Annotated in this window: 47 protein-coding genes; 35 read left to right on the top strand and 12 right to left on the bottom strand. The window is 71.7% G+C overall.

Annotated features, from left to right (window positions below; genetic code table 11):
• A partial coding sequence (locus VGD70_RS20370; RefSeq protein ID WP_331083619.1) for a LysR family transcriptional regulator occupies positions 1 to 857 on the bottom strand: 857 nt, incomplete at its 3' end.
• Between the two features lie 70 nt (positions 858 to 927).
• Here VGD70_RS20370 and VGD70_RS20365 point away from each other — a divergent pair.
• Positions 928 to 1,287, top strand: a complete 360-nt coding sequence (locus VGD70_RS20365; RefSeq protein WP_331083617.1) for an SgcJ/EcaC family oxidoreductase — start codon at positions 928 to 930, stop codon at positions 1,285 to 1,287.
• An 87-nt stretch (positions 1,288 to 1,374) separates the two neighbouring features.
• On the opposite strand, the gene rnhA is transcribed toward VGD70_RS20365, so the two are convergent.
• Positions 1,375 to 1,836 (bottom strand): ribonuclease HI, encoded by a 462-nt coding sequence (rnhA, locus tag VGD70_RS20360; protein ID WP_331083625.1) that lies wholly within the window; start codon positions 1,834 to 1,836, stop codon positions 1,375 to 1,377.
• 122 nt (positions 1,837 to 1,958) lie between these two features.
• On the opposite strand from rnhA, the gene VGD70_RS20355 reads away from it, so the two are divergent.
• A complete protein-coding gene (locus tag VGD70_RS20355; RefSeq protein ID WP_331083615.1) occupies positions 1,959 to 2,477 on the top strand; it encodes a DoxX family protein in 519 nt (172 codons plus the stop codon).
• A 92-nt stretch (positions 2,478 to 2,569) separates the two neighbouring features.
• Here the strand turns inward: VGD70_RS20355 and VGD70_RS20350 are convergent, their stop codons facing one another.
• Positions 2,570 to 2,773, bottom strand: coding sequence for a cold-shock protein (locus tag VGD70_RS20350; protein WP_331083613.1), 204 nt, complete (start codon positions 2,771 to 2,773; stop codon positions 2,570 to 2,572).
• A 233-nt stretch (positions 2,774 to 3,006) separates the two neighbouring features.
• Positions 3,007 to 3,753 (bottom strand): hypothetical protein, encoded by a 747-nt coding sequence (locus tag VGD70_RS20345; RefSeq protein WP_331083611.1) that lies wholly within the window; start codon positions 3,751 to 3,753, stop codon positions 3,007 to 3,009.
• 78 nt (positions 3,754 to 3,831) lie between these two features.
• On the opposite strand from VGD70_RS20345, the gene VGD70_RS20340 reads away from it, so the two are divergent.
• A complete protein-coding gene (locus VGD70_RS20340) occupies positions 3,832 to 4,902 on the top strand; it encodes a DNA topoisomerase IB (protein ID WP_331083609.1) in 1,071 nt (356 codons plus the stop codon).
• On the opposite strand, the gene VGD70_RS20335 is transcribed toward VGD70_RS20340, so the two are convergent.
• Positions 4,841 to 6,220 carry a dihydrolipoyl dehydrogenase family protein gene (locus VGD70_RS20335; protein WP_331083608.1) on the bottom strand — a complete coding sequence of 460 codons (1,380 nt, stop codon included), beginning with the start codon at positions 6,218 to 6,220 and terminating at the stop codon, positions 4,841 to 4,843. The genes VGD70_RS20340 and VGD70_RS20335 overlap by 62 nt on opposite strands.
• A gap of 169 nt (positions 6,221 to 6,389) precedes the next feature.
• Between VGD70_RS20335 and VGD70_RS20330 the strand changes: the two genes are divergently transcribed.
• The 5 genes from VGD70_RS20330 to VGD70_RS20310 all read left to right on the top strand — a co-directional run bounded on the left by VGD70_RS20330 (position 6,390) and on the right by VGD70_RS20310 (position 15,186).
• Positions 6,390 to 6,902, top strand: a complete 513-nt coding sequence (locus VGD70_RS20330) for a cupin domain-containing protein (protein ID WP_331083606.1) — start codon at positions 6,390 to 6,392, stop codon at positions 6,900 to 6,902.
• Positions 6,903 to 7,014: 112 nt separating this feature from the next.
• Entirely contained in the window at positions 7,015 to 8,607 is a 1,593-nt protein-coding gene (locus VGD70_RS20325; RefSeq protein ID WP_331083604.1) for a TIGR02677 family protein, read from the top strand.
• On the top strand, positions 8,604 to 9,833 hold the full coding sequence (locus VGD70_RS20320) for a TIGR02678 family protein (RefSeq protein ID WP_331083602.1): 1,230 nt from the start codon (positions 8,604 to 8,606) through the stop codon (positions 9,831 to 9,833). Before VGD70_RS20325 ends, VGD70_RS20320 begins: the two co-directional genes overlap by 4 nt.
• Positions 9,830 to 13,939, top strand: a complete 4,110-nt coding sequence (locus VGD70_RS20315) for a TIGR02680 family protein (protein ID WP_331083600.1) — start codon at positions 9,830 to 9,832, stop codon at positions 13,937 to 13,939. The genes VGD70_RS20320 and VGD70_RS20315 overlap by 4 nt, the downstream gene beginning before the upstream one ends.
• A 14-nt stretch (positions 13,940 to 13,953) precedes the next feature.
• Positions 13,954 to 15,186, top strand: coding sequence for a TIGR02679 family protein (locus tag VGD70_RS20310; RefSeq protein WP_331083598.1), 1,233 nt, complete (start codon positions 13,954 to 13,956; stop codon positions 15,184 to 15,186).
• Between the two features lie 20 nt (positions 15,187 to 15,206).
• On the opposite strand, the gene VGD70_RS20305 is transcribed toward VGD70_RS20310, so the two are convergent.
• On the bottom strand, positions 15,207 to 15,884 hold the full coding sequence (locus tag VGD70_RS20305; protein WP_331083596.1) for an MBL fold metallo-hydrolase: 678 nt from the start codon (positions 15,882 to 15,884) through the stop codon (positions 15,207 to 15,209).
• A gap of 39 nt (positions 15,885 to 15,923) precedes the next feature.
• On the opposite strand from VGD70_RS20305, the gene VGD70_RS20300 reads away from it, so the two are divergent.
• The gene (locus VGD70_RS20300; protein WP_331083594.1) at positions 15,924 to 16,484 is read left to right on the top strand and encodes a DUF1349 domain-containing protein; all 561 of its coding nucleotides are present in this window, start codon (positions 15,924 to 15,926) and stop codon (positions 16,482 to 16,484) included.
• On the opposite strand, the gene VGD70_RS20295 is transcribed toward VGD70_RS20300, so the two are convergent.
• Entirely contained in the window at positions 16,467 to 17,270 is an 804-nt protein-coding gene (locus VGD70_RS20295) for a maleylpyruvate isomerase family mycothiol-dependent enzyme (RefSeq protein WP_331083592.1), read from the bottom strand. The genes VGD70_RS20300 and VGD70_RS20295 overlap by 18 nt on opposite strands.
• A gap of 223 nt (positions 17,271 to 17,493) precedes the next feature.
• Between VGD70_RS20295 and uvrA the strand changes: the two genes are divergently transcribed.
• On the top strand, positions 17,494 to 20,349 hold the full coding sequence (gene uvrA / locus VGD70_RS20290; protein WP_331083590.1) for an excinuclease ABC subunit UvrA: 2,856 nt from the start codon (positions 17,494 to 17,496) through the stop codon (positions 20,347 to 20,349).
• A gap of 31 nt (positions 20,350 to 20,380) precedes the next feature.
• Here the strand turns inward: uvrA and VGD70_RS20285 are convergent, their stop codons facing one another.
• On the bottom strand, positions 20,381 to 21,256 hold the full coding sequence (locus VGD70_RS20285; RefSeq protein ID WP_331083588.1) for an oxidoreductase: 876 nt from the start codon (positions 21,254 to 21,256) through the stop codon (positions 20,381 to 20,383).
• A gap of 83 nt (positions 21,257 to 21,339) precedes the next feature.
• On the opposite strand from VGD70_RS20285, the gene VGD70_RS20280 reads away from it, so the two are divergent.
• Positions 21,340 to 21,813: a polyketide cyclase gene (locus VGD70_RS20280; RefSeq protein WP_331083586.1), complete on the top strand. Its 474-nt coding sequence runs from the start codon at positions 21,340 to 21,342 to the stop codon at positions 21,811 to 21,813.
• Here the strand turns inward: VGD70_RS20280 and VGD70_RS20275 are convergent.
• Complete coding sequence (locus tag VGD70_RS20275) at positions 21,760 to 22,338, bottom strand: TetR/AcrR family transcriptional regulator (protein WP_331083584.1); 579 nt, start codon at positions 22,336 to 22,338, stop codon at positions 21,760 to 21,762. The two genes, VGD70_RS20280 and VGD70_RS20275, sit on opposite strands and share 54 nt — an antisense overlap.
• 68 nt (positions 22,339 to 22,406) lie before the next feature.
• Here VGD70_RS20275 and VGD70_RS20270 point away from each other — a divergent pair, with 68 nt between their 5' ends.
• Positions 22,407 to 22,862 carry a pyridoxamine 5-phosphate oxidase gene (locus VGD70_RS20270; RefSeq protein ID WP_331083582.1) on the top strand — a complete coding sequence of 152 codons (456 nt, stop codon included), beginning with the start codon at positions 22,407 to 22,409 and terminating at the stop codon, positions 22,860 to 22,862.
• A 1-nt stretch (position 22,863) separates the two neighbouring features.
• On the opposite strand, the gene VGD70_RS20265 is transcribed toward VGD70_RS20270, so the two are convergent.
• Positions 22,864 to 24,258 (bottom strand): cation:dicarboxylate symporter family transporter, encoded by a 1,395-nt coding sequence (locus VGD70_RS20265; protein ID WP_331083580.1) that lies wholly within the window; start codon positions 24,256 to 24,258, stop codon positions 22,864 to 22,866.
• Between the two features lie 158 nt (positions 24,259 to 24,416).
• Between VGD70_RS20265 and VGD70_RS20260 the strand changes: the two genes are divergently transcribed.
• The 9 genes from VGD70_RS20260 (at position 24,417) to pheT (ending at position 33,960) form a co-directional block, all read left to right on the top strand.
• A complete protein-coding gene (locus VGD70_RS20260; RefSeq protein WP_414638006.1) occupies positions 24,417 to 26,048 on the top strand; it encodes a sensor histidine kinase in 1,632 nt (543 codons plus the stop codon).
• A 25-nt stretch (positions 26,049 to 26,073) separates the two neighbouring features.
• The gene (locus VGD70_RS20255; RefSeq protein ID WP_331083623.1) at positions 26,074 to 26,742 is read left to right on the top strand and encodes a response regulator; all 669 of its coding nucleotides are present in this window, start codon (positions 26,074 to 26,076) and stop codon (positions 26,740 to 26,742) included.
• A gap of 442 nt (positions 26,743 to 27,184) precedes the next feature.
• On the top strand, positions 27,185 to 27,763 hold the full coding sequence (infC, locus tag VGD70_RS20250) for a translation initiation factor IF-3 (protein ID WP_331083576.1): 579 nt from the start codon (positions 27,185 to 27,187) through the stop codon (positions 27,761 to 27,763).
• 72 nt (positions 27,764 to 27,835) lie between these two features.
• On the top strand, positions 27,836 to 28,030 hold the full coding sequence (gene rpmI / locus VGD70_RS20245) for a 50S ribosomal protein L35 (protein ID WP_331083574.1): 195 nt from the start codon (positions 27,836 to 27,838) through the stop codon (positions 28,028 to 28,030).
• Between the two features lie 68 nt (positions 28,031 to 28,098).
• On the top strand, positions 28,099 to 28,473 hold the full coding sequence (gene rplT, locus VGD70_RS20240; protein ID WP_331083571.1) for a 50S ribosomal protein L20: 375 nt from the start codon (positions 28,099 to 28,101) through the stop codon (positions 28,471 to 28,473).
• Positions 28,474 to 28,481: 8 nt separating this feature from the next.
• Positions 28,482 to 29,294 (top strand): TrmH family RNA methyltransferase, encoded by an 813-nt coding sequence (locus VGD70_RS20235; protein ID WP_414638005.1) that lies wholly within the window; start codon positions 28,482 to 28,484, stop codon positions 29,292 to 29,294.
• Between the two features lie 68 nt (positions 29,295 to 29,362).
• Positions 29,363 to 30,178: a DUF6159 family protein gene (locus VGD70_RS20230; RefSeq protein WP_331083569.1), complete on the top strand. Its 816-nt coding sequence runs from the start codon at positions 29,363 to 29,365 to the stop codon at positions 30,176 to 30,178.
• A gap of 142 nt (positions 30,179 to 30,320) precedes the next feature.
• The gene (gene pheS, locus VGD70_RS20225; RefSeq protein WP_331083567.1) at positions 30,321 to 31,391 is read left to right on the top strand and encodes a phenylalanine--tRNA ligase subunit alpha; all 1,071 of its coding nucleotides are present in this window, start codon (positions 30,321 to 30,323) and stop codon (positions 31,389 to 31,391) included.
• 49 nt (positions 31,392 to 31,440) lie between these two features.
• On the top strand, positions 31,441 to 33,960 hold the full coding sequence (gene pheT, locus VGD70_RS20220) for a phenylalanine--tRNA ligase subunit beta (protein ID WP_331083565.1): 2,520 nt from the start codon (positions 31,441 to 31,443) through the stop codon (positions 33,958 to 33,960).
• A 158-nt stretch (positions 33,961 to 34,118) separates the two neighbouring features.
• Here the strand turns inward: pheT and VGD70_RS20215 are convergent, their stop codons facing one another.
• Together VGD70_RS20215 and VGD70_RS20210 are read right to left on the bottom strand one after the other, a co-directional pair.
• The gene (locus VGD70_RS20215; RefSeq protein WP_331083563.1) at positions 34,119 to 34,910 is read right to left on the bottom strand and encodes an AAC(3) family N-acetyltransferase; all 792 of its coding nucleotides are present in this window, start codon (positions 34,908 to 34,910) and stop codon (positions 34,119 to 34,121) included.
• A 33-nt stretch (positions 34,911 to 34,943) separates the two neighbouring features.
• Positions 34,944 to 35,651 carry a DNA alkylation repair protein gene (locus VGD70_RS20210; protein ID WP_331083561.1) on the bottom strand — a complete coding sequence of 236 codons (708 nt, stop codon included), beginning with the start codon at positions 35,649 to 35,651 and terminating at the stop codon, positions 34,944 to 34,946.
• A gap of 190 nt (positions 35,652 to 35,841) precedes the next feature.
• Here VGD70_RS20210 and VGD70_RS20205 point away from each other — a divergent pair, with 190 nt between their 5' ends.
• The 14 genes from VGD70_RS20205 to tyrS all read left to right on the top strand — a co-directional run bounded on the left by VGD70_RS20205 (position 35,842) and on the right by tyrS (position 50,685).
• On the top strand, positions 35,842 to 37,458 hold the full coding sequence (locus VGD70_RS20205; RefSeq protein ID WP_331083559.1) for an alpha/beta fold hydrolase: 1,617 nt from the start codon (positions 35,842 to 35,844) through the stop codon (positions 37,456 to 37,458).
• 154 nt (positions 37,459 to 37,612) lie between these two features.
• A complete protein-coding gene (locus VGD70_RS20200) occupies positions 37,613 to 38,239 on the top strand; it encodes a hypothetical protein (protein ID WP_331083557.1) in 627 nt (208 codons plus the stop codon).
• 32 nt (positions 38,240 to 38,271) lie between these two features.
• The gene (gene argC, locus VGD70_RS20195) at positions 38,272 to 39,297 is read left to right on the top strand and encodes an N-acetyl-gamma-glutamyl-phosphate reductase (RefSeq protein ID WP_331083554.1); all 1,026 of its coding nucleotides are present in this window, start codon (positions 38,272 to 38,274) and stop codon (positions 39,295 to 39,297) included.
• Positions 39,294 to 40,439 (top strand): bifunctional glutamate N-acetyltransferase/amino-acid acetyltransferase ArgJ, encoded by a 1,146-nt coding sequence (argJ, locus tag VGD70_RS20190; protein WP_331083552.1) that lies wholly within the window; start codon positions 39,294 to 39,296, stop codon positions 40,437 to 40,439. The genes argC and argJ overlap by 4 nt, the downstream gene beginning before the upstream one ends.
• Positions 40,436 to 41,332: an acetylglutamate kinase gene (gene argB, locus VGD70_RS20185; protein ID WP_331083550.1), complete on the top strand. Its 897-nt coding sequence runs from the start codon at positions 40,436 to 40,438 to the stop codon at positions 41,330 to 41,332. The genes argJ and argB overlap by 4 nt, the downstream gene beginning before the upstream one ends.
• A 279-nt stretch (positions 41,333 to 41,611) precedes the next feature.
• Complete coding sequence (locus tag VGD70_RS20180) at positions 41,612 to 42,754, top strand: acetylornithine transaminase (RefSeq protein WP_414638003.1); 1,143 nt, start codon at positions 41,612 to 41,614, stop codon at positions 42,752 to 42,754.
• Position 42,755: 1 nt separating this feature from the next.
• Positions 42,756 to 43,679, top strand: coding sequence for an ornithine carbamoyltransferase (gene argF / locus VGD70_RS20175; protein WP_331083546.1), 924 nt, complete (start codon positions 42,756 to 42,758; stop codon positions 43,677 to 43,679).
• A complete protein-coding gene (locus VGD70_RS20170) occupies positions 43,676 to 44,200 on the top strand; it encodes an arginine repressor (RefSeq protein WP_331083545.1) in 525 nt (174 codons plus the stop codon). The genes argF and VGD70_RS20170 overlap by 4 nt, the downstream gene beginning before the upstream one ends.
• Positions 44,197 to 45,399, top strand: coding sequence for an argininosuccinate synthase (locus VGD70_RS20165; RefSeq protein ID WP_331083543.1), 1,203 nt, complete (start codon positions 44,197 to 44,199; stop codon positions 45,397 to 45,399). Before VGD70_RS20170 ends, VGD70_RS20165 begins: the two co-directional genes overlap by 4 nt.
• A complete protein-coding gene (gene argH, locus VGD70_RS20160) occupies positions 45,392 to 46,801 on the top strand; it encodes an argininosuccinate lyase (protein WP_331083541.1) in 1,410 nt (469 codons plus the stop codon). Before VGD70_RS20165 ends, argH begins: the two co-directional genes overlap by 8 nt.
• Positions 46,802 to 46,850: 49 nt before the next feature.
• The gene (locus VGD70_RS20155; protein WP_331083539.1) at positions 46,851 to 47,411 is read left to right on the top strand and encodes an ArsR/SmtB family transcription factor; all 561 of its coding nucleotides are present in this window, start codon (positions 46,851 to 46,853) and stop codon (positions 47,409 to 47,411) included.
• Positions 47,408 to 48,640 (top strand): MFS transporter, encoded by a 1,233-nt coding sequence (locus tag VGD70_RS20150; RefSeq protein ID WP_331083538.1) that lies wholly within the window; start codon positions 47,408 to 47,410, stop codon positions 48,638 to 48,640. Before VGD70_RS20155 ends, VGD70_RS20150 begins: the two co-directional genes overlap by 4 nt.
• Before the next feature lie 9 nt (positions 48,641 to 48,649).
• A complete protein-coding gene (locus VGD70_RS20145; RefSeq protein WP_331083536.1) occupies positions 48,650 to 49,309 on the top strand; it encodes a DNA-3-methyladenine glycosylase in 660 nt (219 codons plus the stop codon).
• Between the two features lie 101 nt (positions 49,310 to 49,410).
• Positions 49,411 to 50,685: a tyrosine--tRNA ligase gene (tyrS, locus tag VGD70_RS20140; protein ID WP_331083534.1), complete on the top strand. Its 1,275-nt coding sequence runs from the start codon at positions 49,411 to 49,413 to the stop codon at positions 50,683 to 50,685.
• Positions 50,686 to 51,063 lie beyond the last annotated feature (378 nt).

The raw sequence follows: 51,063 nt of genomic DNA, 5'->3' as shown, positions 1-51,063 counted from the left end.
CGGCTGACCAACGCCCGGCCGGCCGGGCCGCTCGGCCCGTCCCCGCGCCAGGCGAAGACCAGCCGGCCGCGTAACGCGGGCCGGTTGATCGTCAGCGAGTGCAGTCGGTCGGCGCGGGCGGCGGCGAACTCGCCCGGCAGGATGGCCGCGCCAAGGCCGTGGGCGGCGAGCTGGGCGAGCACGCCGGGGTCGCTCGCCTCGAAGGCTATGCGCGGGGTGAAGCCCGCCGCGGTGCAGGCCTCGTCCAGGCGGGCTCGCAGGCCCGTGCCGCGCGGCAGGCTGATCAGCGGCCGGCCGCGGAGGGTGTCGAGGGTGATCACCTTGTGCACGGCCAGCTCGTGGTCATGGCTCACGGCGGCCACGATCGGCTGGTCGGTGATCACCTGGACGTCGAGGCCGGGCGGGACCGTGCGGCCGATGCTGACGATCGCGGCGTCGAGGCGGCCGGCGCGCAGGTTCTCGACGAGCTCGTCGGAGTTCGCCTCGGTGAGGGTGATCTCCACGGCCGGGTGGTCGTCGTGGAAGCCGGCCAGCAGGCCCGGCAGGTCGACGTCGTGCGAGGTGACCGTCCCGACGGCGACGTGCCCGCGCAGCAGCCCGGTCAGCTCGTCGACGGCGAGGCGCGCGCCCTCGACCGCGGCCAGTGCGGCGCGGGCGTAGGGGAGGACCGCCGCGCCGACCTCGCTCAGCCGGACCGACCGGCTCGTGCGGGTGAGCAGTTCCTGGCCCAGCTCGCGTTCGAGCCGCCGGATCTGCGCGCTGACCCCGGGCTGGGCGACGTGCACGCGCTCGGCGGCCCGGGTGAAGTTGGCCTCCTCGGCGACGGCCACGAAATACTCGAGCTGACGCAGTTCCATAACCGCTGATTCTAGCCGCGAGACGAACTATCTCTTGGACTTCTGGCCGCGCCCGGCGCAGGGTGGAGTCATGACCACGAACCGAGCAACCGAACCGGAAGACCTGACCAGGCTGTTCGTCGAGCGCGCCAACGCCCGCGACGCCGAGGGCATGGCGGAGCTGTACGCCCCCGACGCGGTGATGGCCTACCCGCCGGGCGCCGCGACCGTCGGCCGGGACGCGATCCGCGCGGTGTTCGAGCGGATGCTGGAGCACGTGCCGCTGCCGTTCCCGACCGAGCCGCCGCTGCCGACGGTCCGCTACGGCGACCTCGCGCTCACCTCGACCCGGTCGGCCGACGACAAGGGCGGCCGCGTCCAGGTGGCCCGCCGCGAGCCGGACGGCACCTGGCTGCGGATCATCGACCGCCCGGAGGCCGCGGCCGGGTGACGTGCCCTCAGCCCAGCGACGTCGGCGTCGGTCCAATGGCGACAGCGTCGGTCCAATGGCGGCAGCGTCGGTTCAGCGGCGTCGGCGTCAGTCCAGCGGTGCGGGCTGCGCGTCGGCGATGGCCTCGTGCATTCCCTTGACGGCCAGGCGGTCGGCGCGCTCGTTGTCCTCGTTGCCGGCGTGGCCCTTGACCCAGTGCCACCGCACCTCGTGGACCGCCGCGGCGGCGTCGAGGCGGCGCCAGAGGTCGGCGTTCTTCACCGGGGTCTTGCCCTGGGTCTGCCAGCCGTTGCGCTTCCAGTTGGTCATCCACTGGGTGATGCCGTTGCGCACGTACGTGCTGTCCGTGTAGAGGTCGACCGCGCAGGGCCGGGTCAGGCTCTCGAGGGCCCGGATCGGCGCCGTGAGCTCCATGCGGTTGTTGGTGGTGGTCGTCGCCTCGCCGCCGCACATTTCCCGCTCGTGGCGCCCGTACTTGAGGACGGCGCCCCACCCGCCGGGGCCGGGGTTGCCACTGCACGCCCCGTCGGTGTGTATCGCCACGGTCACCTTGTCGTCCACCACGTCGTCCACCACGCGAGGACCATATCGGGGCGGGCTTTCGGCGGGTGCGTGAAACGCGGGCGGAGTGGGTACCCGGCGGCAACGGACGTACCGAGGAGGTCCTCCCGATGATCTTGCGCCGGGTCGCTCGCCCGCTGCTGGCGGCCATCTTCGTGTCCGGTGGCATCGAGACGCTGCGTAACCCCAAGCCGCGGATCAAGGCCGCCGAGCCGCTGCTCGACAAGACCGTCGGCCAGGTGCGGGGCAAGCTGCCCGCGCAGCTCCCCACGGACCCGGAGTCCCTGGTCAAGCTCGACGCGGCGGTCAAGATCGGCGCCGGCATCGCGCTGGGGCTGGGCAGGTTCCCCCGGCTGGCGGCGCTGCTGCTGGCCGGCAGCCTGGTGCCGACCACCGCGGCCGGCCACCGGTTCTGGGAGTACGAGGACCCGCAGGAGCGGGCCGCGCACCAGATCCACTTCCTGAAGAACCTCGGCCTGCTCGGCGGCCTGCTCATCGCCGCCGCCGACACCCACGGAAAGCCGTCGGTCACGTGGCGAGCAAAGCGCGCCACCCGCACGGCGACCGGAAAGGTCCAGGACGCGGCGGGTTCGGTGCAGGGCAGCGTCCGCTCGATGATGCCGGGCTGACCACGTCGGCGAAACGAAAACCGGCAGGTCCCGCGCGAAGCGGGGCCTGCCGGTTTCACCACGTTCGGGCTACGCCCGGTGCGTGGGTGAGATCAGAGAAGGGTGACGCCGGTGGCCTGGGGGCCCTTCTGGCCCTGGCCCACCTCGAACTGCACGCGCTGGTTCTCCTCGAGCGACTTGAAGCCGCCGCCCTGGATCTCCGAGTAGTGGACGAACACGTCCGGGCCACCGTCCTCGGGGGCGATGAAGCCGAAGCCCTTTTCGGAGTTGAACCACTTCACGGTGCCCTGAGCCATGCTTTTCTCCTCAACAGGTGTGGATTCGGCGCGCCACCGGTGCGGCGAGCCGGGCTGTCTGTGACGGGGCCTTATCCGACCAAACCCTGGAGGGAATACATCGCGCCCGCAACAAATGTTTCGCGAGCGCAGTAACACGAACACAAAACTAACGACCACCAGAAGACTACCACGCACCCCGCGGCGGCACTCACCGGACGTAACCGCCCCGGCGTGGCTGGTCACCGGCCAGGTCAGGTCCACTCGCCGGTCAGCAGCGGTTCGACGGGATGCGACGTCCGCTCCATGCCGAGCGTCGTGAAGATGTCCGCGGACCGCTCGGTCTCCCGCCGCGGGTGCAGCGACAGGCCCAGCTCCCGGCCGACGTCGGGGCTCGCGCCGATCAGGACGAGCTCGGTGCCGGGGTGGTCGAGGAAGTCCGGCGGGTCCAGGTCGGCGAACCGGCGGCCGGCGAACTTCTCGCGGAGTGCGGGCGGGTAGTCCGGACGTCGGGACGCTGGCATGCCGGTCCGCGGCGGGGCCGGCGCTTCCGGGTTGCGAACCGTGGCGATGAGGCTGGCCTCGGGGTTGATGTTGAGCTCCACCTGGACCGGCCCCGGGTGCTCGGGCAGCTCGAGGGCGTACGCGAGGTGGGTGTGGCCGTCGTGCGACACGATCGCGTACACGCCCTCACCGGCCGGGCGGGCCGGCGGCCGCACCCGGCGGCCGCGCGTCCGGGTCTCGTAGGCGACCGGGTCGAGCTCGTCCTCGATCTCCTCGGCCTTGTCGGTCACCAGATCGACGAAACCCCACGTCCGCTCGTGTTCCTCGATGCCGGGCAGGCGTTTGCGGCCGACGACGACCCGCCGGAAGACCGGCTTGCCGCCCGGTTTCAGGATGACGAAGAAGCGCTGCACGTCGGCCAGGCCGCGCACCTGGTCGACGTCCACGCGGGGGCGGTAGCAGAAGAAGATGTCGCCCTCTTCCAGTGTCCGGGCCATGGGCCCAGGGGTTCCCCCGAAAACCGGCCCTGCACATCGCCGATGGTTGAGTCGCCGCGTGGTGGGCATGTCCGGACGATGAGCGGGCCCGATCCGGTCGTGGCCGAGAGCGCCGGTCTCACCTACGTCACCGACGCGCTGCCCGGCGTCACCAGGCATCGCGGCGACGACGGCTGGGTGTACCGGCGGCCGGACGGCGGCGTCATCACCGATCCCGCCGAGCGGGCGTGGATCGACGCGATCCGGATCCCGCCCGCCTGGACCGACGTGTGGATCAGCCCGACACCCAACGGGCACATCCTGGCCACCGGCCGGGATTCCCGTGGCCGCAAGCAGTATCGCTACCACCCGCGCTGGCGGGAGGTCCGCGACCGGACGAAGTACCACCGGCTGGGCGACTTCGCGGGCGCGTTGCCCGGCCTGCGCCGGCACCTCGAGCGCGACCTGGACCTGCCCGGACTGCCCCGCGAGAAGGTGCTCGCGGCGGTGATCCGGCTGATGGACCTGACGCTGGTCCGCATCGGCAACGAGGAGTACGCCCGGCAGAACCGCACCTACGGTCTGACCACGTTGCGACACGACCACGTGCGGTTCCAGGACCGGACCACGGTGATGTTCGAGTTCCGCGCCAAGTCCGGAAAGGAGCAACGGGTCCTGCTCAGCGATCCGCGGCTGGCCGACGTCGTGCACGCCTGCCACGAGCTGCCCGGCCAGGAGCTGTTCCAGTACGTCGACGACGACGGCAAGGTCGTGGACGTGGGGTCGGCGGAGGTCAACGCCTACCTGCGGGCCATCACCCGGGCGATCTTCACCGCCAAGGACTTCCGCACCTGGGGCGGCACCGTGGTCGCCGCCGAGACCCTCGTCATGCTCGGCTCGCCCCGGTCCGAGCGCGACGCCAAGCGGAAGATCAACGCCGCCATCGACGCGGCCGCCGAGCGGCTCAACAACACCAGGGCGGTGTGCCGCAGGAGCTACGTCTGCCCGGTGGTGCCCGAGTCCTATGTGGACGGATCGCTGGCCGGCACGTTCGCCCGGGTCGGGAAACGCCCGCGGCTGTCGCCCGCGGAGTCCGCGGTCGCCGTGCTCATGTCCCGACCCGACCGAACAGCAGGTTCAGTCCTTCACTCATCGTCGGGTGGCCGATGATCGCGTCCCGCAGCGCCGGGTAGGGCAGGCCGGCCGTCATCGCCAGCTGCACGACGGCGATCGCCTCGCCGGCCTGCGGCCCGAACAGCGCGGCGCCGAGGATCCGGCCGGTGCCCGCCTCGACGACCGCCTTCCACAGCCCGTCGGTGTCGCGCGTCGTGCGGGCCCGGGGGATGTCCGCGACCGGCAGCGTCGCGACCACGACGTCGTGCCCGGCCGCCCTGGCCTGCCGCTCGGTCAGCCCGACCCGGCCGAGCTCAGGGGTGGTGAACACGGTGTGGGGGATGAGCCGGTCGCGGGTGCTGCGGGGCGTGCCGGCGAGGCAGGACTTGATGATCCGGTAGTCGTCCAGCGAGGCGTGGGTGAACCGCGGGCTGCCGGCCACGTCACCGGCCGCCCAGGTGCGCTCGGCGGTGGTGCGCAGGTGCTCGTCGACCTCGATGTAGCCCTCGTCGGTGCGGCGGACCTTCGCGTGCGCCAGGCCGAGCTGGCGGGTGGCGGGCTCGTGGCCGGTCGCGACCAGGATCTCGGTGCCGACGATGTCCGTGCCGTCCACCAGCCGCACGCGCACCCCGGTGTCGGGGTCGCGGTCGACCCATTCGACGTCCTCGGGGATGCGGACGTCGATGCCGTCGCGCCGGAACACCTCGGTCACGGCGGCGGCGATGTCGTCGTCCTCGTCGGGCAGCAGGTGCGGCGCGCGGTCCACGATCGTGACGTGCGCGCCGAGGGCGGCGAATATCTGCGCGAGCTCGCACCCGTCCCGGCCGGCGCCAAGGACGATCAGGTGCTCGGGCAGCCCGGGCAGGGTGATGGCCGACGCGCTGGTCCACGGCTGCGTCGCGACCAGGCCGGGGATGTCCGGCAGGGCCGGCCGGCTTCCGGTGTCGATGACGACCTCGCGGCCGCGGACGACGCGGGTGCCGCCGTCGTCGCGATGCACCTCGACCGTGCGCGGGGCGACGAACCGGGCGGTCCCCAGCACCAGGTCCACCCCGGCCGCCGCGAACTGCTCGCGGTGCGTCGCGACCATGGCCCGCACGACCTCGGTCTCGTGCTCGCGCACCAGGTCGAGGTCGGTCCGCGACCCTTCGACGAGGATGCCGAGGTCCTTGGCCCGGCGCAGGATCCGCTCGACCCGCGCCGAGGCGACGAGTGACTTGGTCGGAACGCAGGCGATGTTGACGCTGTTGCCACCGATCAGGCGGCGTTCGACCATGACGACCGCGCGGCCGGCGCGGGCCTGGTCCACCGCCAGCGCGCGGCCCGCCGCGCCACTGCCGACCACGAGGAGGTCGACCTTCTCCGGTTGGTCCACATGACAGTGCTACTCCTCCGCGCGGACCCGCCGTACCGGCCTGGCACGACAGCTTCCGCGGCGGCCTCTGGTCCCCTCAGGCCGGGTGGCGCGACGCTCACATCCGGCCCGCGACGTGCGACATTCAGTGTGCTCCTGTGCTCCCTCGCTCATCCGGAAAGGCAGTCACGTGACCGTTCCCGATCCCCCGCCCCTGACGGTGGTGCGCCCCGGCGAAGGGCGATCCGAGCGACTCGGCGGCTTCGGCGTGGACTTCAAGCTGTGGGGCCACGACACGGGTGGCGTCATGTCGGTGGTCGAGCACCCGTTCGCGGTGGGTGCCCTGGTGTCGCCGCACCTGCACACCCGCGAGGACGAGTGCTCGATCGTCACCGAGGGCGAGATCGGCTTCCGCTCCGGTGATCGTGAGGTCGTCCTCGGCCCCGGCGGCTACGTCACCAAGCCGCGCGGCGAGCTGCACGCGATGTGGAACGCGGGCAGTGTCCCGGCGCGGATGATCGAGATCATCACCCCGGCCGGCTTCGAACACTTCTTCCGCGAGCTGTACGACCTGGTCGCCGCCGGCCCGCCCGAGCCTTCCGACGCCGCCGCCCTCGCCGACCGCTACGGCTTGCACTTCGAACAACCCGGCTGGCTGCCCGACGTCATCGCCCGCTACGGCCTGGACGCGCCCGGCTCCTGACCGGTCACCATGACCTTGCCGGCCGCGAGCGCACCACTCGTCGAGTCCCGGATCGATGCCCGGGGTGTGGCGGTACGCGGGAGTGTCGGGGCGGTCGGCCACAATGGGGCCCGTGACCAGGGACCAGCGGAACCCGGAAGCTGACGTCGAAACCCTGCCCCGGCAGCCGTTCGCGCACCTGAGCGCACCGAACGCGCCGATGTACCGCGACGTGCTGATGACCTTCGCGCGGGCCAGGGACCGGTTCATCGTGCACATGCGCCCCGAGGACGTCATCGCCGATCTCGGCCGCCCTGGCGAGACCGACGAGGTGGTCGCCGCGCTCGACAAGCTCGTGGAGTGGGGCAACCTCCGGGCCGACCCGGACACCAGCCGGGTGACGAGCGTCGAGGACTTCCACCGCGCTCGCTACCTGTACCAGCTGACCGGGGCCGGGCAGGCTGCCGAGCAGGCGATCGCGGTCTACGAGGAGGCCATCGGCCGGCGTGGCTCGCTGCAGTCCGTCGCGCTGGCCGACATCGCCGCCCAGTTGCGCGCGCTGGCCGAGATGGCCGGCGATCCCGACCCCGCGAAGGTGCACCTGCTGCTGCTCGGGCTGGCCGAGCGGTTCGCCGGGCTGGCCGACAACGCCCAGGCGTTCATGGCCTCGCTGCGCCGGGTGATCGACTTCGCCGATGGCGACGTCGACGCGTTCGTCGCCTACAAGCAGCGGCTCATCGACTACATCAACCGCTTCATCGCCGACCTGGCCAACCGAGGGGCCGAGATCGCCACCGTGCTCGTCCGTATCGAGTCGGCCGGCGTGGAGCGGTTGCTCCTCGTCGCCGCTCGTCGTGAGGCCGCCGACGCGGTGCCCGACCTGCCTACCGGCCAGGAAGAGGCGGCCGACGCCTACGAAGAGGCCGTCGCCGGATCGCTGAACGACTGGCGCAACCGCTGGCGCGGCCTGCGGGACTGGTTCGTCTCCGCCGACTCGCGCCACCCGTCGCAGGCCCGGCTGCTGCGTGGCGCGGCGGTCACCGCCATCACCCAGCTCATCGACACGGTGGCCGCGTTCAACGAGCGCCGGTCCGGCCGCTCGGACCGGTCGGCCGACTTCCGCACCCTGGCCCTGTGGTTCGCCGAGGCGCCGGACGACGCGGCGGCACACGCGCTGTGGCGGGCGGCGTTCGGCCTCACGCCCGCCCGGCATCTGACCGTCACCCCCGACACCATCGCCGAGTGGGACCAGGAACGGCCGTCGCCGAACACCCCGTGGCGGGAGGCGCCGCCGGTGCGGATCAGCCCGCAGCTGCGCAAGACAGGCTCCTACGAGCGGCGTGGCCGGCCCAACCGGGTGGCCGACCGCGCCGGCCAGCGCCAGTTGCTGGCCGCCCAGGCCGCCCGCGAGGCCGCCGAGACCGGCGCGGCCCGCGAGCGGCTCCGCACCGGCGGGCCGGTGCTGCTCTCCGCGCTGGGCACGTTGGACACCAGGGCGTTCCGGTTGTTCCTCGGCCTGCTCGGCGACGCGCTCTCCGCCCGGTCGCCCGGCGACACGGAGGTACGCACCACCACCGGCGACGGCACGATGGAGATCCGGCTTTCGCTGGTTCCCGATGGCGGCACCGTGGTGATCCCGACCGAAGAGGGGGAACTGCGCGGTCCGCAGCACCTCGTCGAGATCGTCGACCTGACGGCGGCCCGCAGCCGCGCCGGAGCGGCGTGACCACCGCGGTCACCGGCGAGAACGCGGCGCAGCGCCGCACGGCGCTGCGTGCGTTGCTGGCCAAGCCGCTGCTGACCGCGGGCGCGGACGACGAGACGTTGCGACTCGTCCGCCGCCATGTCGCCGACCTCCGCGAATGGCTGGCCGCCGAGACCGGCTGGCGGCTGGTGGTGGACACGGACTCCGCGCGGTTGTTCAAAACGGCCGGCAACGGTGACGACGGCACCCATCCCGCGCGGGACGGCAAGGGCCGGCCGGCGTTCGGCCGCCGTCGTTACGTGCTGGCATGCCTGGCGCTGTCGGTGCTGGAGCGGGCCGACGCGCAGATCACCCTCGGCCGGCTCGCCGAAGGAGTGCTGGTCGCGGCGGGCGAGCCCGAACTGGCCGAGGCCGGCATCGAGTTCACCCTGAGCCGCCGGGACCAGCGCTCGGACCTGGTCGCGGTGGTCCGCCTGCTGCTCGGCCTCGGCGTGCTCGAGCGGGTCGCCGGGGACGAGGACGCCTATCTGACGGCCACCGGCGACGTCCTGTACGACGTGCGCCGCCGGGTGCTGGCGGTACTGCTCACCGGTGGCCGCGGCCCGTCGACGGTCGAGAAGTCCGGGCACGTGGATCGTCTCGCCGAACTGACCAGCGAGCCCGTGCCCGACACCGACGACCTGCGCAACCGGGCGCTCCGGCACCGGGTGACCCGCCGCCTGCTGGACGATCCGGTCGTCTACTACGACGAGCTCACCGACGACGAGCGTGGCTATCTGGTCGGCCAGCGGCACGCGATCACCCGGCGGATCGAGCAGGCCACCGGCCTGGTCGCGGAGATGCGGGCCGAGGGCATCGCGATGGTCGACCCGGACGACGAGCTGACCGACGTGCGCATGCCGGAACAGCGCACCGACGGGCACGTGACCCTGCTGGTCGCCGAGTACCTGGCGCGCCGGGCACGGAACGGCGAGCCGGTCGCGCTGGACCGGCTGCGCACCCATGTCCGGGTCATGGCCAGGGAACACGAGACCTATTGGCGGCGCGGGGTCACCGAGCCGGGCGCCGACGCGGAGCTGCTCGCCGTCGCGCTGGACAAGCTGCGTGCTCTGCGACTCGTCGCCGACGTCCCCGGCGAGCCGCCCGCGGTGATCGCCCGGCCGGCGATCGCGCGTTATGCCGTGCAGGCGCCGACCATCCGCACCGGGCCGGCGGACCGTTCGACGAGGAAGGCGCACCCCAAGTGATCGGTCCTACGCCACATCGTGCGCGCTGGCAGCCGTTGCGGGCAGGGCTGGTCGACCTGTTCTACTACGACGCCGAGGAGTTCCACTTCCACGACGGCCGGCTGTTGCTGCGTGGCAACAACGGCACCGGGAAGTCGAAGGTGCTCGCGCTGACGCTGCCGTTCCTGCTGGACGGTGAGCTCGCCGCGCACCGGGTCGAGCCGGACGGCGACCGCAACAAGCGCATGGAGTGGAACCTGCTGCTCGGCGGCAAGCATCCCCATCCGGAGCGGCTGGGCTACGCCTGGCTGGAGTTCGGCCGGTTGCTTGCCGATGGCACGGCCGAGTACCGGACGATCGGCGCGGGACTCAAAGCCGTGTCGGGGCGCGGCATCGCCCGGCACTGGTTCTTCGTCACCAGCCAGCGAATCGGTCGTGACCTGTCCTTGCTGAGCCCGACCCAGGTCGCCCTGACCAGGGAGAAGCTGCGCGACGCCGTGGACGGGCACGGCACGGTGTACGACACCGCGTCGGACTACCGCCGGGCCGTGGACGAGGCGCTGTTCGGGTTGGGCACGCACCGGTACGAGGCTCTGGTCAACCTGCTGATCCAGCTGCGCCAGCCGCAACTGTCCAAGAAGCCGGACGAGAGGTTGCTGTCCCGCGCGTTGACCGAGGCGCTGCCGCCGCTGGATCCCGCGCTGGTCACCACGGTCGCCGAGGCATTCCGCGGACTGGACGAGGAGCGGGAGGCGCTGCGCGGGCTGGCCGAGGCGAAGTCGGCCGCCGACGCGTTCCTCACCCACTACCGCCGCTACGCCGGCATCGCGGCCAAGCGGTGCGCCACACCCGTGCGACAGGCGCACAGCCGCTATGAGCAGCTCGGTCGTGAGCTGGGCGATGCCGAGACCGCGCATGGGGCGGCACATGAGGCGCTTGAAGCCGCCGAGGAACAGCTCGAGGAGCTGGCCGCGGTCAAGATCGCGCTGGAGGCCCGGCGAACCGCGTTGCAGCAGAGTCCCGAGATGCGCGACGCCGAGGCGTTGAAGACGGCCGGCCAGGACGCCGACCGGCTCGGAAAGTTCGCCGTGGGCAGGGAAGCCGACCGGCGCTCGGCGCAGGAGACGGCCGGGCGCCGGGAAGCGCAGCTGGTCCAGGCCCGGGCAGATGCCGAGGCCGAGGGCGTGGCCTTCCGTGCCGCCAAGGTTGCCGCTGCTGACGCCGCGGCCGCGGCCCTGCTGGCCGCGGGACACGAGGCGATGCTGGCCGAGCTGGACGCGGAGGCACCGCCGTTCGCGGGCGCCAGCCGGACGGGCGACGCGCTGATCGAACGGCAGGTCTCGGCGCTGTCCCGGTTGGAGGTGCTGCTCGGCAAGGCTCGAGCCGCGGACACCGCGCTGCGTGCCGCCCGTGCGGACGTCGACCGGATCACCGGCGAGCAGCACGCCGCCGCCGATCGGATCGCCTCGGCCGGCGAGTTCGTGACCGACCGCGCGGCCGCCCTGCTCGCGGCCTACACCCGCTACGTCACAGGGGCCGATCACGTGCGGGTGGCCGAGCCGGAGGACGTGCTCGCCGCGCTGGACGCGTGGACCGAAACGCCGACCGGCCCGAACCCCGCCGCGTCGGCGGTGGACGACGCGGCCCGGAAGGCGACCGCCGAGCTGAGCCGCCAGCAGGCGGAGGTGGACGCGCGGCGGGCCGAGGCCGAACGCGAGCACGCGGCGACCGAGGAGGAGATCAGCCGGCTGCGGGAGGGTGGCCACGATGTCCCGCCGCAGCCGTACACCCGCGACGAGCGGACCAGGAACGGGCGAGCCGGCGCGCCGCTGTGGAAGGTCGTGGACTTCACCGCGGGCGTGCCCGACGACCATCGGGCGGGCATCGAAGCGGCCCTGGAGGCGGCCGGGATCCTCGACGCCTGGGTGACTCCGGACGGCGAGCTGCGCGACGCCGTGCGGGATGACGTCATCGTCGGTTCGGGCGATCCCGTTCCCGGCGGCGGCCTGACCGCGGTGCTGGCCCCGGCCGTCGACCGGGACGACCCGCTGGCCGCCGTGCTCACCGATGACGCGGTCGGCTCGGTGCTGGCCTCGATCGGCCTCGGTCCCGGCTCGTCCACGTGGGTCGGCGCCTGGATCGACGTCGACGGCCGGTTCGTCAACGGCCCGCTCACCGGCTCCTGGCACAAGCCTGTCGCCTCATACATCGGCGAGGGAGCGCGGGAGGCCGCGCGCCGGGCCCGGCTCGCCCAGCTCGAGGAGGAGTTGGCCGGCATCGGGAACCGGCTCGCCGGACTGGCCGAGATCGCCGCCGGCCTGGCCGACCGGGCCGAAGCACTGGTCGCCGAGCAGCGCGCCCGGCCGTCGGACGCCGAGCTGCTGGAGGCGCACGTCAAGCTCGCGGGCGAGCACGAGACCAAACGCCGGGTCGACACGGCACTGGCCGAGGCGGCGGCCGTCACGGTCGAACGGGAGAAGGCGGCCCACGCGGCGCGGGCCGAGGTGGCCGAGTTCGCCGGTGACGTCGGGCTGCCCTCGGATGACCAGGCGCTGGCGGCGGTGCGCGGCGCGGTCGGGGACTACCGGGTGGCGCTGGCCGGGTTGTGGCCGGCGGCGCGGGCCGCCGACCGGGCACGCAGGGACGTGACACAGGCTGAACAGGAGCTGACCTCCGCGGCGGAGGCGTTGGCGCAGAACATCATTGCCGCCGACCGGGCGCGCGAGGAGGCGGAGGCGGCGGCCGAACGCCACCGGGTGCTGGTCGAGACGGCCGGCGCCGGAGTGGACGAGCTGTACCGGAAACTGGCCGCCGTCGACACCGAGCTGAACACGCGCGACGAGCACGAGCGAAACGCCCGCAAGGCCGCGGACCGGGCCCGCGACGAACGCGGCAAGGCCGAGGGCAGGAAGGAAACGCTGCGGGAGTCGATCGATCTCGCGGCCGCCGAACGCGACCACGCCGTCGGCGCGTTGCGTGCCTTCGTCGCCACCGGGTTGCTGCACACCGTGCTGCCGGACGTGGCGGTGCCCGACCCGGCGACGGACTGGGCGCCGACCCCGGCCGTCGCCGCGGCCAGGGCCGTCAACGCCGCGCTGGACCCGGTCGACGACGCCGACCGGCCGTGGGAACTGGTGCAGCAGCGCGTGTCGGCCGAGCACAAGCTGCTCACCGACGCGCTGTCCCGGCACGGGCACTCGGTCGGCATGACGGTCCGCGACGGCATCATCGTGGTGGACGTGCTGTTCCAGGGCCGCAACCGGGACATCCCCACGCTGGTCGCGGGGCTCGACGTCGAGACGGAGCACCGGGCCACGCTGCTGTCCGCCAAGGAGCGGGAGATCCTGGAGAACCACCTGGTGAACGAGGTGGCGGGCACGCTCCAGGAGTTGATCACCGGCGCGGAGAGCCAGGTGACGGCGATCAACGCGGACCTGGCGGACCGCCCGACCTCGACCGGCATGCGGCTGCGCCTGCAATGGCGGACGGCACGCACCGCGCCGGAAGGGCTGAGCAGGGTGCGCGACCGGCTGCTGCGCCAGACCGCGGACGCCTGGAGCGCCGAGGACCGCGCGGCGGTCGGCGCCTTCCTGCAGGAGCAGATCAACCGGGAGCACGCCGAGGACACCTCGAGCGGCTGGGTGGAGCAGCTGACCAGGGCACTGGACTATCGCGGCTGGCACGAGTTCACCATCCAGCGCTACCAGGACGGCCAGTGGCGCCCGGCGACCGGCCCTGCCTCGGGCGGTGAGCGGGTGCTGGCCGCGTCGGTGCCGCTGTTCGCCGCGGCGTCGTCGTTCTACACGTCGGCCGGCAACCCGCACGCGCCGCGCCTGATCGCGCTGGACGAGGCGTTCGCGGGCGTGGACGACGACTCCCGCGCGAAGTGTCTGGGCCTGCTGGCCGCCTTCGACCTGGACGTGGTGATGACCAGCGAGCGCGAGTGGGGCTGCTACCCACAGGTGCCCGGCCTGGCCATCGCGCAGCTCACCCGCCGCGACGGGATCGACGCGGTACTGGTCACCCCGTGGCGGTGGGACGGCCGCGAGCGGCTCCGACTCGACCGCCCGGCGTCCTACCTGCCGGCCACCCCGACCGACGATCTCGCCGACGCGCTGTTCGAGTGATGGACGAGTCCCGGTTGCACAGGTTGCTGGGTGGTGAGCACACCGCCTGGCTGCTCGACCGGGTACGCCGCCGGCTGGAGCTGGGCAAGCCGGTGACGGGAACGGTGACACTCGCCGAAGCCGGCCTGGAGCAGCGACGCGCGATGGAGCGGCTGCTGGGCCGCCGTGCCGGCGCCGGCACGTCGCTGACGGTGTCACTGGACGAGGTCGACGCGGTACTGCGGTCCAGTGGCGCCGCCCCGGACGGGCTGACGGCGGCGGCTCACACCCTGTTCGGCAACGTGTCCGACCGAGTGGCGATGGAGGCCGCGGAGGCCGAAGCGTGGTCGGCGGCGTGCGCACCGCTGGACGAACTCGTCGAGCGGCGTCCCGAGCTGACGACCTGGCGCACCTGGCTGGACACGACCGGCATGCTCCGCAGGGTGGCGGCGACCCCCGTCGACGCGACGGCGCTCGTGGAAGCGCTGGTGCGGGTGTTGGACGCAGTGCCGTCGACCGGCCTCGCCCTGGGTCGCCTCGCCGCGGCGGCCACGGGTGACGCGCACGCGCTGGACGACGGCAGGCCGCTGTCCACACTGTCACTCGGCGCGGTTCGCGCGCTGGCCGGCGCGGCCCCGGCCGGCGACGGTTCGGCCTTCGAACGCCGTGCGGCCTGGGCGGCGGTGGGAGTGCACCGCGACGAGCTGTCCTCGTCGGTGCTGTGCACGGGGTTGCCCGGCGGAACCGCGACCACCGTCGGCAGGATGGCCGCGCTGGCCCGCGAGGTCGGGGAGCCGTGTGTGCTGACGTTGCGCCAACTCGGTCGTGACCGGCCCGCTCTCGGTGCGGGCGACGCCCTGGTGCGGGTGTGCGAGAACCCGATCGTGGTTGCCAGCGCCGCCGACGAGCTGGGCCCCGACTGCCCGCCCCTGGTGTGCCTGAGCGGCCACCCGTCCGCGGCGGCGCTCCGCCTGCTCACGCTGCTGGTCGCCGACGGCGCTCACCTCGCCTACCACGGCGACTTCGACTGGGGCGGCATCCGCATCGCCAACGCGCTGCGCGAGCGCTTCGCCTGGCAACCATGGCGATTCGACGCACCGGCCTACCGATCAGCGCTCACCTCGGTGACCGGCGGCGCACTGACCGGCCGCCCAGCCGACGCGACCTGGGACCCGAACCTGCGCCCCGCTCTCGAACAGCACGGCATTCACGTCCAGGAAGAACTCGTGCTCCCCGAACTCATCGCCGATCTCCGGTCCAGTCGCTGAACCGATCGGCCGACACCGTCCTACCAGCCGCGTTCGCGCCACTCGTCAAGGCGCGGCCGTTCCGCGCCGAGCGTGGAGTCGTCGCCGTGGCCTGGGTAGAACCAGGTGTCGTCCGGCAGCTTGTCGAAGATCCGCGACGTCACGTCGTTGACCAACGAGGTGAAGTCGGCCGGGGACGATGTCTTCCCGACGCCGCCCGGAAAGAGCGAGTCGCCCGTGAAGAGGTGGGGGTGGCCGGTCGGATCGCGGTACAGGAGGGCCACCGAGCCTGGGGTGTGGCCGCGCAGGTGGATCACCTCGAGGGCGCAGTCGCCCACCGAGACGGTGTCGCCGTGGTCCACGAAGCGGTCGGGGGGCACGGGGAGCGGGTCGGCGTCCAGGGCGTGGGCGATGGTGTTCGCGCCGTACGCGCCGGCGACGGCCCCCAGCGCGGCCCAGTGGTCCCGGTGCTGGTGCGTCGTCACGATGGTGCGCAGCGTCGGGCGGTTGTCGTCGTGGCCGATGAGGTCCGACAGGCGCTCCGGGTCGTTCGCGGCGTCGATCAGCAGGGCCTCCTGGGTGGCCCGGCAGACCAGCAGGTACGCGTTGTTGTCCATCGGCCCGACCGAGATCTTGGTGATGGTCAGCGCGTCCAACGTGCGCCGGGCCGCCGGGCCGCCGGGCTCGACGTGACCGCTGTAGTCCTCGACAACATCCACGGCCGCGACCCTAGCGCGCCCCGGCGCCGCGCTGACAGCATGGCCGACATGATCACGGGCTGGCGCTGGCTGAACGAACCCACCACGTGGACCGCCGAGGGCGACACCCTCGTGATCACCACGGACCCCGACACCGACTTCTGGCGCACCACCCACTACGGCTTCGTCCGCGACACCGGGCACATCCTCGGCACGGACGTCGACGGCGACTGGGAGCTCACTGCCACCTTCGAGGGCGACTACCGCGAGCAGTACGACCAGGCGGGCATCGCGATCCGGGTCGACGAGCGGAACTGGATCAAGAGCGGCATCGAGCTCGTCGACGGCCGCCAGCAGATCTCCGCCGTCGTGACCAGGGAGTTCTCCGACTGGTCGGTGGTGCCCGTGGACAGCCCGCGCGCGGTCACGATCAAGGCCGAGCGCACCGGCGACACCGTCACCATCAGCTACGGCCTCGACGGCGCGGAACCGGCGACCATGCTGCGGCTGGCCTACCTGCCGCCGGACCGGACGGCGACCGCCGGCGTGATGGCCGCGTCGCCCACCGGCAAGGGCTTCGCGGCCACCTTCACCGGCATCGACCTAACCCCACGCGGGTAGCACCGGCACGTCCCCGTCGAGCTCGGCGCCGTCGCCGCGCCCGGTGAGCCACGCGATCACCTGCGCGGCCTCACCGGACACCTGGTGCACGTCCCCGTCGGCCCCGCCGACGAGGTCCCACACCCGCTCCGCACCGTCGGGCAGCGTGACCCGCAGGTGCACCGACGGCCCGTCCGGCCGGCCGACGAGCCGGGACACCGCGGTGGCGAGCAGGCCCTCGACCTGCTCGTCCGGAATGTCCGCGAACCCGACCGAGACGTCGAGGTCGACCATGTGCACCCACAGCTCGAACAGGCGCATCGACGGGATGTTGGCCGCCGGGAAGACCATCGACGCGCGCCCGGCGACCGTGGCCGCCCACTGCGAGTCCGACAGCCGGTCGCTGGCGGCGGCGAACCGGTCGCTGGCCGCGCGCAGGTCCTCCTGCACGACCTGGGCGAGCCGGTCCGCGCCCTCCTCGATGGCGGCGTCGCGGTCGGCTGTGCTCAGGTACATTGGATGTTCGACGCCGGTTCGGGCCCACATGAGCAGGTTCACGAACCCGTCGGCATTGCGCGCGATGTGGCTCACCACATGAGCGCGTGACCACCCCGGCAATCGGCTCGGTTGGTGCATCCGTTCGTCGTCGAGCTTCCCGACGGCCTGCCCCAGTCTCTCGGTGACCGCCCGCACGTCGGCGAGGCACCGCCTGGCCTCGGCCGCCGCCGACAGCTCGTTCGCTCGACGCTGTTCGGGTACGCCGTCGTGTCGGACGGACGCTTCCGATGAGATGCTGGAGCCAGTCATACCGCCATCCCCGCGAGTCGGTAGTTCAGAATGGGTTTGCACCAGACCTGGTCTCACCAGCGTAGGTGAGCATCGCCCACCTGGGGTAGCCGCCCAGCTCCGGACGTCCGCCGCAGAAATTGTCGGTGCCCCGTCCTAGCATGGGCGCGGCCGTGTGGACTGGCCGGTGGACACCGCCTGACCTGCGCACGACCGGTCCAAGAGCAACTTCGAAGGGACTTCAGTGGCTGACCGCCTCGTTGTTCGCGGCGCCAGGGAGCACAACCTGCGCGGCGTGGATCTCGACCTGCCCCGCAACAGCATGATCGTGTTCACCGGCCTCTCGGGTTCCGGCAAGTCGAGCCTTGCCTTCGACACGATCTTCGCCGAAGGCCAGCGCCGGTACGTCGAGTCGCTGTCGGCCTACGCCAGGCAGTTCCTCGGCCAGATGGACAAGCCCGACGTCGACTTCATCGAGGGCCTCTCGCCCGCGGTCTCCATCGACCAGAAGTCCACCAGCCGCAACCCGCGGTCCACCGTCGGCACCATCACCGAGGTCTACGACTACCTGCGCCTGCTGTTCGCCCGCGCCGGCAAGCCGCACTGCCCGCGCTGCGGCGAGCCCATCAGCAAGCAGACCCCGCAGCAGATCGTCGACCAGGTCATGGCCATGGAGGACGGCCTCCGCTTCCAGGTCCTCGCGCCGGTCATCCGCGGCCGCAAGGGCGAGTACATCGACCTGTTCTCCTCGCTGCAGTCCCAGGGCTACTCGCGGGCGATGATCGACGGCACGGTCCACCCGCTCACCGACCCGCCCAAGCTCAAGAAGCAGGAGAAGCACGACATCGCGGTCGTCATCGACCGGCTCTCGGTCAAGGCGTCGTCCAAGCGCCGGCTCACCGACTCGGTCGAGACCGCGCTGCGCCTGGCCGACGGCCTGGTCGAGCTGGAGTTCGTCGACCTGCCCGAGAACGACCCGGCGCGCATCCGCGGCTTCTCCGAGAACCTGGCCTGCCCCAACGGCCACCCGCTGGCCATCGAGGACCTCGAGCCGCGGTCGTTCTCGTTCAACTCCCCGTACGGCGCCTGCCCGGTCTGCACCGGCATCGGCATCCGGCAGGAGGTCGACCCCGAGCTGGTCGTCCCGGACGACGAGCTCAGCCTCGAGGACGGGGCCATCGCGCCGTGGGCCGGCGGGCAGACCGCCGAGTACTTCACCCGGCTGCTGGGCTCGCTGGCCGAGACGGTCGGCTTCCGGGTGGACCTGCCGTGGCGCAAGCTGCCGGCCAAGGCGCAGAAGGCCGTGTTGCACGGCATCGACGAGCAGGTCCACGTCCGCTACCGCAACCGCTACGGCCGCGAGCGCTCGTACTACGCCAACTACGAGGGCGTCATCCCGTTCCTCGAGCGGCGCCAGGAGCAGACCGAGTCCGAGTACATGCGGGAGAAGTACGAGGGCTACATGCGGGAGGTGCCGTGCCCGGCGTGTCAGGGCACCCGCCTCAAGCCCGAGATCCTCGCGGTCACCCTCGAGCACAAGAAGCACGGCGCGCGGTCCATCGCCGAGGTGTCCGCGCTGTCCATCGCCGAGTGCTCGGCGTTCCTCGACGGGCTCACGCTCGGCCGTCGCGAGACCATCATCGCCGGCGCGGTCCTCAAGGAGATCCAGGCCCGGCTGCGGTTCCTGCTCGACGTCGGCCTCGACTACCTCTCGCTCGACCGCGCGTCGGGCACCCTGTCCGGCGGCGAGGCGCAGCGCATCCGGCTCGCCACCCAGATCGGGTCCGGGCTGGTCGGCGTGCTCTACGTGCTCGACGAGCCGTCCATCGGGCTCCACCAGCGCGACAACCACCGGCTCATCGAGACGCTCACCCGGCTGCGCAACCTGGGCAACACGCTCATCGTCGTCGAGCACGACGAGGACACCATCCGCCAGTCCGACTGGGTGGTCGACATCGGCCCGGGCGCGGGCGAGCACGGCGGCAACATCGTCCACAGCGGATCGTTCCAGAAGCTGCTCAAGAACAAGGAGTCGCTCACCGGGGCCTACCTCTCCGGCCGGATGCAGATCCCGGTGCCGGCCATGCGCCGGCCCGCCGACCGCAAGCGTCAGCTCACCGTGGTCGGCGCGCGCGAGCACAACCTGCGCGGCATCGACGTGTCGTTCCCGCTCGGCTGCCTGGTCTCGGTCACCGGTGTGTCCGGGTCCGGCAAGTCGACGCTGGTCAACGACATCCTGGCCACCGTGCTGGCCAACAAGCTCAACGGCGCGCGCCAGGTGCCGGGCCGGCACACGCGGGTGCGCGGGCTCGAGCAGGTCGACAAGCTCGTCCGGGTCGACCAGTCAGCCATCGGCCGCACGCCGCGGTCCAACGCGGCCACCTACACCGGCGTGTTCGACCACGTCCGCAAGCTGTTCGCGGCCACCACCGAGGCCAAGGTCCGCGGCTACCAGCCAGGGCGGTTCTCGTTCAACGTCAAGGGCGGCCGCTGCGAGGCGTGCGCGGGCGACGGCACCATCAAGATCGAGATGAACTTCCTGCCGGACGTCTACGTCCCGTGCGAGGTGTGCAAGGGGGCCCGGTACAACCGGGAGACCCTGGAGGTGCACTACAAGGGCAAGACCGTCGCCGAGGTGCTGGACATGCCGATAGAGGAGGCCGAGGGGTTCTTCGAGCCCATCAAGGCCATCCACCGGCACCTCAAGACGCTGGTCGACGTCGGGCTCGGGTACGTGCGGCTCGGGCAGCCCGCGCCGACGCTGTCCGGTGGGGAGGCGCAGCGGGTCAAGCTGGCGTCCGAGCTGCAGAAGCGGTCCACCGGCCAGACGGTCTACGTCCTGGACGAGCCGACCACCGGCTTGCACTTCGAGGACATCCGCAAGCTGATCGACGTCGTCAACGGGCTGGTGGACAAGGGCAACACGGTCATCGTCATCGAGCACAACCTCGACGTCATCAAGACCTCGGACTGGATCGTGGACATGGGTCCGGAGGGTGGCTCCGGGGGTGGGCTGGTGATCGCTGAGGGGACGCCTGAGGACATCGTCGAGGTGTCGGAGAGTTACACCGGCCAGTTCCTGCGCCACGTTCTCGGCTGACGTCCCGGCCGGGTGGGGGTGAGGTGCGTTCCTACAAGTCGTAGTGCACGTTCGTGAGGGTTTCGGATCGTTCCCACAGGGCTTTTGCTGTTCGTGGGTTTCTTGCTGCTCTGATGGAGCCCACTACCTTTGGATAGCCTTTTTGGCCCATGAAGCCTCCTGGGCCGGTGAAGCTGCCGGGTGGGATGTCCGCGGTTGCCGCGTAGAGGGTTGGCAACGCTCCCATTGCCGCGCTTTGGGCCAGCAGGCGGTTTCCCAGGGACATCACGTGGTCCAACACCGACTCCGTGTGGGACATGAGGTTCGTCGACGCGTAGCCGGGGTGGGCCGAGTAGGCCGTCACCGTCGAGCCCGCTGCTTTCAGGCGGTTCGTGAGCTCCAGCGTGAACAGCAGGTTCGCCAGCTTCGACTGGGCGTAGGCCGGCCACCTCAGGTAGCGGCGGTGCTCCCAGTTGAGGTCGTCCAGATTGACCCGGCCCAGCATGTGCATGACGCTCGACACCGTCACCACTCGGTCGCGCAGGCGGGGCAGTAGCAAGCCCGTCAACGCGAAGTGGCCCAGGTGGTTCGTCCCGAACTGCATTTCGAAGCCGTCCGCGGTGCGGCGGTGGGGGACGGCCATCACGCCGGCGTTGTTGACGAGCAGGTCCACGTCCTCGGTCATCGACGTCGCGAACGTGCGGATGGACGACAGCTCGGCCAGGTCCAGGGCCCGTACCTCGACCGTGTCCGGCATGGTCTCCGCGGCCTGCTTGCCCCGGGTCACGTCCCGGCACGCCAGGATCACCCGCGCACCCGCCCTGGCCAGCTCTCGTGCGGTCTCCAGGCCCAAGCCGCTGTTCGCGCCCGTGACCACGGCCGTGCGGCCGGTCTGGTCGGGGAGGTCGGCCACCGTCCACGTCGCCATGATCGGCACTTTAGTGCTTCGTCAAGGGAGGTTGGTGCGTTCGTCGGGGGATCCGGTGCACCGGCCCCGGCATACTCGGGAGTGTGTCGCTCAACGACTACTGGTTCCGCAACGTCTGGTCGGTCTCCGCGGCCACCTCCCGGGTCTTCGGCGCGCTCGTCGACCTCATGAGCTGGCCCGTCTGGTGGCCCGACGTCCGGTCCGTTCGCCGGCTCGACGACGACACGGCCGAGCTGGTCTGCCGCTCCACACTTCCTTACGCGCTCACGTTCCGGGTGCGCCGGGCCGAGCAGGACGCGGGCGCCGGGCGGCTGCGCGTCGACCTGACCGGGGACCTCGAGGGGTACTGCCTCGGCGTCGTCGGCGATCACGCCGTCGGGGCCCGGCTGGCCATCGACCAGCGGGTCGTGGTCAACAAACCCCTGCTGCGGACGTTCGCGCCCATCGCGCGGCCGCTGTTCCAGGTCAACCACGCGCTGATGATGCGCCGCGGCCAGCGTGGGCTACGCGGGTATCTCGCGCCAGGAGTCCAGCACGGCCCGGACGTCGGCGCGTAGCCGGTCGGGCAGCTTGCCGGTCGGGGCCAGGGCCCAGTCCAGCTGGGTGCCGTGGGCGAGCGCGGCCACGATGCGCGCCGCGCGGGGTGGTGGGGGAGCGGCGGGGAGGTCGGCGGCCGCCAGCAGGGACCGGAGCACGTCGCGGACGCTGGACCGGAGGCCGGCCAAGCCGGCGCGCAGGGCCGGGTCGCTCATGTCGATCCCCAGCTGTGCCAGGTGGTTGCTCGTCGTGGCCGGGTCGGCCACGCCCTCGGCGGTCGCCACGACGGCCGCCACGATCGCGGCGACCGGGTCCCGGTGCCGGTCCGCCGCGGCCCGCATCCGTTCGGCCACGCCGGTCGCGGCCTCGGTCATCATCGCGAGCAGGAGGCCGTGCTTCGAGCCGAAGCGGCCGGACACCGTGCCCACCGCGATGCCCGCCTCGGCCGCCACGTGGGCCAGGGTGAACCCCGGCCCGTGCCGGCCGATCGCCCGGCCGCAGGCGGCCATCAGCTCGGCGTCGGAGATCTTGCGCGGGCGTCCCACGGGATTATTGAACCATGGATCGGAAACTCGGCGTAGTATCCGAACCGTCGTTCGGAAAGGGAGGGTGAATGGCCACCTGGCAGGAGATCGAGAAGGACGCGCCGGAGTTCGCCGGGCGCGTGCGGGCGGTGTTCGCGGCGGGCACGAACAAGACGATCGCCACGCTGCGGGCCGACGGGTCGCCCCGGATCAGCGCCTCGGAGCTCGAGTTCACCGACACCGACGTGACGCTCGGCATGATGGGCGGCTCGATGAAGCTGCGCGACGTCCGGCGCGACAACCGGATCGCCGTGCACAGCCCCACCCTCGAGCCACCGGAGGACGGCAGCTGGCCCGGTGACGCCAAGATCGCCGGCCGGCTCGTCGAGGTCCCGGCACCGCCGGACACCCCGCATGTGGGCGCCGGCTTCTTCCGGATCGACGTCACCGAGGTCGCGCTGACCTACCTCGGCGAGCCGGCCGACCATCTCGTCATCGAGTCCTGGCATCCCGGGCGCGGCCACCGCCGCCGCACCCGGACCTGAGTCACGTCCGCCTGGCGGAGCCGTCGGCCGGCGCGACGACGTCGGCCGAGGCCGTGGCCGCCGCGGTGTCGGCCGGCTCGGCAGGCCCGTGGTCGTCGTCGAGCATGGTCGCCTCGTCGAACGGGTCCTCGCCGGACAGCACCCGGTTGGCCTTCGCGCGGTCGAACTCCTTGGTCCACGTGCCCACCAGGACGGTCGCGACCGAGTTGCCGGCGAAGTTCGTCAGCGCCCGCGCCTCGGACATGAACCGGTCGATGCCGACGATCAGCCCGACGCCGTCGACGAGCTCCGGGCGGTGCGTGGACAGGCCGCCGGCGAGCGTGGCGAGCCCCGCGCCGGTGACCCCGGCCGCGCCCTTCGACGCGATGATCATGAACAGCAGCAGCGAAATCTGCTCGCCGAAGGTCAGCGGCGCGTTCATGGCCTCGGCGATGAACAGCGTCGCCATCGTCAGGTAGATCGCCGTGCCGTCGAGGTTGAACGAGTAGCCGGTGGGCACGGTGATGCCGACGACCGGCTTGCTCACCCCGAGGTGCTCCATCTTCGCGATCAGCCGTGGCAGCGCCACCTCCGACGACGACGTCGACAGGATCAGCAGGAACTCGCGGCCCAGGTAGCGGAACAGCGACATGATGTTGAGGCGCGCGATGGTCCACAGCAGCACGCTGAGCACGCCGAACACGAACAGGAGACACGTGATGTAGAAGCCGACCATGAGGATCGCGAGGCTCTTGAGCGCGTCGACCCCGGTCTCGCCGACCACCGCGGCGATCGCGCCGAACGCACCGATCGGCGCCGCCCACATGATCATCGCGAGGATGCGGAACACCAGCCGCTGGATGTGCCCGACGCCGCGCAGGATCGGCTCGCCCCTGCCGCGCAACGCCTGTAGCGCGAACCCGGTCAGCAGCGCCACCAGCAACGTCTGCAGCACGTCACCCGAGGTGAACGCCGACACGAGCGTCGTCGGGATGATGCCGAGCAGGAACTCGGCGGTGGTCTTGCTCGCCTCGACCTTCCCCTGCCCCTCGGCCCGGAGGGTGTCGGTGAGCTGCAGCCCGTCGCCGGGGTGGAGGATGTTGCCGACGATCAGACCGATGATCAGCGCGACCGTCGACATGACCAGGAAGTAACCGATGGCCAGCGTGCCGACCCGGCCGACCTTGGCCGCCTTGGCGACCGAGCCGACACCGAGCACGATCGTGCAGAAGATGATGGGACTGATCATCATCTTGATGAGGTTGACGAAGCCCGTGCCCAGCGGCTTCAGGTCCTTGCCCACCTCGGGCCAGACCAGGCCGACGAGGATGCCGAGCGCGACTGCGACGATGACCGCGATGTACAGGAGATGGGTGCGATCCCGGCGGCGGGTGGGCGGCGGAGCGGTGTCGGACACGGGGGCCTCCTCGCGGCACCGGCTGCGGCCGGCGGTGACGACAGCTGTGCGAAACGTGGTCAGATTGTCCGGAACGCTATGACCTGGGTCACGCTTGTGTTCATTTCGTTCACCGCAGCTGGTCCGAATGCCGCTCATGTTGTGCCTCGGGTCACACTATGCCCATGAGACAGGGCGGTCGCCTGGGACGGTGGAGCCTGGCGGGGCAGCTGCTGGTGCTGCAGGTGACCATCGTCGGTCTGCTCGTGATCGTCGGCGCCGTGCTGACCTACTTCGACGTCGCCGACCGCGCCGAGGACTCCACCCGGGACGAGGTCGTGTCGATCGCCCGCACGATCGCGGACTCGCCGATCGTCGTCGACGCCGTCGGAACGCCCGACCCCAGCGCGCGGCTGCAGCCCTTCGCCGAGCGCGTCCGGCACGACACCGGCGTCGACTTCGTCACGATCATGGACCCGGCCGGCAAGCGCTTCACCCATCCGAACCCGGAGCTGATCGGCGGGCAGTTCCTCGGCCACACCGCGGAGGCGCTGGCCGGCCGGACGTTCACCGAGACCTACACCGGCACCCTCGGCCCGTCGGTGCGCGCGGTCGTGCCGGTGTTCGGCCCGGAGCACAGGATCGTCGCGCTGGTGAGCGTCGGCATCACGCTGCACGCCATCGCCGGCCAGGTGCGCGACCGCGTCGTGCCGATGGGGATCATCGCGCTCGCCGTGCTGGCGGGCGGCATGGCCTGCACGTACCTGGTGAGCCGCCGGCTGGCCCGGCAGACCCACGGGCTCGGGCCGGCCGAGCTCGGCCGGCGGATCGAGTACCACGAGGCGATCCTGCACACCGTCCGCGAGGGCCTGCTGCTGGTCGACCAGGGCGGCCGGGTGACGCTGTGCAACGACGGCGCCCGCGAGCTGCTCGACCTCACCGGCGACGTCGAGGGCCGGCCGGTCGCCGAGCTCGGCCTGCCGCCGGCCATGGTCGAGAGCCTGGCGCCGGGGCGGGTCACCCGCGACGAGATCCAGCTGACCGAACGCCGGGTGCTCGTGGTCAACTCCGCGCCGGTCCGCTCCGGCGACCGCACCCACGGCACCGTCGTGACCCTGCGCGACCACACCGACCTGCAGGAGCTGACCGGCGAGCTCAAGTCGGCGCGCGGGTTCACCGAGTCGCTGCGCTCGCAGGCACACGAGGCCGCGAACCGGCTGCACACCGTGGTGTCGCTGGTCGAGCTCGGCCGCGCCGCCGAGGCCGTCGAGTTCGCCACCGCGGAGCTGGCGCTGGCCCAGCAGCTCACCGACCGGGTCGTCGACGCCGTGTCCGAGCCGGTGCTCGCCGCGCTGCTGCTCGGCAAGGCGGCCGAGGCCAACGAGCGCGGCGCGGAGCTCGTGATCACCCCGGAGACCGAGATCGACGACGCGGTGCTCGGCGGCGAGGCGGCCACCGCCCGCGACATCGTCACGATCCTCGGCAACCTCATCGACAACGCGATCGACGCGGCGCTCGCCGGCTCGGCCACCGCGCCGCGGGTGTTCGTCACCGCCCGGACCGAGACGGGAGACCTGGTGCTGCGGGTGGCCGACACCGGCTCGGGCCTGGCCGCCGAATACGTGCCGGACGCCTTCCACCGCGGCTGGTCGACCAAGCCCGACCCCGGCCACGGGCTCGGCCTGGCACTCGTGTGGCAGGCGGTCCGCCGCAACCACGGCACGATCGAGGTCGGCGACGGCCCGGGCGGCGGCGCCGTGTTCACGGTCCGGCTGCCCACCGGCCGCGTGATGACGGAGGCCCGTTCGTGACCGAGCGGAGCGAACCATGGATACAGTGATCAACGTCCTGGTGGTCGAGGACGATCCGCTCACCGCCGAGGCGCACCGGCTCTACGTGGAGCGGGTGCCCGGCTTCGCGGTCGCGGGTGTCGTGCACTCCGCCGCGGAGGCCCAGCGCGCGCTGCGGCCCGAGGTCGACCTCCTCCTGCTGGACCAGTACCTGCCCGACGGCACCGGGCTGGAGCTGTGCCGGAACCTGCGCGCCGCCGGGCACCTCGTCGACGTGATCATGGTGACCTCGGCGCGCGACCTCACGGTCGTGCGGGCGGCCGTGTCGACCGGGGTCGCGCAGTACCTGCTCAAGCCGTTCACCTTCGCCACGCTGAGGGACAAGCTGGAGCGCTACGGCCGGTTCCGGCGCGGTGTCGACCGGGCCGCGGTCGCCGACCAGACCGACGTCGACCATCTGTTCGCCACGTTGCGCGGCACCGACAGCGCGCTGCCCAAGGGCATGAGCGGCCCGACCCTCGACGCGGTGGTCGCGGTGCTGCGCCAGTCGGCCGACGGGCTGTCCGCGGGTGCGGCCGGCGACGTGCTGGGCATGTCCCGGGTGACCGCCCGGCGGTACCTGGAGTACCTGGCGGACAACGGGTTGGCCCTGCGGCAGCCGCGGTACGGTCAGGTGGGCCGGCCCGAGCTGCGCTACCAGTGGGCCCCGGCATAGGCCGCCTACCCGGGATTGAAAGTATGCGTTGCGTCCCGGCGAATGGTGCGGGTGTCGAGGTGGATGGTGGCTGGGTGCCGTCACGGTCCCCTGAGGTTCCGGTGGTCGGCGCAGGACTTCACCCGATGATCTACGAGACAGGCCTTAAGCCCCGGCATAAAACAGCCGGTTACACCGTTCTGCTAATCTGTAGGACGCGACCAGCCTCGTGCGAACGAGGCCGCGAAGTGGAGCCCCGCTCCCACCCGAGTCACCGCAGGTGTCCGGGTTCCGGTCGCCGCGATCGGTGCCGGCTCGTCCGGCGTCAGTGGCGGTGTCTCGACGTACCCTCGTCGAGGATCGGTTGGAAGCGGGCCCCGTGCACCCTTGGTGTGCGGGGTTCGTGCCGTTGTGGGGCTTCGGGACGTGACGCGACGACAGAGGATGAGCCGGGCACGGCTCGTTGAAATCGGCCCGAGGAGGCCCCATCAGCTCCGATACACGTATCAATGACCGCATCCGAGTCCCGGAGGTCCGACTGGTCGGACCGAACGGCGAGCAGGTCGGGATAGTGCGCATCGAGGACGCACTCCGACTGGCTCAGGAGGCGGACCTGGACCTCGTGGAGGTTGCCCCGCAGGCACGCCCGCCGGTCTGCAAGCTCATGGACTTCGGCAAGTTCAAGTACGAGAGTGCGCAGAAGGCGCGGGAGTCCCGCCGAAACCAGCAGCTCACCGTGATCAAGGAGCAGAAGCTCCGCCCGAAGATCGACACGCACGACTACGAGACCAAGAGGGGCCATGTCATCCGGTTCCTCGAGCACGGGAACAAGGTCAAGGTGACGATCATGTTCCGTGGCCGGGAGCAGTCTCGTCCCGAACTCGGTTTCCGGCTCCTGCAGCGGCTGGCCGACGACGTCGCCGAACTCGGCTTCGTCGAGGCGGCGCCCAAGCAGGACGGCCGAAACATGATCATGGTGCTGGCGCCGCACAAGACGCAGAAGACGCGGCCCAAGGCGAGCGCGGGCACCGACACGAACTGACCGGCCGGAGCGTCCGGCAAGGACACTGGAGCGACCGCACCGACGCTCCGGTAGACAAGCGCGAGGATTGACATGCCCAAGAACAAGACCCACTCCGGCACCTCGAAGCGGATCCGGATCACCGGCAAGGGAAAGCTGCGCCGGCAGCAGACCGGCCTGCGGCACAGGCTGGAGAAGAAGCCCAGCAAGCTCACCCGGCGCTTGTCCGGCACCACCGAGGTGGCCGCCGCCGACGTCAAGCGCATCAAGAAGCTGCTCGGCCGCTGAGCCGCACTCCGTTCCCATGACCACCGGGTGGCCTGGCTGCCACCCATGAGATCGACAGGATTTGAACCGTGGCACGCGTCAAGCGGGCGGTCAACGCCCACAAGAAGCGCCGGACGACCCTCGAGCTGGCCAGTGGCTACCGGGGTCAGCGTTCACGGCTGTACCGCAAGGCGAAGGAGCAGATGCTCCACTCGCTCAACTACGCCTACCGGGACCGCCGGGCCCGCAAGGGTGACTTCCGCCAGCTGTGGATCACCCGGATCAACGCCGCGGCTCGCCAGAACGGCATGACCTACAACCGGTTCATCCAGGGCCTCAAGGCAGCCGGCATCGAGGTGGACCGCAAGATCCTCGCCGAGCTCGCGGTCAACGACGCCAACGCGTTCGCCGCGCTGGTCGACGTCGCGCGCGAGAACGCCGACCCGCAGGGCAAGGCTTCCTGAACACGCAGGTGACCCGACCCGGGGACGGTCCTTTCACGGAAAGGACGCCCCGGGTCGTCGCTGCCCGGGCCCTCACCCGGCGGGCCGGGCGGCAGAAGGCCGGCCGCTTCCTCGCCGAGGGCGCCCAGGCCGTGCGCGAGGCCCTGCGCTGGGCCGCCGCCGGGCGCGGCGTCGTGCACGAGCTGTTCGCCGTCTCCCTCCCCGACGACCTCGCGGTGCTCGCCGCCGAGGCCGGCGTGCCGGTGTCGCTCGTGACCGAGCGTGCCGCCGCGGGGCTCTCCGAGACCGTCACCCCGCAGGGCGTCGTCGCGGTCTGCGACCTCGTCGACGTCCCGCTGTCCCGGGCGCTGTCCGGCACGCCGCGCCTGGTCGCCGTTCTCGTCGGCGTGTCCGACCCCGGCAACGCCGGCACGGTCATCCGGGTGGCCGACGCCGCGGGCGCAGACGCGGTCGTGCTCGCCGGGCACGCCGTCGACCCGCACAACGGCAAGTGCGTCCGCGCGTCGACCGGCAGCCTCTTCCACCTCCCGGTCGCCCGCGCCCCGGTCCCGGACGTGCTCGACGCGTGCCGGGCCGCCGGCCTCCGGCTCGTCGCCGCCGACGGCTACGCGGCCGACGACCTCGAGTCCTCCGGCGCGGCGCTCGCCCGGCCGACCGCCTGGGTCTTCGGCAGCGAGGCCCATGGCCTGCCCGACGACCTGGTCGGCACGCTCGACGACGCGCTGCGCGTGCCGATTTACGGTGCCGCGGAGAGCCTCAACCTCGCGACCGCCGCGGCGGTCTGCCTGTACGCCACCGCCTGGCGCCAGCGAGCCACCTGAGCCGGCTGCTCCGGCCGCTGGTCGCGCGGTACATTTGCCCCGCGCAATCGACGATGGGGGTGGCGCACATGGGCCGGTTCGGTACGTCCTGGCGGATGTTCAAGGCGTCCTGGCACGTCTTGCGCTCGCGCAAGGAGCTCGCGGTGTTCCCGGTGCTCTCCGGGGTCGCCAGCCTGCTCGTCGCGATCGTGTTCCTCACTCCGGCGGTGTTCACGTTCAACGACGCCAACCAGCCGACCGCCGGCAGCTACGTGTTGTTCGTCGCGTTCTACCTGGTCACCGCGTACGTGGCCATCTTCTTCAACGCCGCGCTGATCTCGCAGGCCAACCTCGCGCTCTCCGGCGGCGACCCGAGCGTGGCCGGCGGCCTGCGCACGGCCGGCCGGCTGTGGCTGCGGATCCTGCCGTGGGCGCTGCTGTCGGCCACGGTGTCGCTGATCCTGCGCGCCATCGAGGAGCGGCTGGGCTTCCTCGGCCGCATCGTCATCGGGCTCGTCGGCATGGCCTGGAACCTCGTCACCTACCTGGTTCTGCCGGTGCTGGTGCTCGAGGGCGTCGGCACGAAGGACGCCGTCCGCCGCTCGGCCGCCATGTTCCGCGGCACCTGGGGCGAGAACGTGCTGGGCAACGCCGGCATCGGCGTGTTCGGCTTCCTGCTGTTCCTGCCGAGCGTCGCCCTGGTCGCGCTGGGTGCGGCCGCCGGCGGCGCCACGCTGTGGGCCTGCGTCATCGTCGCGGTGGTGTGGGGACTGCTGGTCATGATCACGGTCGCCGCGCTGTCGGTGATCTACCAGACCGCGCTGTACCGCTACGCCGCCGACGGCGTCGCGGCGCCGGCTTTCGCCGATACGGATCTCGGTCACGCCTTCCGGCAGCGTGGCTGACCACGCTCATTTCGACCGCAACGAGAAACTGCGTGCAGGGCCGATCATCCGATCACCTAGGATCACAGTGCTCGGGGTAAGTACAGCCGCACCGCCCCGGGCAACCCGTCTGGCCACCGTTCCCGGGAGCTGTCCACCCATCATGTCCGCTGCCAACGACTCCTACGATCCCAAGCAGGTCGCGGCCCTCGCGCCGGAGACGCTGCAGGCCGCCGTCGAGCAGGCGCGCAAGGAGTTCTCGGCCGCGGCTGACCTGGACGCGCTGGCGGCAACCAAGCCGCACCACCTCGGGGACAAGGCGCCGCTGCTGGTGGCCCGCCGCGAGATCGGCGCCCTGCCGCCCAAGGCGCGCTCCGAGGCCGGCAAGCGGGTCAACGAGGCACAGAAGATCGTCCGCGAGGCGTTCGACGAGCGCCGCGCGGAGCTCGAGACCGAGCGCGACGAGCGCGTCCTGCGTGAGGAGGGCGTCGACGTCACGCTGCCGTGGGACCGCATCCCGCGTGGCGCGCGGCACCCGATCACCACGATCTCCGAGCGCATCGCCGACGTGTTCGTCGGTATGGGCTACGAGATCGCCGAGGGGCCCGAGCTCGAGACCGAGTGGTTCAACTTCGACGCGCTGAACTTCAAGAAGGACCACCCGGCGCGCTCGATGCAGGACACCTTCTACGTCGCGCCCGCCGACTCGGGCCTGGTGCTGCGCACGCACACCTCGCCGGTGCAGATCCGGGCGCTGCTGGAGCGCGACCTGCCGGTGTACGTGGTGTGCCCCGGCCGCACGTTCCGCACCGACGAGCTGGACTCCACCCACACCCCGGTGTTCCACCAGGTCGAGGGCCTGGCCGTGGACAAGGGGCTCACCATGGCGCACCTGAAGGGCACGCTCGACGCGTTCGCCCGCGCGATGTTCGGTGACAAGGCACGCATCCGGCTCCGGCCGTCCTACTTCCCGTTCACCGAGCCGTCCGCCGAGCCGGACGTCTGGTTCGAGGAGAAGAAGGGCGGCCCCGGCTGGGTCGAGTGGGGTGGCTGCGGCATGGTCAACCCCAACGTGCTGCGGGCCTGCGGGATCGACCCCGACGTCTACTCCGGCTTCGCGTTCGGCATGGGCATCGAGCGGACCCTGCAGTTCCGCAACGGCATCCCCGACATGCGGGACATGGTGGAGGGCGACGCCCGGTTCACCGCGCCGTTCGGCACGGAGGCGTTCTGAGCGCCCCCGCCGGCACTGACTGTTCGTAGTAACCGAAAGGAACACCCCCGTGCGGGTTCCCGTCAGCTGGCTCACCGAGCACCTCGAGACGGACGAGAAGTTCACCGCGGACGAGCTCGCCGACGCGTTCATCCGGGTCGGCATCGAGGTCGAGGAGGTCACCGCGCTCGGCCAGGTCACCGGCCCGGTCGTGGTCGGCCGGGTGGCCGAGATCGAGGAGCTCACCGAGTTCAAGAAGCCGATCCGGTACTGCATGGTCGAGGTCGCCGAGGCCGACGACTACGCCGACCAGGTCGCCGAGGGGTCCACCGAGCCCCGGGTGCGCGGGATCGTCTGCGGTGCCACCAACTTCGTCGAGGGCGACCTGGTGGTCGTCGCGCTGCCGGGTGCGATGCTGCCCGGCGGGTTCGCCATCTCCGCGCGCCAGACCTACGGGCACACCAGCGACGGCATGATCTGCTCGGCCCGCGAGCTCGGGCTCGGCGACGACCACAGCGGCATCCTCGTGCTGCCCAGCGGCGAGGCCGGCGCGGGCGACGACGCGGTGGAGCTGCTGGGGCTCGACGAGTCGGTCATCGAGCTGTCGATCACGCCCGACCGCGGCTACGCGTTCTCCGTCCGCGGCCTCGCCCGCGAGCTGGCCTGCGCGCTCGACGTGCAGTACCGCGACCCGGCGGCCATCGACGTGCCGGCCGCCGAGGGCGACGCGTTCCCGGTCGAGATCGAGGACCCGGACGGCTGCCAGCGGTTCGTGGCGCGCCGGATCACCGGGGTCGACCCCACCGCGCCGACGCCGTGGTGGGTGCGCCGGCGGTTGCTGCTGGCCGGCATCCGGTCGATCTCGCTCACCGTCGACGTCACCAACTACGTGATGCTCGAGACCGGCCAGCCGATGCACGCGTTCGACACGCCGTCGTTGAAGGGGCGCGTCACCGTCCGGCGGGCCAAGGAGGGCGAGAAGCTCACCACGCTCGACGACGTGGAGCGCACGCTCGACCCGGACGACATCGTCGTGGCCGACGAGTCCGGGCCCATCTCGCTGGCCGGCGTCATGGGTGGGGCCAGCACCGAGGTGCGGCCGGACAGCACGGACATCCTGCTCGAGGCCGCCATCTGGGACCCGGCGTCGATCGCGCGGGCGGTGCGCCGGCACAAGCTGCCCAGCGAGGCGGCCAAGCGGTTCGAGCGCAACGTCGACCCGCTGCTGCCGCCGGCCGCGCTGGAGCGGGCCGCGCGGCTGCTGCGGGACCACGCGGACGGCAGCATCCAGCCGGGCCGCACCGACGAGGGCACCCCGCGCCAGCTCCCGCCGGTGACGATGGCGATCGGCCTGCCCGACCGCGTGGCCGGCGTCCGCTACGACCGGGGCGTGACCGTGCGCCGGCTGAACCAGATCGGCTGCGGTGTCGACGTCGTCACCGCCGACGACGGCACCCCGTCGGTCACGGTCATCCCGCCGAGCTGGCGGCCGGACCTCGTCGAGCCCGCGGACCTCGTCGAGGAGGTGCTGCGGCTCGAGGGCTACGAGTCCATTCCGACCGTGCTGCCCAGCGCGCCGGCCGGCACCGGGACCACCGCCGCGCAGCGCCGTCGCCGGACCGTGGCGCGGGCGCTCGCCGAGGCCGGGTACATCGAGGTGCTGCCGTTCCCGTTCGTGTCGCCGTCGGTGTGGGACGCGTTCGGGCTCGGCCCCGACGACAGTCGTCGCCGGACTGTGTCCCTGCTCAACCCGCTCGAGGCCGACCGCAGCGAGATGGCCACCACGCTGCTGCCGAGCATGCTGGACACGCTGGTGCGCAATGTCTCGCGCGGAATGCGCGACGTCGCGCTGTTCCACATCGGGCAGGTCGTGCTGCCGAAGGCGCAGCAGGTCCCGGTGCCTGACGTGGGCGTGGCCGGCCGGCCCAGTGAGGCCGAGATCGCCAGCCTGCACGCCGCGCTGCCCCAGCAGCCCACCCACATCGCCGTCGTGCTGGCCGGCAACCGCGAGCGCGCCGGCTGGTGGGGCCCCGGCGAGCCCGCCTCGTGGGCCGACGCCGTCCGCGCCGCCGAGATCGTCGCCGAGGCGGCGGGTGTCTCGCTCACCGTGCGGGCCGCCGAGCTGGCGCCGTGGCACCCGGGCCGGTGCGCGCAGCTGCTCGTCGGCGACCTGCCGGTGGGGTACGCCGGTGAGCTGCACCCGAAGGTGATCGACGCGCTGGGCCTGCCGAAGCGCACCTGCGCGATGGAGCTCAAGCTCGACGGGCTCCCGCTGGTGGAGCGCCGGCCCGCGCCGTCGCCGTCGCCGTACCCGCCGGTGCTGCTGGACGTGGCGCTGGTAGTCGACGAGGCGGTGCCGGTCGGCGAGGTGGCCAACACGCTCCGCGGCGGTGGCGGGGACCTGCTGGAGGACCTCAACCTGTTCGACGTCTTCACCGGCGAGCAGGTGGGGGAGGGCAAGCGGTCGCTGGCGTACGCGCTGCGCTTCCGCGCCCCGGACCGCACCCTGACCGTCGAGGAGGCCACCGCCGCCCGCGACGCAGCCGTGGCCGCCGCGACGGAACGCCACGGAGCCGTTCTCCGCGCCTGACCGCCCCGACTGCGCCTGACCGCGCCGACTGCGCCGGGCCGCTTCGGGCCGCCGGTCCATCGCGGTCGGGCTGTCGCCTTCGGTTGCCATTGTCGCGGGTGCCGCTGTCGGGCGTCGCGTGGCCGCGCCCTCGCCCTCGGGGGCCGGGTGCCGTCGGGTCAGGTGGGTTTGCGGTTCAGGGGGAGCCAGGCCACCGCGTGGGCGATGGCCTTGTCCGCGGCGAACAGGCGGCTCGTCGCCTCGCCCACCAGGGACCTCGTCACCGCGCCTGTGCGTTCGAAGTCCTCGCCCAGGTCGGCGAAGTCGTCGCTGTCGGTGGCCACGTCCGTGTACGTGACCCACCGGCGCCCACCGTCGGGCGTGCGGACCGCGGCGCCGAACTCCGTCTTGGGCATGGGCACGCGGTACTCGGCCAGGTGGAACGCCGTGCACACGTCGAACCCCACCCCGAGCAGCAGCACCCTTGCCCCGGCACGCTCCAGCGCCGCCAGCGGCGAGCCCTCACCCAGGTGACTGTCCAGCCGGTGCTCCGCCATCAGCTCGGCCGCCCGCGCACCCACGGCAGCGAACGACGCCTGCGGATGGTCACTGCGCACCGCACCCGGCCACTGGCGGACCAGCTCGGCGACCGCGCCCAAGCCGACGCTCGGCGTGATCCGCGGATCGAACGCCGGCATCGTCTCCCGGATGGCCGGCCACCACGCCTCGGGCACCGCCGGTCTCGACCAGTGCCGAGGGTCCGAGTTGCCCATGGTCTGGGTGGGGACCACCAGCGTGCCCGTGGACCCGAGGACGTCCACCAGCGCCTGCACCACCGCGACCGCGCCACCACACACCCAGCCCAGCGAGCTGAGCGAGGCGTGCACCAGCACCATGTCGGCCTCGCGCAGGCCGAGCCTGGTGAGGTCGGCGGCGAGCGAGGCGCGGGTGTTGGGTCCGTCCGGCGGCATGCCACCATCCTGCCGGGACCGCGCAACCGGTATTCAGCTGTGCTTCATGGCCTCCTTTCTGGACAGCGGCGACAGCGTGGGATGGCCGTCGACGAAGTTGCGCACCCAGGCCGGCTCGACGTGGGCGAACTGGCGCAACGCCCAGCCGATGCCCTTGCGGATGAAGAAGTCACGGTCGTGGAGGTTGGCCTCGATGCAGTGGATGAGCAGATCGGTGTCGGTGTCCTCCTTGGACCCGAGCTGGCAGATGATCGACGTGCGGCGGCGCCACAGGTGGGGGTCGTTGGCCCACCGCTGCATCACGGGCGTGACCGTGGCGCGGTGGGCCCGCAGTAACGGGCCGATCCGGCGGCTGGCCAGCTCGTCGACGAAGTCCCACCACGCGCCGGTGACGATGAGCTCCTCGTACATCGGTAAGAGCAGGGGCGTCTGCCAATCGGCATAGCGCCGATGGCCAGTGAGGTCGAGTGCCAGGTAGCGCTCCTCGCGGAACGACGCCTCGCGCCACAGCGACAGCACCGTGGCCCGCCATGCGTCCACATCGGACAGCGGGTACTCGGCGAACAGTCGCCGCCCGAGCGCCCGGCGCTCGGGCGTGGGCACCCCGCGGAAAGGCATGTCGGACTTCATGTACCGCTGCATGTCCGGGGCCTTGCGGGGATCGGCGAGCTCGGCCAGGCCGGTGCGGACCGCGTGGACGAGGGCGGCGGCGGGGGCTGCGGTTGCGTGCGTGTCGGTCATGGCACGGAAGGTACGCGGGGGCACCGACAAAAACGTTGTGCCTGGTAACCGGTAGGTTGCGCTGAGTGCGGTCACGATCTCATAAATCGACGATCGGCCTATTCCGGATCCCGGTGGCCGACGGCAGGCTCTTGCGGTGTCCTTGATCTGCACGGATCCAAGCGGCGACAAGTAGAGGAAAAGGGGCAAAGTGAACAGATTCGTTGCCGTGGTCGCGGCGGCGGGAGTTGTACTCAGTGGAGTGATCGTTGCTCCGCTCGCTAACGCCGAGTCGGCCAAGCCGGCGCAGCACGCGCCGGAATTCACCCCCAAGGCCGTCCAGTGGGGTGAATGTGCCAACCCGAGGCTCGCTAAGGCGGGTGCGCAGTGTGGCTTCGTCGAGGTACCCCTCGACTACGCCAAGCCGACCGGCGACAAGATCAAGCTCGCCGTCTCGCGGATGCGCCACAAGACTCCCGACTCCCAGTACCAGGGTCCGGCGCTCGTGAACCCGGGTGGCCCCGGCGGCTCCGGGCTGATCTACGCGCTCTTCGGCGACTTCTTCCTCCCGAACGGCGCCGGGGACAGCTACGACTGGGTCGGCTTCGACCCGCGTGGCGTCGGCTCCAGCCAGCCCGCACTGAGCTGCATCCCCGACGTCGACGGCTACAACCGGCCGTTCTACGTGCCGATCACGCCTGGGCTCGAGCAGACCTGGCTGCAGCGGTCGAAGGACTACGCGGACGCGTGCCTGGCGAACGGCGGCCAGAAGCTGCTCGACCACATGACCACGGTCGAAGCCGCCAAGGACATGGACAGCATCCGCAAGGCGCTGGGGGCCCCGCAGATCAACTACTACGGGTTCTCCTACGGCACCTACCTCGGTCAGGTGTACGCCACGATGTTCCCGGACAAGCTCCGGCGCATGGTCTTCGACGGCAACGTCGACCCGACCCGGATCTGGTATGACTCGAACATCGACCAGGACCTCGCGTTCGACCGCAATATCAAGATCTACTTCGACTGGGTCGCCAAGTACGACAGCGTCTACCACCTCGGCACCACCGGCAAGGCCGTCGAGAAGCTGTACTACAGCGAGCTGGCCAAGCTGGTGCGCCAGCCCGCGGGCGGCGTCGTCGGGCCGGACGAGTGGACCGACATCTTCCTGCAGGCCGCGTACTACGTGTACGGCTGGGAGGACGTGGCCAACGCCTTCTCCGGCTACGTGCACAAGGGCGACTGGCAGACCCTGCGCGACCTGTACGGCACCCCGCCGTTCGCCGACAACGGTCACGCGATCTACCTGGCCGTCATCTGCACCGACGCCAAGTGGCCCACCAGCATCAACCGCTACCGGCTCGACAACTGGATCACCCACGTGCGCGCACCGTTCACCACTTGGGGTAACGCGTGGTTCAACGGTCCGTGCCTGTACTGGCCGGGCAAGTCGAGCAGGCCGATCAACGTCGACGGCAGCAAGGTGAAGGGCGCCCTGCTGATCAACGAGACGAACGACTCGGCCACGCCGTACCCCGGCGCGCTCGAGGTGCGGAAGCGCTTCCCGAAGTCGGTGCTCATCGAGGGCGTCGGCGGCACCACCCACTCCGGCTCGCTGTCCGGCGTGGAGTGCACCGACAGCATCATCATCGAGTACCTGAAGACGGGTGCGCTGCCGCAGCGCAAGTCCGGCAACCGGTCGGACGTCCAGTGCGACCCGGTGCCGCAGCCGGTGCCGGCCGGCGCGACGGTCGACAAGCGGGCCGCGTCCACGACGAGTACCGCTACCGACCTGCGCAAGGAGCTGGCCGCGGCCGCGATCCCGCGCTGACTCCCCGCCTGAACACCGAACAACCGAACAGACGGGCGCCCCGGCCGAACCGGCCGGGGCGCCCGCCGCCGTTCGGTGCAGGTCTGGTCCAGGCCTGGTGCAGGCCCGCACCCCATGCTGGGCGCCAACGCGAGCATGAGGCGAGGACCTGATCATGACGAACAACGCGAGCTCCGGCGTGCCGCCCCTGGCGGGTCTCAGTCCCCACTTCGCCGTGACGGTGCTGGAGTGCCACGACCCATCCGACGACCGGACGGACGCCGGCGCCTTCGACGACCTGTGCGTGTTCCTGCGCGACACCCTGTCCGACCCGGGCCGGGCGCACGCGGTCCGCGTCCACGGCGAGCGGACCGTGACCGGCGAGAACCACATCGACGACCTGGGCACCCTGTCCGACCTGGGCTTCGACGACCTCTACGTCGCCGTCCGGCAGCGCTGGCAGAGCCCCCGCTGGGTCGACGAGGGCCTGACCGACCTCACCAACGAGCTGACGGTCGCCCTGCGCCGCAACCGCCTGGTGGCCCTGCACACGACGGTGTCCGGCGCGCTGCTGCGCCGCTGGACCCGCTCGCCGGGCGCCCCGTACCGCTTCCTCCCGGACACGGTCCTGGACGCCTTCGACCAGGAGTCCCGGGGCACGGTCGACGTGTCCCCGGCCTGGTCCAAGCTGACCTCGGCGGCCCGGTACGAGTTCGCCGGATACCTGGTCGCCGTGACCGAGGCGCTCGACATGCTGGAGAAGGTGGCCGAGAACACGGCCGAGGGTCCCCAACCGGTTTGAGTGATCTTGCATAGCCGTGCATAATCATCCAGGTGACGGTGCGGATCGCGGTCGGCGGGGCCTCCGGGTATGCGGGGGGTGAGCTGCTTCGGCTTCTCCTCGGGCATCCCGAGGTGGAGATCGGGGCGCTCACCGCGGGCGGCAACGCCGGCGCGACGCTCGGGTCGCTCCAGCCGCACCTCGTCCCGCTCGCCGACCGGGTGCTCGGCGAGACCACGGCCGAGGCCCTCGCCGGCCACGACGTCGTCTTCCTCGCGCTGCCGCACGGGCACTCCGCGGAGCTCGCCGCGCAGCTGGACGACGACACGCTCGTCATCGACTGCGGCGCGGACCACCGGCTGACCGACACACAGGACTGGGCGCGCTGGTACGGCGGCGACCACGCCCACCCGTGGCCCTACGGTCTGCCCGAGCTGCCGGGCGCCCGCGCGAAGCTGGTCGGCACGCGCAGGGTCGCCGTCCCGGGCTGCTACCCGACCGGCGCCGCCCTCGCGCTCGCCCCGGCGCTCGCCGCCGGGCTGGTCGAGCCGGACGTCGTCGTCGTGGCGGTCAGCGGCACCTCCGGCGCGGGCAAGGCACCCAAGCCGCACCTGCTCGGCTCCGAGGTCATGGGCTCGGCCAGCGCCTACGGGGTCGGCGGCGCGCACCGGCACACGCCGGAGATCATCCAGAACCTCACCGCGGTGACCGGCCACCGGCCGACGGTCTCCTTCACCCCGGTCCTCGCGCCCATGTCGCGCGGCATCCTCACCACGGCGTCCGCGCCCGCGAAGCCGGGCGTGGACACCGAGACGGCCGCCACGGCGTACCGCAAGGCCTACGCCGACGAGCCCTTCGTCCACGTCCTCGAGGACGGCTGGCCCGCCACCGCCGCCACGCTCGGCTCCAACGCGGTCCACCTCCGGGTGACCGTCGACGCCGACGCCCACCGGCTCGTCGCCGTCACCGCGCTGGACAACCTCACCAAGGGGACCGCGGGCGCCGCGGTCCAGTCGATGAACATCGCACTCGGCCTGCCCGAGACGACCGGCCTGACGACCGTGGGAGTGGCACCGTGACCATTAACGCGCCCAAGGGTTTCCGGTCCGCCGGCGTCGCCGCGGGCATCAAGTCCAGCGGCGCCAAGGACGTCACGCTCGTGGTCAACGACGGGCCGCTCGACGTCGCCGCCGGCGTGTTCACCAGGAACAAGGTCAAGGCCGCTCCCGTCCTCTGGTCGCGGGAGGTGCTCAGGACCGGCCGGGTGAAGGCCGTCGTCCTCAACTCGGGCGGCGCCAACGCCTGCACCGGCCCCGAGGGCTTCCAGGACACCCACGCCACCGCCGAGTACGTCGCGGAGAAGCTGGGCGTCGGCGCGATCGACGTCGCCGTCTGCTCGACCGGCCTCATCGGCGAGCGCCTCCCGATGGACAAGCTCAAGTCCGGTGTGGACAGTGCGGTCACGCGGCTGGCGGACACCCACGAGGCCGGCGTCGACGCCGCCACCGCGGTGATGACCACCGACACCGTCCCGAAGCACGCACGGTCCACACAGGACGGCTGGACGGTCGGCGGCTTCGCCAAGGGCGCCGGCATGTGCGCGCCCAACATGGCCACCATGCTCGCCGTCCTCACCACCGACGCGGTGCCGGCCGACGCGGACGAGGCGCTGCGGCAGGCCGTCGACGCCACCTTCAACCGGCTCGACGTCGACGGTGGCACCTCCACCAACGACACCGTGCTCCTGCTCTGCTCGGGCGCGTCCGGCACGACCCCGGCGAACTTCACCGACGTGCTCACGAAGGTCTGCCAGGACCTCGTCGACCAGCTCTTGGCCGACGCGGAGGGCGCCACCAAGCACGTCACGATCACCGTCCGCGGCGCGGCGACCGACGCGGAGGCGCACGCCGCCGCCAAGGTGATCGCCAACGACAACCTCTGCAAGACCGCGTTCTTCGGCTCCGACCCCAACTGGGGCCGCATCGCCATGGCCGTCGGCAACGCGCCCACCGACTTCGACCCGGGCAAGCTCGACATCACGATCAACGGCGTCGAGGTGTGCCGGGGCGGCGGCAAGGGCGAGGACCGCGCGAAGGCCGACCTCACCGGCCGCGACATCGGCGTCGAGGTCCACCTGCACGCCGGCGACGGCGAGGCGACGGTGCTCACCACCGACCTCTCGCACGGCTACGTCGAAGAGAACAGCGCCTACTCCACATGATCCCCAACGAGGCACTGGAACGCGCCGAGGCCGCTGAGAAGGCCGCCGTGCTCGTCGAGGCACTGCCGTGGCTGCAGCGCTTCCACGGCGCCACCGTCGTGGTCAAGTACGGCGGCAACGCGATGGTCGACGACACCCTCAAGGCCGCCTTCGCCCAGGACATGGTGTTCCTCAAGCTCGCCGGCCTGCACCCGGTCGTCGTGCACGGCGGCGGCCCGCAGATCACCGCCATGCTCGAGCGGCTCGGCATCCCCGGCGAGTTCAAGGCCGGCCTGCGGGTCACCACGCCGGAGACCATGGACGTCGTCCGCATGGTCCTCACCGGGCAGGTCAGCCGCGAGCTCGTCGGCCTCATCAACGCGCACGGCCCCTACGCGGTCGGCATCTCCGGCGAGGACGCGGGACTGCTCACCGCCCGGCGCCGGACGGCCACTGTGGACGGTGAGGTCGTCGACCTCGGGCTCGTCGGCGAGGTCGTCGCGGTGAACCCGGACGCGGTGCTAGACATCGTCCACGCCGGGCGGATCCCCGTGGTGTCAACGGTGGCCCCGGACACGGACGGCCTGGCGCACAACGTCAACGCCGACACCGCGGCCGCCGCGATCGCGGTCGCCCTGGACGCCGAGAAGCTGGTGATGCTCACCGATGTCGAGGGCCTCTACGCCGACTGGCCGAACAGGGACTCGCTGCTCAACCTCATCCACGCCGACGAGCTCGAGCAGCTGCTGCCGAGCCTCGCCAGCGGGATGATCCCGAAGATGGAGGCGTGCCTCGCCGCGGTGCGGGGCGGCGTGCCGCGTGCCCACGTGATCGACGGGCGGCTCGCCCACTCCGTGTTGCTGGAGGTCTTCACCAGCCACGGAGTCGGCACGATGGTGCTGCCGGGCACGTGAGCGGGAGCGACGTAGCGTTCGCCGTCTGGACTGACGAGCGCGCGCAGGCGCGTCAGCGCCGAGCACGGGAGGAGGGAAGACGGCGAGTAGCGGAGGAGCGAAGCGAACAGTTCAGCACTGTGAGCGGGAGTGACAGAGCGTTCGCCGTCTGGACTGACGAGCACGGGAGGAGGGAAGACGGTTAGTAGCGGAGGAGCGGAGCGAAACCATCGAGCACACGGGAGTTCCCGAATGATTGGCTCCAATGTAGACGGTCAGGCCAGGTGGCGGTCCGCCTTCATGGACAACTACGGCACGCCGGCGCTCACCCTGGTGCGCGGCGAGGGCGCGTACGTCTGGGACGCCGACGGCAACCGCTACCTCGACCTCGTCGGCGGCATCGCGGTCAACGCGCTCGGCCACGCCCACCCGGCCGTCGTCGAGGCGGTCACCCGGCAGGTCGCGACCCTCGGCCACACCTCGAACCTCTACGTCAACCCCGTCGCCGTCGAGCTCGCCGAGACGCTGCTCGACGTCGCCGGCCTCACCGGCCAGGCCAAGGTCCTCTTCGCGAACTCCGGCGCGGAGGCCGTCGAGGCCGCGGTGAAGCTCTCCCGGCTCACCGGCCGTACCAAGCTCGTCGCCTGCGCCGGCGCGTTCCACGGCCGCACGATGGGCGCGCTCACGGTCACCGGCCAGCCGGCCAAGCGGACCCCGTTCGAGCCGCTGCTGCCCACCGTCACCCACGTCCCGTTCGGCGACGTCGACGCGCTGCGCGCCGCCGTCGACGGCGACACCGCCGCGGTGTTCCTCGAGCCGGTCCTCGGCGAGGGCGGCGTCCACCCGGCGCCCGGCGGCTACCTCCAGGCCGCCCGCGAGATCACCAGCACGGCCGGCGCGCTGCTCGTGCTCGACGAGGTGCAGACCGGTGTGGGCCGGCTCGGCAGCTGGTTCGCCTTCCACCAGGCCGGCATCACCCCGGACGTGATCACGCTGGCCAAGGGCCTCGGCGGCGGCCTGCCGCTCGGCGCGTGCATCGGCGTCGGCGCGGCCGCGGACCTGCTCAAGCCCGGCCACCACGGCACCACGTTCGGCGGCAACCCGATCGCGTGCGCGGCCGGCCTCGCGGTGCTGCGCACGATCGCCGCCGAGGGCCTGTGCGAGCAGGCCGCCGCGCTCGGCAAGGAGATCGTGGCCGGCGTCGAGGCGCTCGGCCACCCGCTGGTCACCGAGGTGCGCGGGGCGGGCCTGCTGCTCGGCATCGAGCTGGCCGCGCCGGTGTCGGCCACGGTCGCGGGCGCGGCGGAGAAGGCGGGCTACCTCGTCAACCCGGTCCAGCCGGACACGGTCCGCCTCGCCCCGCCGCTGATCATCGACACCGACGACGTGCACGCCTTCCTCGCGGCGCTGCCGCAGGTCCTCGACGCCGCGAAGGAGTCCTGACATGGCGCGCCACTTCCTCCGCGACGACGACGTGTCCCCGGCCGAGCAGACGGCGGTGCTCGACCTGGCCGACCGGATGAAGGCCGACCGGCTCGGCTTCCGCGCCCTGGCGGGAAAGTCGGTCGCGACGATCTTCGAGAAGAACTCCACGCGCACCCGGCTCTCGTTCGAGGTCGGCATCGGCCAGCTCGGCGGCCAGCCCATCGTGATCGACGGGCGCACCATGCAGCTCGGCCGCGAGGAGACCATCGAGGACACCTCGCGCGTGCTGTCCCGCTACGTCGACGCCGTCGTGTGGCGGACCTACGCGCAGGCCCGGATGACCACGATGGCCTCGGCGTCCCGCGTCCCCGTGGTCAACGCGCTCACCAACGAGTTCCACCCGTGCCAGGTCCTCGCCGACCTGCAGACCATCCGCGAGCGGCACGGCCGGCTGACCGGCCGCACGCTCACCTACCTCGGCGACGGCGCCAACAACATGGCCCACTCGCTGTTGCTCGGCGGCACCACCGCGGGCATGCACGTGCGGATCGCCAACCCCGAGGGGTTCGGCCCGCACGGCGAGGTGCTGCTCGACGCCAAGCACCGCGCCGAGGAGACCGGCGGCAGCGTCGCGCTGATGGCCGACCCGCACGCGGCGGTCGACGGCTCGGACGTGCTCGTCACCGACGCGTGGACGTCGATGGGCCAGGAGAACGACGGCAAGGACCGGGTGTCGCCGTTCCGGCCGTACCAGGTCAATGCCGAGCTGCTCAGCCGCGCCGCGCCGGGCGCGATCGTGCTGCACTGCCTGCCCGCGCACCGCGGCGCGGAGATCACCGACGAGGTGCTCGACGGGCCGGCGAGCGCGGTGTGGGACGAGGCGGAGAACCGGCTGCACAGCCAGAAGGCGCTGCTCGCGTGGCTGGTGGGGGAGCAGCCATGACCACCGCGGCGAACAACCCCACCCGGGTCGCGCGCCAGGCGCGGATCGTCGAGCTGGTGGCCGCGATGGGCATCCGCAGCCAGACCGAGCTCGCCAAGCTCCTCGCGGGGGAGGGCATCGAGGTCACCCAGGCCACGCTGTCGCGCGACCTCGACGAGCTGGGCGCGGTGAAGCTGCGGGGCGTCGACGGCGGCGCCGCCGTGTACGTCATCCCGGAGGACGGCAGCCCGGTCCGCGGCGTGCAGGGTGGCACGTCGCGCCTGGCCCGGCTGCTGGCCGAGCTGCTCGTGTCCGCGGACTGCTCGGCCAACCTGACCGTGTTGCGAACCCCGCCCGGTGCCGCGCAGTTCCTCGCCAGCGCGATCGACCGGGCCGCCCTGCACGAGGTCGTCGGCACCATCGCCGGCGACGACACGGTGATGGTCATCGCCCGGGAGCCACTGTCCGGCAAGGACCTCGCCGAGCGCTTCACCGCGCTGGCCGCACGAACAGACTTGGAACACGAAGGAGAAACACCATGACTGAGCGGATCGTCCTCGCCTACTCGGGCGGCCTGGACACGTCCGTGGCGATCGGTTGGATCGCCGAGGAGACCGGCGCGGAGGTGGTGGCCGTCGCGGTCGACGTCGGCCAGGGCGGCGAGGACCTCGACACCATCCGCAAGCGGGCGCTGGACTGCGGCGCGGTCGAGGCCGTCGTCACCGACGCCCGCGAGGAGTTCGCCGACCACTACTGCCTGCCCGCGCTGCAGGCCAACGCGCTCTACATGGACCGCTACCCGCTGGTCTCCGCGCTGTCCCGGCCGGTGATCGTCAAGCACCTCGTCGAGGCCGCCAAGTACCACGGCGCCTCGACGGTGTCGCACGGCTGCACCGGCAAGGGCAACGACCAGGTCCGCTTCGAGGTCGGCATCGGCGCGCTCGCCCCCGACCTCAAGGTCATCGCGCCGGTCCGGGACTTCGCCTGGACCCGCGAGAAGGCCATCGCGTACGCGCACGAGCGTCAGCTGCCCATCGACCAGACCAAGTCCTCGCCGTACTCGGTCGACCAGAACGTCTGGGGCCGCGCGGTGGAGACCGGCTTCCTCGAGGACATCTGGAACGCGCCCATCGAGGACGTCTACTCCTACACCGACGACCCGGCCCAGCCGCGCGACGCCGACGAGCTGATCATCACCTTCGACAAGGGCGTCCCGGTCGCGATCGACGGCGAGACGGTCACCGTGCTGCAGGCGATCCAGCAGCTCAACCGGCGGGCCGGCGCGCAGGGTGTCGGCCGGCTGGACATGGTCGAGGACCGGCTGATCGGCATCAAGAGCCGCGAGGTCTACGAGGCACCGGGCGCGCTCGCGTTGATCGCCGCGCACCAGGAGCTGGAGAACGTCACCGTCGAGCGCGACCTCGCCCGGTTCAAGCGCCAGGTCGAGCAGCGCTGGACCGAGCTGGTCTACGACGGCCTGTGGTTCTCCCCGCTCAAGGACGCGCTGGACACGTTCATCGCCAAGACCCAGGAGCACGTCAGCGGCGACATCCGGCTGACCCTGCACGGCGGCCGCGCGGTGGTCACCGGGCGGCGCAGCGAGCAGTCGCTGTACGACTTCAACCTGGCCACCTACGACGAGGGCGACACGTTCGACCAGTCGCTGGCCAAGGGCTTCGTGCAGCTGTGGGGCCTGCCGTCGAAGATCGCCTCGCGGCGCGACCTGCACCACCATGCCTGAGCCCACCAAGCTCTGGGGCGGCCGGTTCGCGTCGGGGCCGGCCGAGGCGATGGCGGCGCTGTCCGCGTCGACGCACTTCGACTGGCGGCTCGCGCCCTACGACATCGCCGGCTCCCGGGCCCACGCCCGCGTGCTGCACCAAGCCAAGCTGCTCACCGACGACGAGCTCGCCGGCATGCTCACCGCGCTGGACCGGCTCGCGGCCGACGTCGAGTCCGGCGCGTTCACCCCGACGGTGGCCGACGAGGACGTGCACACCGCGCTCGAGCGGGGCCTCATCGAGCGGGCCGGGCCGGACCTGGGCGGCAAGCTCAGGGCCGGCCGGTCCCGCAACGACCAGGTGGCGGCGCTGTTCCGGATGTGGCTGCGGGACAGCGCGCGCGGGGTCGCGGCCGGGGTCGTCGACGTCGTCGAGGCGCTGCTGCACCAGGTGGACCAGCACCCGGACGCGGTCATGCCGGGCCGGACCCACCTGCAGCACGCCCAGCCGGTGCTGCTCGCGCACCACCTGCTGGCGCACGTCCAGTCGCTGCTGCGGGACGTGGACCGGCTGCGCGACTGGGACCGGCGGGCGGCCGTCTCGCCGTACGGGTCGGGCGCGCTCGCCGGGTCCTCGCTCGGTCTCGACCCGGCCGCGGTGGCCGCCGAGCTGGGGTTCGACGCTCCGGTGGAGAACTCGATCGATGGCACGGCGTCCCGCGACTTCGCCGCGGAGCTGGCGTTCTGCCTGGCGATGCTCGGGGTGAACCTGTCCAGGATCGCCGAGGAGGTGATCATCTGGACCACGGCCGAGTTCGGCTACGCGGTGCTCGACGACGCCTGGGCGACCGGCAGCTCGATCATGCCGCAGAAGAAGAACCCCGACGTCGCGGAGCTGACCCGGGGCAAGTCCGGCCGGCTGATCGGCAACCTCACCGGGCTGCTGGCGGTGCTCAAGGCCCAGCCGCTCGCGTACAACCGCGACCTGCAGGAGGACAAGGAGCCGCTGTTCGACTCGGTCGAGCAGCTGGACCTGCTGCTGCCCGCGATCGCCGGGATGATCGGCACGCTGCGGTTCGACCCGGCCCGGATGGCCGCGCTGGCACCGGCCGGGTTCACGCTCGCGACCGACATCGCGGAGTGGCTGGTGCGCCAAGGGATTCCGTTCCGCGTCGCGCACGAGGCGGCGGGGGACTGCGTGCGGATCGCCGAGTCGCGTGGCGTCGGCCTGGAGTCGCTCACCGACTCCGAGCTCGCCGGTGTCCATCCCGCGCTGTCGCCCGAGGTCCGGGACGTGCTGACGGTCGAGGGCTCGATCGCCTCGCGGGACGCGTACGGCGGGACCGCGCCCGTTCGCGTCGCGGAGCAGCGGGCGCGGGTCTCGGACGTGCTCGCCGACGTGCGGAACTGGTTTGCACAATAGTTCTGCATAATTCTTGTGCAAAGTTAATGTGCACAGTTAATGTGCACGCATGAAGCACATCGAGCTGGACAGCCGCGCCCTGCGAGTGCTCGCGCACCCGCTCCGCTCCCGGTTGCTCAGCGAGCTGCGCCTACACGGCGCCGCCAACGCGACCGCGCTCGCCGAACGGCTGGACACCAACACCGGCGCCACCAGCTACCACCTACGCAAGCTGGCCGAGGTCGGCCTCGTCGAGGAGACCGCGGAGGGGACCGGGAAGCAGCGCTTCTGGGCTGCCGCCCAGGACTCGCACGGCTGGCGGAACACCGACTATCCGGACGACCCCGACGCGCAGGCCGCGGCGAGCTGGCTGCGCCAGCAGCAGCTCAGGTATCTCGCCGAGCGCGCGGAAGAGTGGGAACAGGAGCGTGCGCGCTGGCCCGAGGCGTGGCAGGACGCGGCCAGCATGTCCGACGCCATCCTGACGGTCGACGCCGGGCAGCTGGACGAGCTCATGCACGAGCTCTACGCGGTGCTGCTGCGCTACCGGGAGATGACGCCGGGCGAGGGCAGCCAACAGGTCGTGGTGCACGTCGTCGGTATGCCCGCCGACCCGCGGAACGCGCCGTGAACGCGCACCGCCGCTTCCTCGTGCTGCTGGCGTTGCGCTGGTTCCCGGTCGGCCTGTGCATCCCCATCGGCGTGCTGCTGGCGCTGAGCCGGGGCCTGACACTGGCCGAGTTCGGGCTCGCGGTGTCCCTGCAGGGCTTCGTCGTGCTGGCGTTGGAGCTGCCGACCGGCGGGCTGTCCGACTCGTGGGGCCGTCGGCCGGTCCTCGCGCTCGCGGCCGTGGTGTCGCTCGGCTCGATGTCGCTGCTCCTCGTCGCCGACTCGTTCGCCGAGTTCGCGGTCTTCGCCATGCTGCAGGGCGTCTACCGCGCGCTGGACAGCGGGCCGCTGGAGTCGTGGTACGTCGACGCCACGCTCGCCGCCGACCCGTCGGCGAAGCTGGAGCGCGGGCTCAGCGCGGGCGGAACCGTGATCGGCCTCGCGATCGGCGCCGGTGCGCTCGCCACCGGCGGGATCGTCGCCTGGGTCGAGGTGCCTGGCGTGCAGACGCTGGCGCTCCCGGTCGTGCTCGCGCTCGGGGTGGAACTCGCCGGGCTGGCCTCGATCGTGCTGCTGGTACGGGAACCGCCGCACCCGGATGGCCGGCGCACGCTGCTGGCTTCGCTGCGGGACGTGCCGACGGTGATCGTCGACGGCGTGCGGGTGGTCCGCCGGTCCCGGATCCTGCTGGGGCTCGTCGCGGTCGAGCTGTTGTGGGGCTTCGGCATGGTCACGTTCGAGACGTTGATGCCGGTGCGCCTCTCCGAAGTCGTCGGTGGCCCCGAGGCCGCAGTCGCGATAATCGGCCCGACGACATCTGTCGCGTGGCTGGCGTCGGCCGCCGGCGCCGCGCTGATCCCGCTGGTGAGCGCCCGGCTCGGGGTCGCCATGACCGCGGGAGCGCTGCGGATCGCCCAAGGCGTGGCGGTGCTGGGGATGGGCCTGTTCGCCGGCCCGGTCGGGGTGCTCATCGGATACCTGGCCGCATACACCGTGCATGGCGCGGCCAATCCGGTGCACATGACCTTGCTGCACCGCGAGATCGATGGCCCGAACCGGTCGACCGTGATGTCGGTGAACTCGATGGTGGGCCAGCCGGGCGGCTCGCTCGGCCTGATCGTGCTGTCCGCGATCGCGTCCGGCACCTCGGTGAGTACGGCCATGGTGATCGGCGCGGTGGTGCTGGCCGCGGCGGCACCGCTGTACCTGCCCGCGATGAGGGCGGAACGGCGGCGGCTGGTGTCCGTATAGGCTCGGCGCGTGTCCGTCGCCGGTTCTGATCAGCCGAGCCGGCAGCTCACTCGCGACGAGCTGGCGATCGACCCGGTCGACGCCGCGAAGCTGCTCCTGGGGTGCGTGCTCGAGGCCGGCGAGGTCCAGGTCCGGCTCACCGAGGTGGAGGCCTACCGCGGCGGCGACGACCCCGCGTCGCACTGCTACCGCGGCCGCACCCCACGCAACGAGGTGATGTTCGGGCCGGCCGGCCACCTGTACGTCTACTTCGTCTACGGCATGCACTTCTGCGCCAACGTCGTCACGTTGACCGACGGCGTGCCGGGCGCCGTGCTGCTCCGCGCCGGCGAGGTGGTCGCCGGCATCGGGTTGGCGAGGTCGCGCCGCCCCACCGCCCGCGGCGACGCCGAGCTGGCCAAGGGCCCGGCCCGGCTCACCGGCGTGCTCGGCCTCGAGCGTGGCCACAACGGCGTCGACCTGACGGACCCGGCCTCGCCGGTCCGCCTGCTGGCCGGCGATCCGGTACCGCCCACGCGGATCCGCACCGGCCCTCGCGTGGGCGTGGCGGTGGCGATGGACGTGCCGTGGCGGTTCTGGGTGGACGGCTCGCCGGCGGTCAGCACCTACCGGCGCGGCGGCAAGGCGGCCAGGCAAAAGCGCTCGCCCGTGCCGAGGCTGCCTCGCTAGCCTTTCCGCACGCGGACCGAGCTGCCTGTGCGGCAACCATCACCCGAGATCAGGGTACTCGCGCGACCTCGCACCCGGCCCGTACGAGAGGATTGGGAATCGTGAGTGAGCACATTCTCGACGAGCTGTCCTGGCGCGGGCTGATCGCGCAGTCCACCGACCTGTCCGCGCTGCGCAAGGACCTGGACGCCGGCCCGCAGACGCTGTACGCCGGGTTCGACCCCACCGCGCCCAGCCTGCATGCCGGCAACCTGGTGCCGCTGCTCATGCTGACGCGTTTCCAGCGCGCCGGGCACCGGCCGATCGTGCTGGCCGGCGGGGCCACCGGCATGGTCGGCGATCCGCGTGACACGGGGGAGCGGACGCTCAACTCGCTGGACGTCGTCGCCGAGTGGGTCGAGCGGATCCGCGGCCAGCTCGAGCGGTTCGTCGACTTCGACGGCTCGCCGACCGGCGCGATCGTGGCCAACAACCTGGACTGGACCGGCTCGATGCCGGTGCTGGAGTTCCTGCGCGACGTCGGCAAGCACTTCTCGGTCAACGTGATGCTCGCCAGGGAGACGGTCAAGCGCCGGCTCGAGGGCGACGGCATGTCCTACACCGAGTTCAGCTACCTGCTCCTGCAGTCCTACGACTACCTGCAGCTGCACCGGATGCACGGGTGCTCGCTCCAGGTCGGCGGCTCGGACCAGTGGGGCAACATCATCGGCGGCGTCGAGCTCGTCCGCCGGATCGACGGCGAGTCGGTGCACGCGCTCACCGCGCCGCTGGTCACCGACGCCGAGGGGCGCAAGTTCGGCAAGTCGACCGGGGGCGGGAATGTCTGGCTCGACCCGGCGTTGACCTCTCCCTACGCCTGGTACCAGTACTTCGTCAACGTCGGCGACGCGGACGTCATCCGGTACCTGCGGTCGTTCACGTTCCTCCCTCGTGAGGAGATCGACGCGCTCGCGCTCGACACCGCGGAACGGCCGCACCTGCGGGCCGCGCAACGCCGGCTCGCCGAGGAGTTCACCAGGCTCGTCCATGGCGACCACGAGACCGGGCAGGTCATCGCGGCCAGCCAGGCGCTGTTCGGCCGGGGTGACCTGCGGGAGCTCGACGAGAGCACCCTCAACGCCGCCATGGCGGAGGCGCCCACCGGGTCCGTCCGGCTGTCGGACGAGCCCACCATCGTCGACCTGCTGGTGGCGTCGGGGCTCACGCCGAGCCGGGGTGCCGCGCGGCGCGCGGTCGCCGAGGGCGGGGCGTACGTGAACAACGAGAAAGTGACCGACGAGGAGTGGCGGCCCACCAAGGAGGACCTGCTGCACGGCAGGTGGCTCGTGGTGCGTCGCGGCAAGCGCGCCACGGCAGGCCTCGAAATTGCCCTCTGACCAGCGAAAACAGTGCTTAAGGGGGGGTGCTTTCAACCCCCGTTCCACCTCCGTGTAACTTTCTCTCTGCCAGCGCGGAACGGGCCCAGAACACCGGGAACGAGCGCCAGGCGGAGGGTCGCGAACCAAGCTCTCACGCAAGTGATAGAGTGGGTGGCCTGCGATTCGGAGCGATCCGAATCGAAACCGAGGACCCAAGCCCCCGGATCATAGCTCTTGTAGCGTGTGACGGGTGTGCGTGTGTTGTTTGAGAACTCAACAGTGTGCCGATTCAATATGCTAGTGAGCTTGTGCCTGGCCTTTTGGTTGGGTTTTTGCTGGGATGATTTTCTGACAAAGCATTGTTGGAGAGTTTGATCCTGGCTCAGGACGAACGCT

It is taken from the genome of Actinophytocola sp. (assembly GCF_036402745.1).
Lineage (GTDB): Bacteria > Actinomycetota > Actinomycetes > Mycobacteriales > Pseudonocardiaceae > Actinophytocola.
The sequence above is the reverse complement of the archived record's forward strand: the minus strand, read 5'-3'. Positions and strand labels throughout refer to the sequence as shown.

Excerpts from the sequence above, each read along its gene's own strand:
- VGD70_RS20365 (WP_331083617.1), top strand. The coding sequence starts at position 928 with ATGACCACGAACCGAGCAACCGAACCGGAAGACCTGACCAGGCTGTTC.
- VGD70_RS20355 (WP_331083615.1), top strand. The coding sequence starts at position 1,959 with ATGATCTTGCGCCGGGTCGCTCGCCCGCTGCTGGCGGCCATCTTCGTG.
- VGD70_RS20350 (WP_331083613.1), bottom strand. The coding sequence starts at position 2,773 with ATGGCTCAGGGCACCGTGAAGTGGTTCAACTCCGAAAAGGGCTTCGGC.
- VGD70_RS20345 (WP_331083611.1), bottom strand. The coding sequence starts at position 3,753 with ATGGCCCGGACACTGGAAGAGGGCGACATCTTCTTCTGCTACCGCCCC.
- VGD70_RS20340 (WP_331083609.1), top strand. The coding sequence starts at position 3,832 with ATGAGCGGGCCCGATCCGGTCGTGGCCGAGAGCGCCGGTCTCACCTAC.
- VGD70_RS20300 (WP_331083594.1), top strand. The coding sequence starts at position 15,924 with ATGGCCGACATGATCACGGGCTGGCGCTGGCTGAACGAACCCACCACG.
- VGD70_RS20295 (WP_331083592.1), bottom strand. The coding sequence starts at position 17,270 with ATGACTGGCTCCAGCATCTCATCGGAAGCGTCCGTCCGACACGACGGC.
- VGD70_RS20285 (WP_331083588.1), bottom strand. The coding sequence starts at position 21,256 with ATGGCGACGTGGACGGTGGCCGACCTCCCCGACCAGACCGGCCGCACG.
- VGD70_RS20270 (WP_331083582.1), top strand. The coding sequence starts at position 22,407 with ATGGCCACCTGGCAGGAGATCGAGAAGGACGCGCCGGAGTTCGCCGGG.
- VGD70_RS20260 (WP_414638006.1), top strand. The coding sequence starts at position 24,417 with ATGCCCATGAGACAGGGCGGTCGCCTGGGACGGTGGAGCCTGGCGGGG.
- rpmI (WP_331083574.1), top strand. The coding sequence starts at position 27,836 with ATGCCCAAGAACAAGACCCACTCCGGCACCTCGAAGCGGATCCGGATC.
- VGD70_RS20230 (WP_331083569.1), top strand. The coding sequence starts at position 29,363 with ATGGGCCGGTTCGGTACGTCCTGGCGGATGTTCAAGGCGTCCTGGCAC.
- pheS (WP_331083567.1), top strand. The coding sequence starts at position 30,321 with ATGTCCGCTGCCAACGACTCCTACGATCCCAAGCAGGTCGCGGCCCTC.
- VGD70_RS20215 (WP_331083563.1), bottom strand. The coding sequence starts at position 34,910 with ATGCCGCCGGACGGACCCAACACCCGCGCCTCGCTCGCCGCCGACCTC.
- VGD70_RS20210 (WP_331083561.1), bottom strand. The coding sequence starts at position 35,651 with ATGACCGACACGCACGCAACCGCAGCCCCCGCCGCCGCCCTCGTCCAC.
- VGD70_RS20200 (WP_331083557.1), top strand. The coding sequence starts at position 37,613 with ATGACGAACAACGCGAGCTCCGGCGTGCCGCCCCTGGCGGGTCTCAGT.
- argB (WP_331083550.1), top strand. The coding sequence starts at position 40,436 with ATGATCCCCAACGAGGCACTGGAACGCGCCGAGGCCGCTGAGAAGGCC.
- VGD70_RS20180 (WP_414638003.1), top strand. The coding sequence starts at position 41,612 with ATGGACAACTACGGCACGCCGGCGCTCACCCTGGTGCGCGGCGAGGGC.
- argF (WP_331083546.1), top strand. The coding sequence starts at position 42,756 with ATGGCGCGCCACTTCCTCCGCGACGACGACGTGTCCCCGGCCGAGCAG.
- VGD70_RS20170 (WP_331083545.1), top strand. The coding sequence starts at position 43,676 with ATGACCACCGCGGCGAACAACCCCACCCGGGTCGCGCGCCAGGCGCGG.
- VGD70_RS20165 (WP_331083543.1), top strand. The coding sequence starts at position 44,197 with ATGACTGAGCGGATCGTCCTCGCCTACTCGGGCGGCCTGGACACGTCC.
- argH (WP_331083541.1), top strand. The coding sequence starts at position 45,392 with ATGCCTGAGCCCACCAAGCTCTGGGGCGGCCGGTTCGCGTCGGGGCCG.
- VGD70_RS20155 (WP_331083539.1), top strand. The coding sequence starts at position 46,851 with ATGAAGCACATCGAGCTGGACAGCCGCGCCCTGCGAGTGCTCGCGCAC.